The organism is Nitrososphaerota archaeon (assembly GCA_027887005.1).
Taxonomy (GTDB): domain Archaea; phylum Thermoproteota; class Nitrososphaeria; order Nitrososphaerales; family Gagatemarchaeaceae; genus UBA183.
Genome location: JAPCJI010000001.1, coordinates 57,672 through 115,342 on the forward strand (window position 1 = coordinate 57,672; position 57,671 = coordinate 115,342).

Consider the following 57,671-nt stretch of genomic DNA (forward strand, 5'->3'; position numbering starts at 1 on the left):
CTCGAGGTCCTTGGCACGTCTCATCACAAACCCTCCGACTATTCGAACGACTGCTCCGGCGAGGAAGAGGTATGCTCCAACCCCGAAGCCCCAGGCGACGGTGGTCGCGCCGACGACAGGGAAGGTCTGGCTCGCTGTGCCTCCTATCGGATTCGAGGCCACGGTGGAGACCAGCTGAGTGGCTGCAGGTGGGATCGACTGGCCGCCGAGGAGGGAGGATGCCAGGGGAACGAGGTTCGGGAGGTAGGCCACGAAAGCGTAGATGAACACGAACGGCAGGAGAGAGAAGATGGCCGAGAAGATAAACTTCCTTCCGAGTCTCTTGCCGCTCTTGACCCCTATCACGTCGAGGAGGAGCAGGCCTATGCCGACGGCGAAGAGGATCGCGAACGGGAACTGGGCGGACGCGAAGCTAGTGAGCCCCGACGAGGCGTCCGCGTTCGGTCCGGTCAGGAGGTTCACGCTGAGGCCGTGGATGCCGTCGACCGACATCAGGGGCACAGCGGTCGGTCCCGAGAACACCCCGTTCTGCGACGTGGCGGTCACGGTGTACCAGGGTAGGAAGAGGGCTGCGAGGGTGATGGCCATTCCGAGCAACCCGACTGCCAGCCCTGCCCCTCCCCTTCCCTTGAGGAACTTGCCCACCCCAAGCCCGCCCTTCTTCGAAAGCCTGTAAATCCCGAAGAGTTTCCAGAGGCCTCGGATCCCTGCGTAGGCGAGCCAGATCAGGAGGAAGTTCGCCACGAACCAGGCGAGGTAGAAGTAGTAGGTGCCGACGGTGAACGTCCGAACCAGGTAATCGTAGGGGGCTCCCCACCTCTGGCCGTTGTCATTGAAGACAGGACCCAGAGGACCCGCCATCCCAGTCGCTATCTCCGTATCCGTGCCTGTGTACCCCCAGCGGCCAGGGAAGGCGAGCCAGCTCTGGTCCGCGGGCCTGCTCGCTCCGTCTGCGAGGGTGACAAGGGTAAGCTGCTGGGGCTGAATCGTGAGTCCGCCCGAATTGACGACGTCGTTCTCGATGCCGATCCTCCCCTGATAGGACCTGAAGTAGTTCGCATGGGACCCGAGGGCCACGTAGACCACAGGGTGCCCGTTTTGGGTCTCCACGTCGCTCCAGACCGCGTTCTCCCCTGCCAGGTGTTGAGAGTAAAGCGCCTGCACCGGGGACCCGTCTGCGCCCAAAAACACCTGCACTACCTCGATGTCCGACTGGTGGTCGTTCAGGGGCCCGTTGTTGTATGCATAGAAGAGCCAATACTGGATTACCGTCTGGCCGCTGACGTCCGCGAGGTGCACATAGGCGAAGTACCCCTGGCCCTGGCCGTTGGCCGCGTAGTCCGCGGCTATGGCGTCGAAGGTCGCGTGCTTGTTGTCCAGGAAGTACTGGTCCGAGTTGAAGGTTCCGAGGGTGGAGGGGGTCGGGGCTGAGTTGACGAGGGTCGCGCTTCCGCTCGACGAACGCTGCATGAGGGTCGAGCTGGAGATGAGGTAGTCGACCGACGTCGGGTAGAACTTCTCCCCGGACGCGAACTGGAGGACGGGGGCGTACTTCTGTGCAAGCCCGGCCGTGGTCTGCGCCCTCGAGGCTGGAAGATAGGCTGCGAAGCTGAGCAGGAACAGTGCGATGACGGCTGCGACGGCGACGTTCCGAGGGAACCTCCCCATCTGCGAGCCACTCTGTCGAGCTCCACGCTATTTAAGGACGAATCAGACTTCGTCAGGAACAAGCCTCGCGACCTCGCTCTCCTCCAGGAGGAATGTCAGGGGGGCGCGCAGGGCCCCAAAAAGAGAAGGGAGCATGATGAGGAAGACGATCGGCCGGAAGGCAAGGGTGATGTCGACGCCTGCCGCGGTCAGGGGCAGGTTCCCACCGTCCGTGGCCACCCAGATGTAGTACGCAGACACGACGTAGGAGCCGGACACGAAGGGGATCGACAGTGCCTTCCCCTCGGTCAGGGCCCCGAGGACCTGGAGGCCAGTTATGATGGCCCCGAATTCGTAGATGAATAGAGGGATGGTCAGGGGGCTCGAGGGGAGTGCCCTGGAGATGAAGGCCCCCAGGATCGATGGCACGAGTATCCAAAGAGTCGCGTTCAGCACGAGCACGAGTGTTGCCTTCAACACCCGCCGCGAAAGGGGTACCTCTGGGCCAATCATCCTCTAGGCACCTCCCACGTGGACCAACGAGCCGAAGTCCAGGGAGGCGGAGAGCCCTGCGAAGGGAACGAGCTCGAAGCTCATGGTGCCGTTCACGTGGAGCATTCCCGAGCTGCTCAGTGTCTGGGTGTAGTCGGCCACGGACATGCGGAAGTGGAGCGTCCCCACCTTCCCCGGGCCCACGGTCATGGTGGCCGCGTCGCAGGCTACGTTGGTCTGGCCCGAAGCGCAGGAGATGCCCACCTGGAGGGGCAGGAGGCCCTGGTTGGGCACCGTAACGTTGAGGTAGAAGACGAGGGTGGACCCCTGGACCACAACCTTTCCCGTGGCTGCCGACGTCCCGCCCCGCGACGCGTTAAGGACAGCGCTGTAGTCCGAGTAGGCCGAATAGACCACCGCCGAGAAGGTGAGAATCGACACCAGGGTGATCGCAAGACCCACCCCTCTCAGCGCCCCCGCCGCGGTCGAGCGCTCCTGCTTCAAGAGCTCGTCTTTTCTTCGTCCGTCTGCTGGGTCATCACCCCAACCCCCTTGTCGACCTTGAACGTCACAACCCCGACCCCTCTCTCCACTTTCGCGAAGTCGATCCCCCTCAGCATCAGCAGCGACCCGACCCACCCCATCAGCCCCAGGAAGAGCGCCTGGATTGCTGCATACAGGAGGGTGCTCATCGAGCTCGCTAGGTCGCTTCCGGCAGTCGCGCTGCGATAGGCTGCGAACACCCCGTACCCCATGGCGAAGGTGAAGAGGAGGAGCGAGGCCCAGCAGGGCTGAGACGAGGCCCAGCATTCCCGTGGTCTTCACAGGGGTGCGACGGTGACCTTCGTTATTTAACCGATGGTCACTTGGTCAGGTTCATCTGCCGATTGCAGCTCGGCAGGGGTCACCCGTTGTTGTCCTAACACACCACAACAGGCTTTCCTCGTCCAGGGTCGTACCACGCACGGCCCATCGCCTCGGTGTTCCAAGACGCTCCCACGCGACCCTTCGGATCGACTGTGATTATCCCGGCCGTTCCCTTTCCTGCAGACCTCGTCATCAGACTGATCGAACGTCTCGCGGCGACCCGTGCGTCCACCTTGCGCATCAACTCGCAGGCCCTCAGGCAGAGCGCGTTTCTGATTATCTCCTCCCCTGTCCCGGTCGCGCAGGCCGCGCCTGCTTTGACGTCTGCGTAGATCCCCGCGCCGATGATGGCCGAGTCTCCGACCCTCCCGGGAAGCTTCAGCCACATGCCCCCGGTGCTGACGGCCGCCGAGGGGACCCCCGCGCTGTCCAGGGCCACGGCCCCTACCGTGTTTCCTTGCTGCAGGCGGCGCCAAAGCTCCAGCTTCTTCGTCCCGTCGGGCGTGCTTCTCAGAAGTCTGAACCTTTTCAAGGTCTTGGCAAGGGGGACGAGTTCCTCTACTTCAAGCCCCGCTGCCCTGGCGTATGACGAGCACCTCTCGCCCGCTAACAGAACGTGAGGGGTGTTCTCGGAGACCCATCTTGCCAACGAGACCGGGTTGTGGGTACAAGTAACCAATCCTACACCCGCCCCCCTCCGCCTCCTCGCGGTCATGACGGCCGCATCAAGCTCAGCCTCGCCCGCGGCATTGAGGCAGGCCCCCCTGCCGGCGTTGAAGGCTCCTGAATCCTCCATGTACCTGACAGCGGCCTCGACACCGTCCAGCGAAGACCCCTTCTTCATCGCCGACATTCCTTCTTCCACGGCACGCTGAAGCTCGTGGAATCTCTTGTCACCCTGGACGTACTTGCCACTCCCGGCACCGCCATGGACGATTATTGCAGGGATTACTTCCGGTTCACCCTGGCTGAGGTGAATCGTGCCCTTCCAAAAGCGTTATTAAGACTGGTTGTATTACACCTTGTAGGACATGCCAACGGTCAGCGTTCGGATTTCTGAGGAGGAAAAGAGGAGGCTGTTGAAGGACGGCACCCTCTCGGATACAATTCGGAATGCTGTGAAGCTCTACCTGGACAGAAAGGAATCGGATAAGCTTCTCGCGAAGCTCGAGGAGCTGCAGCGTGCGAGCCCCGTTAGGACTTCCTCATCAGAAATCGTTAGGATGATAAGAGAGGACCGGGCGCGTTGATCATTGCGGACAGTAGCTATGTTTCAGAAGGGATTCTGGTCGACAGGGGCCTGCTTGGACATGAGCAAATCCTTACTGCAGACTTGGCCGTATTCGAGACTGCCAACGCGATATGGAAGCACCAGGTCCTTCTGCATGAGATCGATGACGGTATCCCATTTCTCTCGGTTCTTTTTGGCCTGTTGAGGACGAACTCGGTAATCGCAATCAAGCCTGACGAGCAACTCATGAAGGTTGCGTACCAACTCGCTTCGCGGCACAACGCTCCAGTCTACGATATGGTCTTCGTCGCTCTCGCACTGGGCACAGGCCTCGAATTGAAGTCCTTCGACGATTCGCAGATGGCGATAATGAAGAGCGAATCCAACCGATGATAAGCGCCCCCAAGGGAGTCCTCCGCCTGGCTGCGCTCAAAATGCTCTCTGATTCCTCGCTTTCTGGCACCGACCTTGCTCAGCAGATCAGGAGAGTCAGCGACGGTGAATGGAAGCCCGGACCAGGTTCCATCTACCTGATACTGGGAGAGCTTCTCAAGAAGGGTCTGATTACTGAGCTCCCGAAACGCGAAGGAAACGTCCGCCGTTACATTGTCTCCGGCAAGGGGAAGATGGAGCTCGCAAGGCTGACGAAGGAAGCAAGCGCCGAGGTCCAAAAACAGCTCAGGCTCCTCGCAGTGTACTCCTCCCTCGCAGGGGAACCGGAGCTTCAGAAGCGCGTCCGTTCCTTCGCCGACTCCCTTTCCTGACATGCCAGTCGCCAAAGCCTAAGAATACCCGATAGGCGACTCAAACCTGCCTTGTCTGACAAGCCGGTCGCGGTCGAGAAGGTCGGAATCGAGCACGTAACGGAGGAGCAGCGCCACGGTTCTCCCGGGCGGAACTTCACCCTCTGGTTCGCCGCCAACCTCACCGTCGCAGACTACGTGATCGGGGTGCTGACAACGGCGGTCTTCCATCTGCCGCTTAGCCAGGCGATCCCTATCTTCCTGTTTGGCAACCTCCTCGGAGGCCTGTTTCTCGGTTTCGCCGCGGCCATGGGGCCGAGCCTTGGATTCCCACAGATGCTCTCGTCGCGGGCGTCGTTCGGTCGGTTCGGGAACTACCTGCCTGGGGGTCTGAACTGGGTCAGCACGGTGGGCTGGTTCACTGTGAACACGATCCTGGCCACCGAGGCGGTCCAGGTCCTTTACCCAGGCGCCAACTTCGCCGTGGTGGCGGTTCTGCTCGTGGTCGTCCAGGTCCTCATCGCCGTCTACGGTCACGACTTCATCCACCTCTTCGAGAAGGTCATGGCGGTCGTCCTCGGCCTCCTCTTCCTATGGCTGTTCTACCTGGCGACTCCAGACCTCGGGCCCGCGGCCTCGGTCGGTTCGCCGGCTGGCATCGGGGTCCTGGCTACGGTCTTCGCCATCGTCTTTTCATATCTGATGTCTTGGGCTCCCTACGCCTCCGACTACTCGAGGTACATCCCTTCGGGAGCGTCGAGGAGGAAGATCCTAGTCCTGGCCCTTGCGGGAGGAGCTGCTTCGTCCTTTGCCATCGAGGCGATAGGGGGAATCGTCGGGGTCCTCTCCCCACCCCACGCCCTTCCGAGCGGCGGGCTCAATTACTTCGGCGCCCTCAATTCGTTCGCTGGCTCGTCCGGGGCCCTGGCCATGCTGACGATAATCCTGGGGGCCCTGGCCGCGAACGCGCTCAACCTTTACACCAACGCCCTATCCGCGTTGGTGCTCGACGTCAAGGCCCGGCGCTGGGTGACAGTCGTAGCGGGCGGTGTGGTCGGCTTGGCCCTAACAATTGTATTCGGCTCCGACTTCGAACCCTTCTTCGAGAACTTCCTCCTCGCCCTCGCCTACTGGATCACGCCATGGCTCGGAGTCATCCTGGTCGACTTCTACCTCGCTAGGCGGACTTCGGTTGAAAGCACTCTCGGGGCGCCTCGAATCGACGGCCCCGCCCTCGGAGTCTACCTCGTTTCGCTCCTTGTATCGGTGCCATTCATGGTGCCCCTCCTGTCGTACTCCTTCCCGGTTGGCTCCCTCGCCTCAGTCTTCGGAGGGGCAGACTTGAGCTACTTCGTCTCGTTCGCCGTGGCCGTGGCCCTCACCTACGCTGTCCGGAGACGCTCCCTGCGTGTTTAAGCAAAGCTCACCCGCAGGGGGGTGTCAGTCGTTTCCTTCTCGCCCTGGAGCCATGCGCAGATTTTTATCCTAAGCCCGCGACGTGTCGACCGTGTCTACCGAGACCAAGTTCAAGGTGAATGTCTATCCTTCACCCAAGCCCAAGAAGGTCCCCAAGGTCGTCTCTGCGGAGCTCAAGGGAGGCGCGAGCCCCAAGGCAATCTCGAGGATGAAGAAAGAGAGCGTCGACTGTCCCGTCGTGAAAAAGGAGGTTGGCTTCCTCGTGTGCTTCGCCTGCCCGTCGTTCCTCAGGCGCGTTTCAGGGGTGGTCGACTGCGCGGGGGGTTCGGGCCCACCGGCTGACTGGCTGCTCGGCTAACCCTTGAGGAAGCCGATGGCCAGACCGACGATGAAAGTCAGCGAAGAGTAGGGCAAGTAGCCAGATAGCCGTTGTACATCGGATGTCAGCGCCCCGCCCGACTTTATCAGCGAAAGGAGGGGAGTAAGGATCTGGCCAGGGGCGACGACTCCCAGGAGGATTAGAACGATGACGAGTATCGCGAGCGCTATCCCGATCTTCAGAACGCTCTTGATTATCAGGCCGACTATGAATCCGAGGATGAGAGGGAGTATGGCTGCCACGAGGAAGGTGGTCGAAAGGTCAGGAGGTAGTATGCTCACCATTGGGTGAGAACCCCTTCGCATTTCCTTATGAACGTATCCATTTAGACGAAGGCCCCTTTCTAGTCTCCAAAAGGTCGAAGGACGTGACCCTTCGACGAAGGGCAGATCCCGCCAGAAACCGTTTAAAGCGCTGCGACATCCCGCCCGAATGTGCAAGGAAGAAAGAGCCTTTACTTTGCAGGCTCCTCTGTCCTGGCAGCAACTGTCTTAAGCATCTTTCTCCACTCTTCTCTTTCTTCGCCAAACCTCTACAGCGACATTGGGTCGTTTTGGGGCCGAGACTGGATTCGCGCCGGGCTTTTTCCCAATCTCTCCCAGAACACCTTCTTCGAGTACCCGCCCCTGGCAAGCTACTTCCTCTACTTCGCCAGGGCCGTCGGCGGGAGTTATGATGGTTACTACGCCGTCTTCAGTGTCCTGAGCCTTTGCACCGCCGTGGGAATCGGTTGGTCATCCTGGCGGCTTGCCAAGGCCTTGGGGAGGGAATTGAACCCAGTCTACTTCATACTTCCCAGCATGGTAGTCTACGGCCTCTACAGCTTCGACCTCTTCAACGCCTTCCTCATCGTACTGAGCCTCCAGTTCTTCGTGGAGGGCAAGAAGACTGCATCAGGTATCGCGCTCGCGCTGGCGGTCTCGACCAAACTGGTCGGAATACTTCTACTTCCTATCTTCCTGATGGGCATGAACGGCTCAAGGCGGAGGAGAAGGTACTTGCTCGTGGTCGCAATCGTCGTCCTCCTAACCTATGCTCCCTTCCTAATCCTCAACTTCGGGTATTTCTCTCAATTTCTGTCCTTCTTCCGGACCTGGGGCCTGGAGGACGCCTGGTATGTCTGGATATTCCAGAATCCCGCGACCTGGGGATACGCGAAGGCCTTCGGCCTCGGCCTCACCTGCCTCCTTCTCTTCTTTGTCTACACCCGGAGGCTCGAGGTGACCACGAAGTCATTTCTTGCACTCTCCGCGTATCTGGTGGGGACCTACCTCTACGCGCCACAGTTCAGCCTGATGCTGATTCCACTGGTCGCAGTATTGGACCTCAGGAATCCCGCGGTATTCTTCTGGGACGCTTTCAACGTGCTTATCATCCTGACGTGGTTCGGTGTCTCAAACCCGACGATGGCTGGCACTCTACCCCAGGCCGTCGCCCTGATTCGGACCGGGATGCTGGCAGTGATGATGGCAGCTTTGCTGAAATCCAACGGCGTATGGTTCCCCCCGCGCTTTCACCTCGGGGGAGGGAAAGTCGAAAAGCCGAGCGACCTTCTTTGACAATTCAAAGAGCCAGCCGGTTCCATTCCAGTCCAATAGGGCCCCTCCCCCGAGGGTTCTATCTTCCTAGGAGGGCTCTGACAAAGTTGGGCAGAAATGCCTTGTCCGGGAAATACACGAAGAAGAAGACGAAAGCCATGGCAAGATAGACTAGCGCAAGCTTCCGCGGGAACCATTCCCGGGTGAGGAGGAACCCCGCCCCGAGGGCGAGGGAGGGGATTGCGGGGACGATGTAGAATGGGTAAGTTACTCTCCCGAACGCAAAGAGGAAGATGTAGGGAATGTAGCTCCACAGGAACCAGGTCAGGGCTAGGGCCGCAGTCCCAAGTTCATCTGAGAAGCGCGCCCCAGGACTTGCAGAGAAGCCGAATTCTTCGAGGCTCGGTTGCAGTCCTCTGAACCTCTTCCAGAGCAGGAAGACGGCAATCGGTGCCCAGATGAAGAGGGCCCAAGTCACTATCAAGTTGGTGACCCCGTAGTATGCCAGACCCACGAAGGAGTAGGCTCCGCCCTGGCAGACACCGCCCACGGAATTGGGACAGACGCTGACGGAGGTGGCGTAGTAGGTCACCGGGTTGTAGTACAGTATCCAGTCCGTGGGAAGGATCGGAGCGCCGCCCGGATTATTGGCGAACTTACACCAATAGCCTGTGGTGGGCGAGCAGGCCAGCTGCTTCGCGATCAGTCCGGAGCCGTAGCTCAGCATGTACCTGAGCTGGTCCACAAAAGTCGGGACGGCCGGGCTCGCTAGAAGCGAGTCGTAGGTCTGCAGCCCGACCGAGAAGACGGCCACGAGGACCACCGCCATCTTGACAGCCGAGAGGTACCTTTGCCTCCTATTCCCGTCGCCGAAGAGAAGATGGTACGTGAGAAGGCCAAGGGCGAGGAATATGGCCGTCTCCTTCGAAAGTCCAGCAAGAGCCAACATGATCCCAGTCACCACATACCTGTCGAACTTCCAGAATCCGACCCTCCAGGTGTAGGTGAAGAATGCGAGGATGCCGAAGAAGGCCATGGGAACGTCAAGGAGTGCGGCACTAGATTGTGCAAAGAACATCACATCGAATGCGAAAAGAAGGGCCGCGAAATAAGCCAGGCGGCGGTTACCGGACACCTTCCAGGCGACCCCGAAGAGCAGGGGGATGCTGAAGCTTCCCAGGATCACGGGAAGAATCCTCCACCCGAAGGAGTTGTACTCGCCAAACAAAGCCATCCCGCCCGCTATCAGTGCGGCCGAAAGGTATGGGTGCTCCATGTGGCAATTTGACAACGACGTCGAACAGTGCTGGCCGACGAGGATCCCCTGGGCCTCAGGGACATAGTACGATTCGTCCATGATGCAGCCATAGGTCATCTTCGACGTGTCGTAGCACGTAAGGTACTCGTAGGAGACTGCAAGCATGTCGACAGGACCCTGCACCGCCCAAGATCCTGTAACTCCCTGGCCCGGCTCAAGTGGCAGAGCGTAGCTCGGTGCAGGACTAAGCCCAGAGGGAGGGAGCAAGACAGAGTCGACTGAAACGTCAACGGCGACAATCGCCGACCCTCCGGTTGCCTCCACGCGTATCGTCAACTGCTCCCCTGTCGCAGTCGAGTTCACGGTGACATGATCGTCTTGAAGGGCCGTGCCGACCGATCCTGAGAGAGTCACCGACTGTCCAGCCTGTGGAGCATCGATGACGTATAGGTGCGCGAGGAGCGTCCCCAGGGTCAGGATTGCAACGAAGGCCAGCGGCCTCCTCGCGCCTGGGTAGACCTGATAGGCGTGAAGTGCCCCGAAGATCAGACTGGATAGAGACAGAAGCACGAGAGATACGGTCAAGAGGAAGGCAGGGAATAGTAGCAGAGAGCTGCCTGTAGCCGCATGTGCCACCAACACACCGACGAGCAAGAAAAGGTCGCCGAACACGGTAGCGAGCAGTAGCCGAATAGACGACCAGGTGAACCTAGTGCTCCCCGGTCTGCCTCCTATACGCACCCAACGACGGACATCCACCTACTAGAAAAACTCTGATTCACTGCTTACGACGTAATCGGATTACCCTGGCCCTGTCAAAGAGCACGGCACCTTCCGGCTGCGTTTGAAGATACGATCTTTGAGGTTACCCGAACGCGCCGGTTCGGGGAACCAGGCCGAATCCCCGCACGAAGCCGAACGCGCTCTGCAGAGACGCATTCTTGACCGCGGAGACTTCATGCATTTCTATGCTCCTTTCCCAGAGCTGTTCCAGGATCTTCCGTTTCACGACCATCCACCCTATCTCCCCAAGGAGGCTGGTGAGCGCCCGCTCAAGCCTTGCTGGGTCCTGGCTCGCCTGTTCCAAGGTAAGGCTGGACTCTTTCGACATGTAAAACAGGACTGTCTTCTTCCCCTCTTCAGTGAAGACCGTCGTCAGCGCCTTGTCGAGTTTGAGACGAATACGTTCGAACTCGCTCGTCTGTTCTGCGCCCCCCCAAACGGACAGTTTTCTGCCTAGCAGGTTCACTTGGCTGAATTCCAAACTGCGCTTATTAGTAATTGTGGATTCCAGATACGAATTCACCTACTTAGTGAAGCGACAGCCTGAGGATCCGCTCGCAAGGCACGTTCCCTCGCGGTCGGCCTCAGCCAGACTCAGTTGTACTTGGAAAAATGGACGACTAATCTATAATGATTATATAGAACAGGGGGCACACTTAGCTCAAGATGTCAATTTCCGAGTCCTACGTCTCGGTTCAGGTCGACAACGCTGTGAGCAAGAAAGGCCCGGCGCGAAGGTCTGAACTGGAGATCAAGATGGACGTACTGCAAGTGGTCTCGAACGGAATCGACAGGCCGACCCAGATAATGTACAAGGCAAACCTTTCTTGGGTGGCCCTCCAATCGAATCTGAAGACTCTCGTCGCCGCGAGCTTCCTAAGGGAAGAGGACCTTGGGAGCAGGAAGAGGTACGAGCTCACGCAGAGAGGTTTCGACATATTGCGGTCGTTCCAAAAGGTCATCGAGACGATGGGTTCCTTCCAGCCTGTGCAGAAGCAGGTCTCGTTCTGAGTTATTCAGGCAATAGCCCTCGAGCCCGGCGGGTCTTCTGCCCTCCTCTTTCTGAATTCGCATAGAAACTTGTCCGCACGGTTCTCCTTCCAAAGACTTACTTACCCTCTCTTTCCGTTCAAGGCTCCGTGCAAGGTCACGAGAAGCACGTAATGGTTTTTCACTACGACCCCAAGAAGAAGTTCTTCCTCGTGTCCTTGGAGCTCGAGAACAGACCTGGCGCCCTCGGTAACCTCGCGAATCTTCTCGGCATACGCGGGATGAATATGCTCGAGGGGTTCTTCGGGGCAAATACGGCCGAATCAAACGGCACCGTAAGTTTCTTTCTTGAATCGGCGAATTCCCGACTTGACGAGAGGTGGTTGAAGGAGTTCATAGAATCCTCTGTCGGCGTTCAGGACGTTGAGGTCAAAGGAAGCGTGGAAGGGTTCCTCGCAGACTCTCTGAACTTCCCAGTCGTTTGGAACACTGGGGACCGTTCGATCGTCATGAGGATGGAATACGTCAGGAAGATTTTCGATGCGGTTAGGAAGGGGATCGGCGCGAGCGGGGACCAGGTAATCTACAACCAAGGCTTCGACTACGGAAAGGCCACTTGGGTGAACACATTCTCGGTATTTCGTCCTACGAGTGTTGCGGCACTCTCAGAAGTGCTCCAAATCTACTCGGCCGTAGGGTGGGGTCAAGTCGCGCTCCTTGAGTTGGATGTGAAGACTAGGCGCGCTAGGATTACAATGACGGACGGGTTTGAATGCACGGGGCTTGCCACAGGAAAGGCGGAGAGCTATTTCGTCAGAGGTCATATCGCGGGAGCTATGTCCGCTTATTTTGGCACAGATGTTAAAGCAAGTGAGACCAAGTGCCTATCCATGGGAGACAAGCACTGTGAGTTCGAGCTCTCGCCCTAGCCAACTAGCTTCCCTTCTGAACCCCCAACTGACCGTTGGTATATGCGAGGTGATTGCTGAAGAGGCTCTTTACGACGTTCACTTCTCTGTCAGAGTGAGCTCCTTGGGTCATCAGGAAGACTGATGTCACTTTGTTGTTGTTTATCATCTCGTTCGCCTGCTTCAGGAACTTGTAAGTCGTCTCTAGCCCGGAAGATAGCAAGAGATCTGTCACACTGTCGAAGATGACTGCGAGCTTGAGGTTCGGATTAGTAGTGATAGCCTTGTCGAGAACGTTTAGCAGGACGGATTGATCCGTGCTAGGGACCATCACTTCGTTCGGCTTCTCCCCTGGTTTCGGATACGACACCTTGCTCGTCATGGTAAAGAACCTGACGTTCCCCAATGGTGAGAGGGATGAGTATACCGGAGACCCTCGCGCCGTGAAAGCGAAGACCACATACTGCTCAGACGCAAGCTCGTTTGCGAAGTCCTTGATGCTTTCCTCGAACCTTACCGCAGGGTTCACTTCAAGCAGGAACTCCTTTCCAACTATTGCCTCGGGCTTGAACCCCAACCTGCCAGAGAAAGTCGCGCTAGGCTCGACGGCGCCTGTCGGCGCCACGGGCGGAAGGAAGAATGACGAGAGCAACGTCGCCCTCCTGAAAGTGGCGGCAGTCGCGGCAAAAGCCGCAGCTGCAAACAAGTATCCGACCGCACTCGCGTCTATTCCTGAATTTAGGAGGTAGCCGTTGAATACGAGCAGGTCCAGCCCGATTCCTGCCCACGCGATCGGCAAGATCGCGAATGCTCTCCGGACCTGCCTATCTGTCGATCTTGCGCGAGCAGCGAGGAGGAGAGTGGAAGGGTATGTGATGAATATCACCAGTATCCCGAGCAACATGTCGAGGTAGAGCGGATTGAACTGAGTGGCTATCACGTTCGTCCCGACGATATTGGGAATAGCTTCAGAGCCGAAGGGCCGGAAGGCGAGCAGGTACCCCTCCGCTATGGCGATGTAAACGACATAGATTCCCAAGAACGTCGCCTGCATCTGATGCCTGAACACTTCCTTCAGGATGTCAAGGAGGCCCCTGCCGTTCGGCCTGTAGTAGATTGCGAGGGCAATCAGAGTCAGTATCAGGACATCGACCAGGACGAATGTCGTGTTAGAGATTGTATAGACTCCCAGGAAGAACGAGGTTGCCCCTTGCGTTGGACTAGGTGCGGGAACGAAGTTCCGTGCCAGCTCGAAAGCAACGACGGCCATGTAAAAGATGTGGACCATCACCAGTAGGTTCCTGACCTGCAGGTACTCGGTTGTCTTCTGTCTCAGAACATATGTTGCCGAGGTGCCCGTAATCAGGAGAGTTACTATGTGAATGGTTGGGATTAGGAGGTCAGTTGGTTCCACAGTCATTACTACTTCCTCCTTGCCTCCAGCCAGAGGGTGACCTTCTCCAGGATATCTCTTGCAGGTCCTTCTGGGAGGGATTTCAGCTTCCCTCTCGCCAGTGCCGCATGCTTTCCACATAGCCCCGCCGCATATTCCACCGACCCAAGGTCGTCTAGGATCGCAAGCAACTCATCGACTTCGACGAAACCATAGAGACTCCTTACCATCATAGATCGAATCTGGTTCCTTCTCGTGGGGTCGGCGTGTCTCAATGCGTGTACGATCACTACATTGGCGGCGTTGTTCTGGAGGTCCTTCAGCATGGGCTTCCCCATTTCCTTGCTCGTCCCAGTCATATCGAGGATGTCGTCGACCATCTGGAAAGCGACCCCGAGGTTCCTCCCGAATTCGTACATCTCCTTCACTACCCTGGGCTTTCCTCCCCCCACCACCGCGCCGGACGCGGCCGCTGCGCCGAAGAGGGCTCCTGTCTTCAGGCCCGCGAGCTTGACATACTCTTCAATCGTTGGCTCCGCCTTCTTCGACAACTGCATCTCCAGGTACTCCCCTTCCGCGGCCTCTTTCGCTGACTTCGCTACATATCGGATCAATGTTGTCAGCTGTGATTTCGAAACGTCGGCATCTTCATACTCAGCCAACATCTCGAAGATGTTGAATATCATCATGTCCGACAAGAGGATGGCAGTAGTTACGCCATGGGCCGTGTGCGCGGTTGGCCTGTTGTGCCTTGTCGGAGAATTGTCGATGATATCATCCTGGGTGAGTGAAGCTGCGTGTGCGAGCTCGTACGCTACCGCGATTGGAACCGCTTCGGCGTAGGAACCTTTGATGGCATCGCAGGTCAGCAGAGTGATTGTGGGCCGGATTCTCTTGCCCCCGCCTTCTAGGAATCCGAAAGCGAGCTTGTCCAGCTTGCTGTCCTTTTCCTTCAGTTTCTTGAGCCCGGATTCAACCGCTTCCCGGTATGGCCGCAACATTCGTTCGACGTCCTTCTCGTCAGCGGAGTAATCCGACCTTTCATAGGTGGCCAAGGTATGTGACAACTCCCCAGAGGATGTACTCACCGTCCGCTGCGAAGTCCCTGACAGAATCCTGATGCCTCGATGACCTTCTGGCATACACCCTGTACAAGACCGAGTAGGGCACGAAGAGTAGGAGGACGCCCACGAATACGGGGAGCACCCCCACGACTAAGAGCGCTGCGAGGTAGACCCCAGAAGTCACGTCCAGCAAGTCCATTACCCTCCAGGATTTGTCGAGTCCCATGACACTTGGTAGGGTTCTGACCCCGACTGCACGGTCTGCTTCGACATCTCGCTGGTCGAAGAATACGGAATTGACCATAAGCCTAAGGAAGATGAACGGTGCCAAGGCGAGGATTGCCGTAGGGAGCTCAAGGTAATAGAGGCCGACCAGCAGGGGAATGAGCGCCCAACCGAATGATATTGTGATGTTCTTGATGAGGAGGCCCTCCTTGAGTCTAGACATCCCGAACATCTTCTTGGTCCTAGAGGAACCTACGCTGTAGGCTACTGCGAGGGCCAGGGGAACGAGTAGCCCCGTGAAGAATACGAGATTCCTGAGAAAGGCCAGGCCATACCCGACCAAGAAAGAGGCTACCGCTATAGCCACAAGCGCGCCACGCCTCCCCTCGAGGTGGGAAGTCCTTTCAGGATGCGACACCCTATCCTGCTCGAAGTCAGAGATTCTGTTGACCGTGTAGGCGCCGTAGGAGAACAGGTACGCCATCAGCAGTAGGTCTAGGGGAGGGGACTTGCCGAGCACCAGGGCAGCGGTCGCTGCAATGCTAGAAGTCCCTAGGGCTAGAAGGTGGCCCCCGTAAACCAATTCTGCATAGACCGCTGACCAGACTTTCAATCGTCCTTCCCCAGCGTGTCGATGGGATTCGCCTCCCCCTCGGTGTACAGCCTCCACCCCCTCTTTGGGTCGAACATTTCGTCGGGTATCGTCAGAGGCCTCGACTTGGATGTGTCCATCATCGTGACTTCGTATGCCTCTCCCACTCCCTGGAGATGGAGTTCGACCTGCTGGACGCAGGTCTGGAAGTCTGACATGGGAATGTCTACAATCGCGAGGTACGTCTTATCCTCGGTCCCGGCCTCGAGCCACGTGAAGGGTAGACTATTGCAGAACTTCCTCACCTTTGTCATCCCTTCCTCGTCTAGCTTCTTCGCAGAGATAACAGCCTGCATCACACCCCCGGGGTTACCCTCTTGGAATGGTTTGATCCACCTAATGTTGTTGCCGAGAATGTAACTGTTCTTCACCACGTGCTCTGAGTGGTGATATCGAACAGTCCTTGGGTTGACGTTGATCTCCTTCGCCGTCTTAGCGAGGGGCATCGTCGGGTCCTTCATCATCGCGCTCAGAATCTTAAGGTCAACGAAGTCAACATCAGACTCACGATTGACCGAGACGAACGATGGCCCTATCTCTGACATTGTCATCTCGAACCTGTTCCAGTCAACCTTCCAACTGCGTTCGTCGAAGTCGTAGTATTCGGGCCTGAAAGGGGGGAATCTCATCCAGTAGAGCTCCTTGTACTCGTAGTCGTCTATCAGACCGTCAGCCTTCGTTTGTTCGAGGCTGTCCTGGTACTTCTTCTTCAGTCTGTAAGGGACGGCCGTCAGGCAGAAGTACTTGTTTGAGCCCATGTTCTTGCCAGTAAAGACAAGGTAGCTCATCCTGTCCATCCAGGACTTGCCGGAATTCCTGTTGGGACGTACCTGCAGGTATCCTATGGAGAGCCCTAGCTGCCCATAATTGACATTCACCGTCGTCCCGAGCCCGAGCTTCGTCAGGTGACGGTTCACCTTGTAGCGTATGGTTTCCGCGTTGAGACCGGTGAGCCTGGAAAGCAGGGAGTAGTTCTGCACTCCAACCCGCTTGATGGTTTCCAGCAGTTTGTAGTCCTGGTTCCTCCTCTGAAGCTTGTCTACGGAACCCAATTACAAAAGAAGTTCGAAGAACTCTTAATAAAGAAATGTGGATTTGTGCTCTATTTCTCTCCTCCTGCATATAAGGCTCTTTGGCGCACATTTGAACTCAATACCCTTGCCAACCGACCAGCCTAAATGACAAAATGGTTATAGTGTAAGCCCGGCAGACCTAGGGTGGAGATCCATTGCCATCGAATTCAGATGTGCGAATCCCGACGGGTATCCCGGGCCTCGACGGGCTCATTCAGGGCGGGCTTCAGGCAGGCGATTTCGTCCTGCTCGTCGGAGGGATTGGCACTGGGAAGACGATTTTCTCGTCTGAATTTGCGTATCTGGGCGCGAAGGAACTAAAGCAACCTGCGGTATATGCTACCTTCGAAGAGGACATACTGAGCCTCAAGAGGAACATGCAAAAGTTCGGAATAGACTTTCAGGCACTCGAGGAGGAAAAGAAGCTAAGGCTTCTGGACCTGGAGGCACTAGAGGGCCGAGGGATGGGCTCGAACCTGGAGACAATACTCTCCGCGATCGACGAAGTCAAAGCCAAGAGGCTGGTGATCGACTCGCTCACTGCGTTCCTTAGCGGTGCCAGCGGCAAGTTCGACTACAGCTTCCTTATGCACCTGATTTACAAGACCTTGAAGCGCGAAGGGATAACCACAATCATGACAGTCAGCAAGTTCAACGTGCGGACTGAATACTCGCAAGGGTTAGAGGAGTTCGTCGCGGACGGTGTTTTTGAAATCGAGAACTATCTAGCAGACAATATGGAACTGAAGACCAGATTTATGGTCAAGAAACTTCGAGGAACCGAGCACTCCAGGAGATATCATACCGTGGTCTTCTCAACCAAAGGAATCGAGATACTTCCTTATACCGTCTAGCGCCCGCAGCAAGCAAGTTCTTGCACAAAAGGGACAAAACGGAGATAACCCCTCGAAGGCAAAGGAAGCCAAATGAAGTGGAAGTTGCTCGGTTCGCTTCTGGTTCTTCCGCTCCTTTTCGCGCCTGTCGCTTCCGCAAAGAGCTCTCAGCCTCTAACACTCACTATCACCGGGTCGATCGACTCTTCCGGGACGCAACACTATGTCGTTAACCAAGTTGGAGGATTCCTTTACGCCAGTGTGAAAGGGTCCATTCTCAACCCCTCGTCTGGAACAATCCACTACTCCCTTGTGGCAGACGTCAACGGACTCTCAGTAAAGGGGCAGGCCGAGGTCCACGTAAAGGGCGTGACGACAGGTGGCTCACCGGTCACTATGGATGGGAAGGTTTCGATATCGGGGATGATCCCAGCCGAAGCCTTCCCGTTTGGTTGCACTCCGCCTGGCTGTCTTTCGGCAATCCCGAGCGCCTTCCTCGGTTCGCTGAAGGGATCATTTTCGCTTAGTGGGTTATCGCAACATATCTCACTCCCCATATCGCTGGAGTCCCCCTTCCTCAATCCTTTCGGCCAGCCAGTCGTCGTCGCGACCGCGGATAATCCCAATTCAATTGTGGTTGTGACCGATTATGGTGTGGCGAAGGTCATCTACGCCCACGTCCAGTCTAGCAGCTTCACCGTTTCAGGGACGCTCGGCTCCGGCTCCTCCCCAGTTTCAGGAGGAAGTGCGCTCCTGAGCACATGGGCCTATGAGGATCTGTTCGCTGGAACGGAGAGGGAGGTAGGGACGATCGCCTTCACTGGTATGACACCAAGCGTATTGGACGCGTCAGGATTTTACTTAGGGAATTCGGCGATCCCGCCGGCCCCTACGTTTGACTGCACAGCTTACCTTCTAGGGATAGTTATCAATCTGAGCCCGTCGCTCCCGACCACCCTCCCGCCCCTGTGCACACTCACAGGCTTCCTCTCGTCGGGGTCTTTTGCGATGGTAGGCGACGACGTACACATCAAGGGGTCCTATGTCACAGTCTGGGACATCCCTGCAGTGACCTTCGGCGTATTCTTACTCCCGCCGTTCGGTGGGACAACCGTGACAGCCTCCGTTATGGGCAATTGAAGGCCCCACACACTCGGCGAAAACATCCATTCACTTCATCTTTCTCTTCGCTAGCTATTCTGCTTCGAGGCAGAAATCAATAATAGCTACATCCCCTTTTTCGGTCAACGCCGCAAATTGATATATTACTCGCGGCAAACAGTCGAAGACATGAACGCGAACGCGAACCCGGAGTCGTACGACTGCCGAATCTGTCACAAGGCCTTCGCGGACAAGACGACCCTTGTCGAACACCTCAGGACTGAACACGAAATCCTGGAGATTGCCTCCTACGCGGCCACGACAATGATGATTGAGCAGGACCGGGACAGGATAGCACGCGAATACTTCAGGCAGCTCGAGCAAATCAAGAAGGAAATTGCGAGCGGATAGTCACGAGTGCCTCAGGAGTAGAATTGTTAGACTATCTATCTGGATTTGCTATACTAACAATTGAAATACTAAAGTCGGGGAGTTTCAGGGGATTAGTGGTTTGAGCAAGGATACAAGGCTCGCAGTCGCAGCCCTTTCTATAATGCTCTTGGCTCAATTCCTGCCTGCTGGCCTCGCAGCCCCGGCAACAGTTCCGAGCGTGGCTACTGGCCTTGTTCTCACCATAACTCCTCCGAAGCTCCCGTCTGACGGAGGCACATATTCAGCCGTCGTAGTCTCACTTGCGGACTCCACCGGCAAGCCTTCTGTAGCAATCAACAATACCGAAGTCTTCCTTACTGCTGCGCCTGCGGGCATCGTCAGCGTCCCGGCTTCTGTGAACATAGGTGCAGGCAAGGAATACGTCATCGTCAACGTAACCACTACTGTGGTTCCCGGGGCTGCCGAAATAACGGCATCGTCTCATGGGCTGTCTTCTCCTTCTCCTGTCCTACTCACCACCTTAGGTCCTGCAGGTTATCCTTCGCGCCTGAAGGTCTTCGTCTCCCCTGGCCAATACCTTCCAAGGGCTGACGTCGGTACTCTTAGGGTTGAGCTGGTTGACGACGCCGGGGAGCCTTCCAAGGCAATCTCGGCCGTGACTGTATTGCTTACCTCATCCAATTCCAGCATAGCTGGCCTCTCTCAGACCTCGCTTACGATTCAAGCGGGCGACTTTTATGCAGATGGGGCATTCAGCACTGGCGGATCCCCAGGGTTCGCCGTCATCACGGCTGCCGCGAGTTCGACCGGCTTCACGTCGGGGTCTGCACTTGTTTCGGTCTCGAAGAACGAATTGTGTGTGGGAAGCTGCGGCCCCAGCAAGATTCAATTGAAAATGGTGGTACCAGGGTCACCGGGCATCCTACCGACTGACGGACGGACCTACGCGGTCCTCGAAGTCAGCCTTGCCGACTCGACGGGGGCCCCAGCGGTATCTCCATCTGCCTCCCTAGTCCAACTTTCATCCTCCAGGTCTGAGGTGGCGTCTACGCCTGATCTCGTGACCATCCCGCCGAACACGGTCTCTACTCTTGTCCCTGTCACGACAAGCTCGCTCGCCGGAATCGACAATGTTACCGCATTCGCGAGCGGCCTGTTCCCCGCCACCATCAGTATTCAGACAGTCATCCCTGCGCCCTCCAAGCTGCAGGTATTCGTGTCCCCCCCGGCGAGCACTTTCGCTTCGAACGGCAACTGGCCACTCCTGATCGTCCAGTTGCAGGATAGCGCTGGGAATCCGGCTAGGGCGAGGCAGAGCACCAACATCATCATAACATCCTCTAACAGCTCCCTGGTGAAGTCATTTCTGTCTCTCACCATACCTGCCAGGTCAGACTACGCTTACGCCCTCGTCAGGACAAACGGAGTGGGGATGAGCGTCATGACCGCTGTTTCGCCGGGGCTGAGCTCCTCAAACGCAAACCTCCAGACGGTGCCGAGTCCCCTGGTCGTCACACTCACTCCTCAGTTCCCGTCCTCGAGGCCCTACATCTACACGAACGAGTCAATGACCTTCGTGCTATCCGCCACGTTCCTGGGCAGGCCCTTGGCAGGAACCAACGTTACGTGGGTAACCCCAACAGGTACAGTCACTCCTGCCACCGGGCTGACAAGTTCTGGTGGAACCGCCTATTCGACTTTCAAGCCGGCCGGTTACGGGCAAGATAACGTGACTGCAAGCTCAAGCTCCCCGCAGACGGGGTCCTTCACAAAGACCTACCCGTTCACCGTCTTCCAGGTGCCGCAAAAGGCACCCCTCACCTGGGTGCAGGTCCTGCTGTTGTACTGGTACTTCATCGCAGCCGCGGTGGCAATCGCAATAATCGCCGTCTTCTACCTCTTCAGGATGAGGAGGAAGAAGCAAAGGGCAGAAATAGAAGCTGGGTTCGAAGTAGTCTAATCCGATCAAAAGGACGAACTCAACCGCACGCCCTGCAGATGCTCTTAGCAGGATTCTTGACTACTTCACAAAGGATGCTGCCGAAGTGAGGACCTCTTGTTGATCCTCCCCATCACGAAGTTCGACCCAAGTTCGCCCGACAAGAAGGAAAGGGCGATCCGGAATTCGTTTGGTCGTCTTACGACATCTTTGACGGTCACGCTGTATCTGCTTGAAAACTCCTTGAGCAGGACCTGCTTCCCGGAACTACCGAATATAGTCTCGAGCTCAGCTTCTACCACAATAACGGCTTTGTCTTCTTGGCTTTAAACGAAGATTGAAGGAAATTCTCCGATTTCGTGTCGGATTTCCTGCGACATCATCTGACATTATTCCTGCTTTCTGCTAACAAGACGTGTGAAGAGTCCATCTGGATTGCCGAAGTTTCCGTCCGTGGTCGCTGCTCTACCCTGAGAGGACAGACCTTTGGGCCCTGAGGGCTAGCCTCGAGGGAAGGATAGACGCCATGATCCTCGAGGCCCCTACTGCCGTGGTGAGGACCAAGAGGGCACTGGGGGTGATTCCGGCCCACCCTCCGACGAGCACCAGAATCGAGCATGATAAAAGACTCGACACGAAAGTCGGAGCAAGGTCAGTCAGGAGCAGGCCATAGGCAAATATCACGAGTGCAGCGACCCATCCTAAATACGCAACACTAACCAAGTTTCCTGCTGCTGAGAAAGCAAGGTAAGAGAGAGCGAGACCTACACCTGCGGGTCTCAGGTACCTTCCGATCAGGGTTCCGGCTACGATGCCCGCCCCGATCCCCAACCACGCGACGTCTGCGTTCAAGCTGATGGCTAGAGTCTCGCCCAAGACCGCTCCAACTAGTGCAGAAACAGCGATTGATACCTGTTTGAGGAACCTCTTCCCTGTTACAAGGAGCAAGATGCTGATTTGGACCAGGCCGACCGCAAGGCCATAACTGAATATCTCCGGTAGAGACTGGAAGATCAAGGGTCCCATGATGGTGCAGAAACCTCCTTCGAAATATAAGCCGATGGAATCGGGAATCCATACTTGGTGTCGATTTACCCTGTTCGATGCTCCCCCGGACGGGTTGTTGGGCTACCCTTTGGTTGCGACAGCAGAAAGCTAGGGTACTACACCCTGAGAGACCCGCTCACTGCAGAAGCTCGCGCTCCGCATAGCGGTCCTCGTGTGCTTCGCACACAAGTGCGAGGTATCGGCTCCGAATGATATGAGCCAGAATGCGATCTCGTAGCAACCCTGAATTTCACACCTGTTTCCGGTAACGACTCGTTGGAGCCCGGTCTGCTGAACTCTGCTCTGCATGGCGGTGCATTAGTCTTGAGGATACTTGATGTTTTTCGAATTTTCCGTAAGAGACGTCCGTCACCTCTGTGGAAAAAACATCGACTTGCGGTACTGTTCGATGAACCTCCTTCAATGATGCTCCAAACGAAGGGGGTTGCGAGTCTCACACTTCCCAAGTGAGAACAAACCTCCTGTTGGATATGGATTTTGAATTCACAACCGCTTTTTAGGTGCCTTGCGCCTCCTAAAATGTCATTGATTGAAATTGAAGTCTTTCGCCTCCAAGGCGAAACGGTCTGCCCCCGCTGTATGTCTGGAAACGTAGACGACAAGTTCGGTTACATGGGTGAGTATGGGTGCAGACACTGCCATCTCTTCTGGAGAACGAACTAGAAAGCACTAGTTGCCTGTTCTTATGCAGAAGTCTTCGGTTGTGACTTCGCACCTCGTGCCTCGAACCACATGTGTCAGGGATTGCAATCCCCTGCTCCTCAAGATCGGATGAAGGGAAGGATTCGGCCAGCTTCGACCCATTTAGAGCCAGCAAGCCGTGGCAATCCTAGGAAGCTCGAGGAAACACCCAAGTTCCGCCATGGTCGGTATAGCGACCGACTAGGGGTCTCGATTTCGCATAGTTCAAGGTGTCAACGGTCTATCCAATTGGCGAATAATGCTGATTTCTTGTTCAGCGAAGCGACAATCTGGATTGGAGATTCACAACGCTTATTTTTGTCTCAGGTTCAAATGGATTCAAGATGGAAGTCGAAGAGGCAATCGTCACTGCGTTGCTGGCCGTGGGTATGGTTGTCCTTGCGGCAGCCACGATAATGATCTTCTTCTAGAATACAGAAGAAGAAGCCACTACACTGGTCCTGAAACCATGAGGACGGGGTTGAGTATCCCCGGAGTCGACTCAGCTGCGATCTGACCGCTCCAATTAACCAAGTTGCAAGCCACTTCGAAGCAGAAGACGACCGCCACGATGGACGAGAATGCCTTGATGAGAGACTTCATGTCCGGAGATAGGCGCCTCACCCATTCTTTCCCCAGCTCGAGGCCGCTGTTCTCCTGGTCCATCGTCAGGGATATTGCCAACAAATTACTCTCAGAGTATGTCAAATGTGATAACGGTTCTACGGCCCGAGAATGGACTACCCCTGAACTTCCCTCTCCTATCTCGTCGTCCTTCCCCTGGAGATACGTATCATGAATCAAGGTTCTAGCTTGGCAACCTTTATCATCAAAAATCCGCCAAACAGTGAACGTGGACCTAGCTTCGTTGGTAACAGAACTTCAGTTCCGGGGGCTAGACCAGTCAAAGGTTGATTCAGCATTGAGATGCCTCGTCCACGTCTACGTTGTGCAAGATGTTACTGCTTCTGAAGCTGGAGGTGTGATTGTCCAGGACGTGATCAGCACCTACCCGCTGGATGTCGTCCAGGCGGCCTCGGACCTCTTCCTGGAGAGGCTCAAGACCCTTGGTGTGGAAGTATACAGGGTCAAATGGGGCTACGAAGACGCTGCCCGGACGATGGAGAAACAGCTGTGGGATAACACGTCGCTCAGATGGGAGGAGTTCGTGACTGGAATGGATGACAGATATCTAGGCTTCGTCCTGCCCGCATCCTACGAGAACGCCCGTGTAGTGGACAGTTGGAAGACCAGGAAGGACCTGAAGTGGCTTTCTGTTGAGCTTCCGGCGCACGGTTGGAATGTACTAAGAATGGTTGACGATATCGTCGCAGTGGCCTGGAAGCTCGACCTCGCTTTCGGATTCCGACCCTTTGGACCAAACGGAGCCGAAGGCCAACGGATTCTGGTGCACAAGAAGGCGTTTCAGCGCCTGAAAGAAGAGGGGGCTATCCCTCCGGAGGAGTTGAGAATCGGTATCAACCTCTGGAAGTTCTTCTCCGAGTACCGGCAAGAGGAATCTGACTTCGTTACCCTGATGAAGGATTGCGGGCTGACGATAGAGGAAGTGAAGCGTCAAATTGCGTCCTTCGCTCTTAAAGGATTGACTTCTGAGTTCAGGGAGGGGCAGTATCCCCCTTTCCTTGTCAACGAGAAGGCGAAGAAAGAGTACCAACAGGCTGTTAGAATGCTCCTGACTCCGATGGATTCTTGGCTAACGAGGCTGGACGTCCCGGCGATTCCCGAGATCCAAGAAGTGCGAGCGTAGCCCCGTCTGGGCTAAGCCTCAGGCTAGCCTTCCTCCCCTATCAGGAGTGATCACAGGCACACATAAACTCCAAAACGTCAACAAGAGTTCCTAGTCTTAGCCCGATTTGCCTATCTGAGCAGCATCATCTCAGACATGAGGCTTCTCTCAAATGGAACCCGAGCATCATTTCACAGCCCTAGCAGGTACTCTGGGAGTCCTGAGCGGAATCCTGGATTAACAGTCCGCTATGATATGGATTAGGCAAAAAGCGGTATATCCGCTCGTTCTGCATTTGGGGACTATGAGCGAAGACCCACAGACGACCCAGACGAAGTACGTTTACAAGCTCAGTCTCCCCGCTAGAAGCGAGAGGGTTGAGACCGTAGCCGCCGTATCGGAGGCGGACATTCGTGCTTTCGTGTCGGAGATTCTGGGAGTGCAGAACCCCTGGCAGAACAAGAAAGCACCGGGAAAGGACAGAACTACAATAGGCCGCTAGGCTCCGTCTCGGGCAACGCAGAAGGTTGCGTGCGTCCGTAGTCCATAGCTGTCTTTGTGCCAGAATGGAGATCCTCAGAGGGAGGCTGGCTGTTCAGTGTATCCTGCCATCGGGTTCGCGCGAAATTGACCAATTCGGCAGTAATTGAAGACAAAGCACGTTATTCCACAGCGAAGAGACGCATGAACCATGAGCGGAGTAAGAGGGAAGCCAAAGTTCGACCTTGATGGATCACGCCCATTCAAATGGAAGGGCAGGTTCATTATCCAGATGCCGAGCCATCTCGTCAAGTACGGGAAGCACGCCAGAACTGGCGGGGCCTGAAGGCCCAGTCGCTGGTCGCGACTTCCATCCCATCCCGGACAGATTCGGTACCTTGGATTGAGAAGTTGGCGACAAGGGCAGCCCTGACCGAAGCGTGACGCAAACCGGCCCGGCAAGACCCATATAGTTCCGAGCTTGTTCAGTTCATACCGACTTGGTGTTGTGCGACCCTTTCGAGGAGGTCTACAACAAACACATCAGCCCTTCGAAGACTTACAGCCGGAAACGCCGAATAGTCCCCAAAGTGCCATTATGACGAGGTTGATAGGTTGACTGCGTATCGAGGCAGGCGCAAATGCGGGGACGGCGGTAATTTTTTGGAGCAAGACCTATCTCGACAGGCACGTTTGAGTGATGTCATCTCGCCTGCGGTTCTGATTAGATGACAGTGAGAACAGGGGGTGGATAGATTCTTTCAGGATTACTCACAAGACGAAAGGCAGGGCTTTGTCTCTAGGATGAAGTATTTGCAAAGTTAGCTCGACGGTTCTCAGTAGGTTGCCTCTTTCAGCCTGGTCACAGTTTCTCGGGCGTAGACGATCCTTCCACAGTACTCGCACTCTGCAGATCCACCTGTCTTGGGGACATCAATCTGACTACCGCAAGAATGGCACATAAGCTTCCCAACCACGATTCCCGCCCCCTGCAGGATATTCATGAGTCTAGGGAAGTCGAGTCCGACTACGGCCACTTCCTTTTCCAACAAGGTGCGGAGTTCCGCCTTTCTTGTGGACACGGCCTCATTAATCATTCGGGGGGCATTCTCGAGTCCTTCGTTGTCGGTTGACTCAATCTCGATGGACCCCCTTCCTCTCTCAATAATGCGGAGGGGCCCGTAGTCGGCTCTCGTGGCTAGCAGAACGTCTTCCAGGTTCACCTGCATCAGTACGCCAGGAAGGCCGGGAGACATGCCCTGCTGATTGACGCAGAGGATTCTCTCGTTGGTCAAGATCAGTATGTCCTTGTGCGTCGGCTCCCTCCCCAATGACCCGAGTATGTGGGCTTCAGTGACCCAGAATATCGGTTTCTCCCCTTCCCGCCAGGTTACCGTGTCCCCCCAAGGGGTCTTCGCGCCGAAGGTGCTCTGATAGTGGAAGGTTTCTGACATCCCAGACGAGGATGTCTCGTATCAAGGTGATATAAATCTGGACTCCAAATCTAGTTCGGGCTAGGCAGTCCAGTGAGATTCAAGCTTGAGCCAAACCAAGTATCCTTCATTCGACCTCAGGGGGGTCGACAGTATTAGGCAGCTAGGCCGTAATTGGCCTGCTGAGCTACACAACCAAGTCTAAGAAAATGAACCCGAGTGCCTTTGTGCAGCGGTGGACCCAAAAGATAGGAAACCGACATGGGGTTTGGCAATTTGGTCGCGGAGCGGTTCTGGCTCGTCCTCGCCCTTTCCTTGGGAGGAATTATGCTTTTCATCGCCTTTCCGGCTCTCGCGGTCTTGGCTGTAATTGCCATCGTTGCGGTCTTCCTCGTTACCAACAGCCCGAGAAGCAAATAACGAATCAAGGTCCAGCCATGCCCCGAGGTCCTTCATCGACGCCGACATGGAAATTGCTGATCCAGACTCGCTAAGGAAAGCGAAATCCGGCGACGGCGATACGGCGTCCCTGTGAATTGTCTCCCATGAACTCCCCGAGGCAGCGATCTAGTCGGGGATGTTGACTACTTGTTCTGGACGGCTTATGACGCCAATGCGGTCTATGTTGAAGAAGGAGTCGATGTCCGCCGGTCCTAGGATTGTAATCCCGTAGTCGTCTGCCAGCTTCGCTACCTCCTTCCTAGGTCTGCCGCGCAGACTTATGATGAATGTCAGGACCTCGGTGTCAAGTCTTTTCATGTAGGTCCTTAGCACCTCTTCTTCGCTCACATCGCTGTAGAAGTCAAAGCCGTACTGGAACTTTCCATCAGTTGCGAGGAACGAGAACTTCTGGTAAACGCCAGACTTCCCCTGGAAGAAGGGGGGCTTGACCGTCTTCCATCCGGCCTTGCCCGCGTGTATTTCCAGCACGAGGCTCTCGAAGTACATCAGCAGTTGGACTGCGAATGAAGTAGTTAAGCGATAGGCAGTTTTCTTCCTTTGAATGGACGGCTTTCTTGGTAAAATGGCAGTCCGAAGAATCGCAAATCCATATTGGCCACGGGTTGAAGATAGGACTGTCATCCCATAGATGAGTCAAGAGCGCTCCTCAAGAGAGACCTAAGGCTCCTCGTTGGAGCGGAAGGGTAAGACCGAAGAAGAACTTCCCTCTCATGTAGAACTATGCGATTGCGGAGAGGAGGACATAATCCGCGTATTTGTGAAGGACTTCCTCGCGAGTGAGGTGTCTTGCCCCGAGGGTGCCCTGGGTAAAGTGCCTTCTGTAGTCTCCGTAGTTGGTATCACCCGGATTCATGCACTCTTTCAGCCAGCATTCAGTGAAGTCCTGCTGAAGCATCTCAACCTCCTCAGTTAGGCTGGGTATTGGCCAGGGAGGTTGGTTTGATGCCTGCCGGTCGCTAATATTGAACCGGCGTTGCTTCCCATCCTTCCAAAGGCTAGTTGCATGGTTCCTTCCGCAGAGGTAGGAAAGCTCCTCCTGAAGGTAATAGACCCGGGTGCAGGTAGGACAATAGTAGAGCTTCAAGAGCAATATCTCGAGATTTGATCTAAGGTTGCGGTATGCTTGGTGTCGGGAACCCAACTTTGCCTTAGAGATGAGAAATGAACTGACAATCTCAGCCTATCTCCATAGAAGGCGGAATTGACCTCTTAAGTCTTAGAGGCAGGCTGGTCCGTCACAAAGGGTGAGCTTCTCCCCCTTTGGTAAAGATTACGACACCCCACTCATCCTCAAACGATATAAGCCTAGTTTCTGAATATGGATTTACATGACTGAAGAGCAAGAGCAGCTGCAACCGAAGCGATACACCTACAAACTTAGATTGGAACATCGAGGGCCCAAGAAGGACGAGGAGAGCGAGTTCTCGCCAGAGGAACTCCAAGCATACATCTCCGAAATACTTAGGTCAAAGACCGAAAACTAGGCGAAGCGTCTTCGTAGGGCCGTAGATCTGCCTCCTCCACCCACTCGTGCCCGCAGCCAGACTGTTTGGCGAGGGAATCCGGGATTCGGCAACTTGTCTAAAATAGACGGTCATTGCTGATCATGATGTGAATTCGGAGACAAGGAGTAGGTCAATTGCAAAAACCCTTACCTATCGCGTAGTTATTGCTGCCCTCCTCGCATTGATTGCGTTCTACTTTACAGGCAATCCAGCCCAGACAACAGTCATTACCATTACCTTCAATCTTGGCGGGGCAGCAGTCTATTATGGCTTCGAGAGGCTTTGGGACGCCATAGACTGGGGAAGAAGAATCTAACATCAGTTCGCCGCGGTTACGCTTAGGGTCAGGAATCTTGCAGAGAGAAAAGTCGGCAGCTAACCACTTACTTTCGTATCGCGAATACTCACTGAGGCCTCGAGGTCAGGTGTTTCGGCTGGCCCCAAGATGTGGCGACTGCCGGGATTGCGATTCACGTTCCTCGTCGGAGAAAGGCTAGTACAAAACCGAACAGAAGAGACAGACCTCCAAGCCAGAAGAAACCTGCTGCGCCAGGGACATACCACGAAACTGCAATCAGAGCGATTCCCAGCAGCCAGAGGATGATGTAGGATGGAATCACTTTACTACCCGCCTAGATGCCCTGAATCATTGTTCTGATCTGTGGTCCAACGTCTTGGATTGATAGGGTCGCCTTGCAATACTGGCACTCGATGAAGCGTCCAGTGGGCATTGGGAGGGGGGCACCACAGGTTGGGCACTTCAGCTGATCAGTCTTAAGGGTACCCGTCCGCTGCGGAAAAGGCTGACCTGATTGAGTGGCCTGTTCCTCCTGGAGTACCTGATTGGAGATCTCAGAAAGCTTGTTGTTTATCTCCGCCTGAAGTTTCTTGACTTCGTCGGAATGAACTTCTCGATCATGGTCCTTGCGAACCCTGGACGAGATAGACAGAATGACATTCCGGTCGACACGGCTCTGCTCCCCCCTGAGGACCTCCAAAATCACTAGGAGATTGCGCTGCACGGCAGCGATGTTGGTGATGGCCTGCTTGGTGCCCTGAGACAGATTCGCTTCATTGATGGGGTAGCCTATGTCGGTCTCAATCCGCTTGAGAACTTCCTGCCTCGAAGTTCGGGATAGCATTTTGATCTACATGAACTGCATCATTTGTTGGTACAGCGCTTTGATATCCAAAGCCGGCCCCGACAGGTCCATCTCGGTCTTGAAGGTCTGCACTCGTATCGTCCCTCTCCTGCCGATTATTCCCTGCTCGCTGTACTTGACCCCCTGCAGGTCCTCGAGCTTCTGAGTGACGATATCATCGCTTTTGAAGATGGCTCCCCTCTGAGCGTATAACAGGATACGTCTGTCGCTCAGTATGACCTGATACAACTTGTTGCCGAAGCGGACCCTCCTGCTGCTGTGGAACTTCACCTGCTCTCCAGGCATCAAGAAATCTTCCATTGGCAATGGATAATCTCAGCTCGACGACGGAGAGCTCCAGAATAAGGCGTATCCTGTCAGCAAGAATCCGATAAGGACGGATTTTCGACTCAATTTGTCTCTACGGATGATATCTTATCTTGAATTCGTAAATGAGCGGGAGATAGGTTTCCTTCACAGGTAAGTGGAAAAGTTTAGACGGTGAAGCAGAGAATTTGAAGGGTCCCCATGAGGCGCCCTGCAGAGCTTGAAGAACAGACATTTGGCCGCCCTAAGGCGATTGCGAGACTGAGGCAATCGTGAAGGGATCTTTCTGGCTGAATTCGATAGATAGCCCGGTTGTATTCGGCCTCGAGACCTATTCGGTATAGTCGTCCCACGCCTTCTTCGCGGCTTCCCACTGGTCATACCATTTCTTTAGAGCACTCTCAATGTCTTCAAGGACCTCGACCTTCATTCCAATTTCTTGCTGTGCCAGAAGTGAGATTTGCAGCACGAGGAGCATCAGTATACGGGTCCCCTGCGCGTTCACTTGGTTCCCGTTCATGGCCAAACGCACCTGGAGTGCGAGGGCTCGTGCCTCCTCGACGGTGATTGGTTGGTTTCCCTGGCTGCTATCAAGCCTCTTGATTATCTGATCGATGGCTTCGAAGTCACTTGCAAGGAACTTTTCGAATCTCGACTGATCGGCGAGCACCTCTTCGCAGTAAGATGCGACTTTCGCGAGTTCCTCTTTGATTGTTGTGGTCATCTCGCACTCATCGTGCCGAATTCTCCATAGCTATCTCCATTATCATCCCTACTCGTATCCTATCACCAATCTCGCAGAGCGGGATCGACTGGAGGTTTTCCACGACGAATGGCCGGAATGCCGAGTTAGGCCGCAGTGCCGTGGGATCTCTTCCTAGGACTCCCTCGATTTGCATCAGTGTCCTAGAAGGTTTGACACTTAATCTGCCTTATGTATTCCTCATCCATAGTGTGAGCCAGCCGCACTTCTTACCCTCTCATGTTCGGGGGCGGGGTTGAACTTTGGGTGGGGCGATTCTACTATTGATGATATGCGGGTGTTGAATTGAAGAAGTACTCGAGGAAGTCAGTGTGAGACTGCGAGTATCATTTTCCCACCTTGGTGCGGGACTTCGAGGGCGTGAGCGTCGCTACAATTCCTCGGAAGTCATGGCTGCCTCCGGCCATCCTTCCCGAACATCGAATCCCTAAACCTCCAGGACGGCTACCGCAGTAGGTGCAGGCTATGTCACTGGTTCCGATTACAAAAGCATGAGGCCCCCTAGAGAAGTAGGCAGGGCAACCTAAGGCAGTTGCCTCTCTTGTCGCGCCGCAATTTTCGCAAAAGTGCAATAGGTCTGGTTTAAGGTCGTCGAAGTAGTTAGGTCTTGCGTACAGTCTTGCCTAATTCCGAGAAAATGCCTTCTGAGAACCCTATTCGCGCGTTCTTGAAATGCCTTCGACTACCCCATTCCTCTCCCAGGGGCAGAAAGTATTACATGACGATATAAAAGCGGGTTCGAGACAGCAATGAAGTGCTATTGTGGCTTCGCCTGTGAGACGGAGGACGAACTCAGGTCTCACGTTCTCGCCGTCCACGGAACAAGGGACGGCGACTGGAAGGGGTGGATCAGTAGGTGACCAATCCCGCCAGGCCGACCGATTATGTTCCAATGACCGGGTGACCCTCGTAGCCTAGTTTGTCTTAGAGTTGATGACTGGGGATGTCGGTGCTTCCAGCCTTCAGTTCTTCGTCCGCCTTTTGTATTGCCTCCACGAGGGACTTGTAGGGTGGTTCCTGGGGAACCTTCTCGCTGAGCAGGCTCTCCTTGTCTGTGAGACCGTCGATGCCGCCAAGGACCCCCTTGGCGCTGGCTCCAAACATCTTGGAGATTGTCCTTGCGAACCGTTCCGGGTTGTCCCGAGCCCTTCTTCCCACCCAGGTCCTGAGGACATGAGCCGGGTCTTCTCCAAAGAGATGGGGCAAAGTAGCGAGGAGGATCTCGTCGAAGGTCAGCCCCGCATTCTGGAGATCTCTCATAGTGTCAATGAAAGAAAGCTCCCAAACCTTGGGGATTCTTCTCCACTTGAAAGTGTAGGCCATTCTGCGGAGCGTCGGAGGGACCTGACGGGAGAAGGAGCGCCAACGTAACACGAGCCAGTAGGACTCGTCCACCTCGTACTTCCTCCTGAGCTTCGGGCGGGGCGGCCATGTCTTCACGGCCGACTTTCACCGCTCCGCGGCCTGTTCATTTGAGGTCTCTTGGGCGACTAGGTTCTTAAATTCGATGGATTCTGGCTCAGTCAAGCAAAACAGGGCAGAACCCATGAGCACGGTCCAATGCTGCCCCGAAACTCAGAAGGAAGGCAGCCCGCATCCCTGGCCAAGGTGTGCGCCTGACCTCATCGCTCTCCAGTATGATCACAAGACCAGGTTCGAAAGTACAAAGGCCCCCCACGGTGTGTTGTCACAGAAAGTTTGAGTTCTACCATACGTCCGGCTGTCGAAATCCTTAACACCGCGGGGTTTTCCTTGGGTTCCGCCTCAAATCGTATTATCGGGCTGAATCCACGGAGTCTTCCAGATTTGAGGCGCAGAGGGACATCGCAGATGATCGGGGAGTTCATGGTGATGGTGAGTGTCATACTCATCGGCGCCCCTTTGATTGGTTTCACCTTCGGGAATCTGGGTGCATTCAGCAAGCCAGCTGAAGTGCTTGTAAGCTCGTCTTTCTGTGGTCCGGGCGCCAACTCAGGCACCGTTTGCAGTTTCACCCTCACAAACTTGGGCGTCAGCAGTACTCAGGTCGAGCCCACCGCAGTCCTTCTCATCAATCACGGAAATGTAACGCGGACGAGTGATTCTGACGCCTGCGCGGGAGATGCCGGGATCACGGTTGGAGGTGGCTCAAGCCTTCACCTGAGCTGTCAGTTCAACATTGCTCCCGGGACATCGGGAGACGCCTATAGCGGCTCGGTCACCCTAGCGAACGGCGCTGTTGTCCCGTTCGTGGGCAAGTTCGGATAGCCCCTTGCAAGGGTACCATTCAGGGTTCGCCTTCTGGTACAGGGGTGGAATTCCTTGGCATAGAACTTCTAACTTCATAATCTAGGTTCTGTTGGACGGTAATCCATCAGCGCTTATATTAGGGAGAACAAATACGAACACAAATTCCGAATTGTCATCAAGAATGGTTCGCCATCGTAGGCCAGGAGTCTCCGAGGTTTTGGCGGCTGTTATCACAATTGCGATTACGCTTGTCGCTGGGTACGCCCTCTTTGGCTACGTGAACGGCCAGGCCGCGGTAAGCGAAGATCAGCTCGGAGTCGCAAATGCACACAACGTCAACTTCCTCAATGAACAGTTCGTCGTTGCCCAGGTTGCCTATGCATCGAGCGGTAGTTCGATTTCGGTCTACATCTACGACAGCGGTCAGGCCACATTCCAGCCGGCGTCAATTGAGGTGTATAACACCCAGTCCCGTTCAAGCATGGACCTGCTTTACGATGGAACTCGTGTCGCAGACCTGAACAATCCTGGGTGCCATGAACCTACAAGCGGTCTAGCAACATTCTCGGTCAATCCCTTGAGCACTTCCATGATTACCCTCTCATTACCGGGTTGCTTCCAAGGATCCTTCCTATCGCCCGCTTCGCAATTCTTCACAGTTACGGTCGTGGGAATCTACGGCAATGTTGTAAGTTACTTCCAGGAGGCGTAAGTGTGTGCGTTTGATTGGCGGGAGCTCCTCCAAAAGGCCAGCGATCTCAGGAATAGTAGCAGGCCTGATTCTTTTCGTGATGCTTTTCACAATTGGAACGGGATACTTCCTATGGGTCAATACACTCAATGGGAATTACTCCCAAGCGCTCGCTAACAGGGGGGCAGCCGTACAGAGTGCCCTTCAGGAGAACTTGGTCCTTAGTGCGACCGCCCCGACCGGTACGCTTCAGTTCGACGTCACGAATATGGGTGGCCTTGCGGCGGAAGTCAACGACCTCTTCGTGACCCTTCCGTCAGGAACAGTGTGCACTCCGTTCGGCCTTAGCACGAACACGAGTCCACCATTGCCAATGCCAGTCTCACAAGGAGACCCCCCAAACATCAACACAGGAATAAATGTCGTCGTTAGCGGCGGGACATGTCTCCAGGGGGGGCCGGGGACGTACACAATCAAGGTTCTCACCGCGAGAGGGAACACGTTCAGTACCAGCTTTTCGGCCCCGACAACCATACTCTCGACGAAACTCGGACCCTCTTCTAATGTCCCGATCGGTTCGTTTGTGTTCGATACGGCGACTTTGACGGAAGTCCCGACCAGCGCGGGAGGCTTGATTACCTTCTTCTTCACTACGACTAATGCTTGCCCCGCTTCGGGAGCTACCCAGGTGGGATTGCCTGTCACCGTTTCTGGAAATGGTGACTATCAGTCCGATTCATACACCTTCAACAGCGCAGGGACTTACAACTATTACGCGGTCTATAGCGGTGACGCTAACAACCCCTCGGCTTCCAGTCTCTGTGAGCCTCTGACTGTCCAGGCCACTCCCACTGTCTCTACCTTGTTATCATCGCAACTGGCGGCAGTTGGCGCGCCAGTTAGTGACGCTGCCACCATAAACGGCGGGACCCGGACCATCCCTGCAGGCGGCTACGTCACATACTATTACTCGACGGTGGACTCTTGCCCCGAAACTGGCGCGGCCTTAGTGGGAACGCCTCTCCCCGTGACGAATGGTGCAGTCGCTTCCTCATCGACAGTGAGCTTCTCGGCTGCAGGAACCTACTACTGGTACGCAGTCTACAGTGGCGACACTTATAACGCGCCGGCGACGAGCCCGTGCGAGCCGCTCGCAGTCGGCAGCACCCCGGCACTCAGGACTACACTAACATTTTCCTCCATCCAGCAGACCGGAACGACGACAGACTCTGCGACTCTATCGGGCGCTGCCAGCGACCCCGGAGGAGGGGCTACCATAACCTTCTGGTATTCGTCCATCGGCATTTGCCCCGCAGCAAATCCTTCCCAGCTAGGGCTGACAGAGGTCGGTTTGCCCGTACCAGTATCGAGTTCCGAGAACGGCATGTATCCGTCAGGAAGTTCGGGCCCGTTCGGCACGCAAGGAACCTACTACTGGTACGCGGTCTACAGCGGCGACACCTACAACGCGCCGGCGACGAGCAGCTGCGAACCTATGACCGTCGGACTTGCAATCACTACGACACTTTCAGCTGGAACGGTTTATCTCGGAGGGTCTGCGACCGACTCCGCAACGCTTCACTTTGGAACAGCGAACGCCGGAGGGAGTGTCACTTACTATTATTTCAGCGGAACCGATTGCTCCGGTCCTTCAACGCTGGTAAACACTGTGACCGTCACCGGCGGGCTCGTTCCCAATTCCAATCCAGTCAGTTTCTCCAGCACCGGTTCCTTCAGTTGGGACGCCGTCTATAGTGGCGATTCGAATAATGTTGGGCCGGTGACCAGCTCCTGCGAGCAGTTGACCGTCCTACCGCCCAACGGCAGCGGCCAGACCGGGTCTCTGCAGCAAGTAATAGGGTCATTCAAGTTCTATTTCACGAACTGTAACCCCCTCGGGACTGGTAACAGCTGTAGTGGGGCAGGCCAGAACGGTCTGGGCGACGGGGTGAAGGTAAACGGGTATTACGGCTACGGTCTTTCATTCAGCGGCGTTTGTGAGGAGTTCGACTCCACTTGCAGCTCCGATGTTTTCCAGGTCGCGCTGACAAATCAGGACCCATCCGGCAGGTCGATAGTTCTTAGTGCGCAGTCCTTCTTGTTCCTTCAAGGTGTTTGTCTTGACGGCCAATCCGATTGTGGGGGTCGTGATGCCCCGATCTATTCCCAAGGGTTTTGGATTATCGATGGGATCTGTCCTCCTTCTCCCCCCTGCACCGGACTGGGAGCGATTCCGGCGCCGTATTCGAGCGCGGTTACCGTTGGAGCGGGCGCCACGGTAACTCTGTACTTCTACTGCATGGGCCCCTGCACAACTTCCGGCGCCCTCCAGCCACCCGCGAACCTTCCTTTGGCGGGAGATTATCTGTCGGTCTCGCTAAACCTTTACGGGCTCTACAGTGATGGAACCCCGTTCGGCCAGGACATTCCTTTCATTTCTTCGTACGTTTCACCTGTGCAGATAGTTCAATGCGCCATTGGCCCCCTCCAAACAGGGCCAAGCTGTTGGGCACAGAACAACCCTGCCCAGCAGTTGAATGGCCTCGCGGGGAGCCAGATCACACTTGGAGTATCAAACTTCCAACCACAACCTACGGATCCCTTCCCGATTAGCGTCTACTGGGTTAGCGCTTCCGGGGCAACGAGCGTCGTCAGCCCCCCAAACACCCTCTGTTCTGTTAGTTCCCAACCTTGCTATGTGACGTTTACCATCCCACCCAACTCACCTAGCGGATTCTTCGCTCTCTACGTCACCTCGGACGGAGTGAATAACGCATATGCGACTGTGGACGTGACCGGCCCCTCGGGGACGACCGTTACGTGTACGCCTTCTACGGTCATTATCGGCGGGACTTCCTCTTGCAAAGCAGTTGTGACGGGGGTGTCCCCAACCGGGACCATTTCATGGTCACAATCCCCGACAGGCATCGTAACCTTCTCCTCCTCGACCTGCACTCTTTCCGGCGGGACCTGCTCGGTCACAGTGACGGGAAGGGCCGGCGGCTCGACGACAATCACTGGGACCTACTCGGGTGACAACAGTAACCAGGGCAGCTCTGCCACAACAAGCGTCAGAGTCTTGAGCCTGACCGTCAGCCCGACATCAGGCCCAGTCGGCACCACCGTAACGGTCTCAGGTACAGCCTTTGCCGCCTCTTCCACTATCACGATAACCTTCAACGGCGTAACACAGACGACGGTCCCTCCTACGGTCACTTCATCTGTAACTGGTGACTTCTCTGCCACGTTTGTCGTACCCGCCTCTACGTCTGGTGCTAAGACGGTCACAGCAACGGATGCTAGTGCCAACACGGCGTCGGCCACATTTACGGTCACGATTGCTACGATTACCCTGAATCCGACCTCCGGTCCGGTTGGAACTACCACAACCCTCACCGGTTCCGGGTACTCTTCTACGACCACTTACAGCGACTGCCTAAGCACCAGCGCCATTTCCACTGGCGGCTGCATCCCCGCCTCAGTGGGGAGCTTCACGTCTACCGGTGCGGGGAGTATCCCTGGTGGCACAAGAGTGACAATCCCCGGCACAGCTGTAGGCTCGTACTTCGTGCTCGTATACCAGGGGACCACACCAATATCATCAGCCACGTTCGCAGTGACAGCAGCCATTACTCTATCACCCGTCCAGGGCCCGGTTGGTGTCTCGGTCACCGTCACTGGTTCCGGATTCTCTGCGAGCACCCTCTTAGGATCGATTGCATATGCTGGCGGCACGATCGCCACGCAGACGTGCACTTCAACGACGACCTCGCCCACAGGCGCATTCACCTGTACCTTCACAGTTCCCAGCTCCTCGGCCGGTTCGTACACGGTCACGGTTTCGGGCAGCGACGTGGGCACAGTGACGGGTGACAAAGCTACCGCGTCCTTCACGGTCACGACCCCGAAAATCACGCTGACCCCATCAAGCGGCTCGGCGGGGACCGCCGTATCAGTGAGCGGCACAGGATTCTCCCCGAGCACGGCCTCTCCTCCCTTAACAATAACGGTGGCCAAGTTCACCTTCAACGGGGCTACGCCTGCAACGCAGACCTGCATCTCGCAGACGATCTCCGCTACAGGCGCCTTCTCTTGCTCCTTCACGGTTCCGTCGGTCGCTTTGGGCCCATATATCGTGACAGCGTCGGGCAGCGACATAAGCACGGTCCCCACAGACACGGCCTCCGCAACCTTTACGGTCGCAAAACACGTGAGTCTCGTTCAACAGGCGGCAGGCTTAGCAAAGGCGGCCTCGCCATTCACCTGCGCATTTTCGAGTCAACCGGCCACAGGTGACCTGGTTGTTGTCGCTTTCATCGTGACCCCCAGCTCCTTAACGGTAACTTCCGTCAATGATGCGCATGCTCACGGACTACCTTTGGTGACTTCTAGAAGTCAAGGCGCTCCATCCACAACGACCCTTCAAGCCTTCATGTATGCTGAAATAATCACGAGCAGCGGGAGCAGCCCGTTCACGATTACTCTGAGTGGTACCCCGACTAGCGCGATAGTTACTTGCACTGAATGGAGCGGTGTCCTCTCTGCATCCCCTGTGCTAACCGGTTCCGGGGCAGGAACATCGACATCAAACACGATTAACATCGTGTCATCCTCTGTTACGCCCACATCTAATGACTTGGTATACGCTTATGCCGGATATTCGAACTGCGGTAGCACGTCACCTCCGAACGCGGTTTCTCCCCCGTTTACCTCCGGAAGCGCGAGCATTGGTTCAGGAAGCCCCACTCTTACTTCCTGCGGTTCTGGAAACAACTATCGTCTAAACGATGGAGATCAGTATGACGCCAGCTGGGGCAGCGGAAGTACAACTGCACCCTTTGCTGTCAGTCAATCGTCGCCTACCACTGGTTCTTCTGGCTGGGTCGAGCTTGTAGTTGACTTCGATCCGCCGACTCAGGCCAACTCCAATGTCGCCTCTCTAGTCCTTGGTTCGCCAGCGGGAGCCATAGGCACAGGTTCGAATGCCGGCCGCTCTTCTGTCCCAATGGTGCCGGTAATTACCGGAAGCGCACCAATCCTGGTCCTTCTGACCCAGCTGTTTTCTCGGCGGAACGAGCAACATCAACCTCAGTCCAGCCACTTGCATCTTGAAGCAAAGGAAAGAGGCACAAAATGAGTCAGCCTGTCAAGAAAGATGGCAAGGGGCTAGGCGAAGAGCTGAAGCATCCCCCCACGGGCAAGAGATTGTCGTCAGATTTCAAGGTGCTTGAAAGATATCCCCTCGCAGCGCCCTTCTCCTACGCCGTCATCGCGGAGGCTCCGGGTTCCACTTCGAAGATTTATTCCGTTGACGAAATAGGGCTCTCACCTCCTGAAGTCGGCGCGTATTATTACATGCTGGGCGCCATCGAGAACGAACTCACCATTTCCAGGAAGCGAGTGGATCCGAAGGCCTACTTCCGGCTTGAGGCAAAGAAAATCGCAAAGAAATACTCGATCACTATCCCCCGGTTGGCATGGTCGAAGATCTTCTACTATGCGGAGAGGGACATCGCTGGCTTTGGCGTGCTCGATGGCATTATGCACGACCAGAATATAGAAGACATATCGGTCGACGGCACCCACAACCCCGTCCTTGTCTATCATAGGAAGTACGAGAGGATACCGACGAACATAGTCTTTGAGAACGAAGTGGTCCTCAACGACCTGATTGCGAAGTTCGCACACGTGGCGGGGAAGCACATCTCAGTAGCGTTTCCGATCATGCAGGGAACCCTCCCCGGCGGCCACAGGGTGATGGCGACCTACAGAAAGGAGGTCTCCCCGCACGGCGGGACCATGAGCATCAGGAAGTTCAGGGAGGACCCCATCACAATCATCGACATGTTGAGCCTTGGCGTCTTGGACTCTTACGCGGCTGCTTACGTGTGGCTCCTTATGGAGAACCATGCAACCGCCATCGTCGTGGGCGCAACAGGGGCCGGCAAGACGACGACGCTCAACGCACTCCTCACCTTCACCCCAACAAACAGCAAGATAGTCACCATCGAAGAGGTCCAGGAAATCAACCTGGCTCAGAAGGGCTGGACTGCTCTCGTGTCAAGAGAAGCCTACGGGGTCACTGAGGAAGGGCCCAAGGGGGTCGTCCTCTTCGACCTGGTGAAAGCAGCCATGAGAATGAGGCCCGATGTCCTGGTCGTCGGAGAGGTCCGCGGGGATGAGGCATACGTCCTCTTCCAGGCCATCAGCACAGGCCACGGGGGTCTCTGCACCCTTCATGCGGACGATGGCCCCTCGGCTATTCAGAGACTGATTTCGAAGCCCATGGACGTCCCTGAAGCTTTCATCCCCTTCCTGAATCTGGCGATCACCGTCAGAAGACTCACCTTACATGTCAAGGGCGGGGGGACCCGTGTGGTCAGGAGGATAATCTCCATCGATGAGGTCAATGGGGTGGGGGACTACAATTCCATCTTCACCTGGGACCCGGGAAGTGACACGCTAATCCCGGACTCCCTGAAAAAGAGCAAGAGGCTTGCAAGGATTGCCAAGGATCTTGGAATCACATTCCCTCAGGTTGAAGAGGAACTCATGCGGAGAAGCACGGTGCTGAAGTGGATGCAGAGGAAGGGCCTGCGGAACTTCAAGGAGATTACCCCGCTCTTTCAAGCCTACATTGAAGACTCCAAGAAAGTCTACGAGAAGGCGAAGGAGGAACTGGAGGCGTCGACTGCGCCCATCCCCCATGTGGAGGCGGAAAACTGAGCCAACAGGTTTTCGAACGATTCTACCCGACTTCGCCCACCCTCAGCTTGTTTGACAGGTTTTCATTGGTCTCCTACAGGATATTCAAGGCACCCGCGGAACGTATTTCGAAGAGAATCCCGCTTCTTAGGGAGGACCTTCTTCGGTCGAACCTCCGAGTGACACCCGTCGGTCTCATCGCGGTTGCGCTTTTTTCAACCGTGGTATCTGGGGTCGTTGCGTTAGGAATAATCGCGTGGGCGGCAACCACCCCGTATTTCTACCTCTATTTCGTGGCCGTTGCTCCGTTAGTCGCATTCCTTGTAGTAATCAACGGACCGAAGTTTAGCCACTCGTCTAGGGGGGCGGCGCTGGAGAACGAACTCCCCTTCGTTGTTGGATACATGTCGGTATTGGCGGGCGGCGGGATAACTTTGATTGATACGCTCAGGCAGATTTCCGAAATCGACTTATTCACCGCTGCGTCCAAGGAGGCAAAGAGAATCCTGATTGACATCGACGTGTTCGGGCGCGACCCGATCTCGGCGCTCGAGAGGGCAGCGAAGTACAGCCCGAACAGAAACTGGGAGGAGCTGCTTACGGGCTACACGACCGTGCTGAGGACCGGGGGCGACCACGTCAACTTCCTAAGCCTCCGTCTAAAGGAGACCTTTGAAATCATGGCAGCGAAGCTCAAGAGGACCGTCGAAATGGTGGGGCTAATTTCAGAGTCCTTCCTCATCGTGACGGTCGTGCTGGGCATGGTGCTATTCACTCTGTACCTAACCGAAACTCTAGTCAACGGGAACGCCGGGGGGTTATCAAGCGTATACCTCTTCTCCTACCTAGTTGTCCCTATCCTTTCCGCAGCATTCATCTGGTTGATCGATGCGTACAGCCAGAAGTGGCCCTCCACAGACATGAGAGCGTACAAGATATTCCTCGCCTTCATCCCGTTAGGTCTAATCATTTTCCTTATTCCGCTACCGTTGAGGTTCTATCAGCACATGGCGATTTCGCTGCTAGCCATAAGTGCGGTTCCAGCGCTCTATGCTACCAAGTACTCGAGGGAGAGGAGGACCGTAGAGAGAATGATTCCAGAGTTCATTGAAGACGTGGCGGAACAGAGGAAGATCGGCCTTTCACCAGAGGATAGCATAGAGCGACTCGAGGGAAGCACCAGGTATGGATCCTTTTCAAAGCACGTAAACAAGATGGCGGGGCAGCTCTCATGGGGGGTTCCCCTGAGAAAGGTGGTCGCCTCGTTCTCCAATGAGGTGCACAGCTGGGTAGGAAGGGTTGTGGGCACTTTGATGCTCGAGGTCGTCGAGATTGGTGGCGGGACTTTGAAGGGCTTCGAAGACATGGCTGCTTTCACGAAACGTGTGAGCGTCACTGAATCCGATACCCGGTCTTCACTGAGGCCTTACGTGATGATAATCTACATAGGGGGGCTGATGCTGACCCTGACCACCTTCATGATGGTCAACATGCTTTCACAGCAGTCCATATTGGCGCCTAAGGGAATCCACACATCCCTGGGTTTTGCAAGCCCTGCGACCATCGACGGTCTGGTGGGCGCGAGCGTTTTCCAGACCTGGGTACTCGGATTGGTCGCGGGTAAGATGGGGGAAGGCTCATTGGCTGAAGGCTTCAAGCACAGCGTCATCCTGGTGCTCCTCACGCTTCTAGCCGTTGTCGTTGTGGGCCGCTTCATCCCACTGAACATCTAAGAAGTGAAGGGCAGATCCATACAGGCTAACGGGACATCCCCTTCGGCAGGAACTCGCTTTTTCCAGGAACGCGGGGAATCCGACGACATCCTTCCAGGCCCTGTGGCTTGTCTGCAGACTCGATACCGGGCGATGACTTTTGAGAATCCAAGAGTTTGGACATGAATCTCTTGATTGCGGCAGTCTTTGCTGTGGCCTTCATCGCCCTGGGAGGCAACTCCTTCGTCCTTCTGACTGAGAATTCCGAGCTGGACTTAAACAAAGCGGACCTGATAGTCCCAGATAACGGTGCTGTGGGACGCTCTCGGGTCGCTTCAGTCGACTGCAAACTTGTTGAAGGGCCAACTTTCTCAGTCCCCAGCAGGCGCAGAATTATCGGGTTCTCTATCGGGTAACTGGATAACAGGGGGTCTGCAGGATTTTGGTGATACGATTCGGGATTGTCTCGCCTACCGAAGGCATAGTCAGTCTCATGAAAATGAGCATGCGAAAATGTGGAACCTGCATGAGAAGAGGATAGTCTCCGCAGACGGTTCTGTCATCATCGAATCCGAGCGCCCTCTCATGGGCCAGGATCTCTCCTCCGTTTGTCACCGCCATAACTGCCTGAATGGAGCTGTGACATGCAAGAATATTCCTGACCGAATAGGCGATGGGCACCTGTAGAGACTGGTTCCCTATTTCGGACTGCGCCAAGTTGATCAAGTCATCTCCTGCTCGAGCCCGTTTAGTCGTTCGTGCCAGTTGCCCAATAATCGGGAACTCAATTCTTGGGAACCGACGAGTCAAGAAATCCCATCCCCTCGGCAATAAGCACGAAGATAAAACGGAGGCCCGAGCGTCCAGACTGATCGGAAATTTGCTTTATGCTTTGGTCGTCAGCAAAGCGTCGACCTGAGCGTTCCTCTCTTCATCGACTACAATCCTCAGAGGAACCCCATGGCGCAGGTACAGGATCAAGGATGCGCCCTTGGGGACGCCAAGATCCTCTAGTTCGTCGATATTCGTAAGTACTTCCCTCGTCCTATTGGCCTTCGCCTTGTAATCCTCCATCACTTCGATCATGAGTTCCAGGGTGCCAACTTTTGATTCCTTTGTGTTGACCATGATCATCCCCACCTTCTTCCACCCGGTCTCTTTCATCTTTCCTAGGTTCTTCCCGTGGGGTTCCTTTTCCAATATCCGCATTAGGTCGCCGACTTTTACTCCGTAAAGGTCGCATTCCCTCTCATAATGCAGGAGGAGGGTTTTCAGATATGCCGTAAGACTCTGCATTGATTCGAATTTCACGAGTCCGGGAAGAGGAAGAGGTTGAACTTCCTGCATCATGTTCCTAATCCACAATCTGGATTATATTTAAGGGTAGGTTGACTAACTGGCAGGCAAGTCTAGACTTGGCGTTGTTCTTTTCTAATAGGCCTTGCCCCAAATAGTCGAACTGTTGTTCTGCAGACGATACGAGACCGTCCATACCCTCAGGAAGGCGCCTAGACGCGTAAAAGGAAACTCGTTTGGAGGAATGAGAAAAAAGGGAGTTCACATCCCTATTCCCATACAGGCATAACTTCCCCTCTTGGAATCGGCATGTTCGGATATCTGGGTCCCTCCCCTTGGTTGAATCTGGTGATACGCGGTGAAGCTGGTTAAGGACTTCGCATTCGGAGCGCTGTATCTGGTCAGCGGGATATACTCGGTCGGTTTCAGCATGGCTCTGACGGGTGCGACGAAGGCCCTAAGTGGCCGCACCGCGTTCGTTCCGGTTCCTGACGGCCTCTTCCCGTACGAGGTTCTGCTTTTCGGGCTGTTCGGTGTGGTTTTCCTTGGGGCTTCCCTCTACCATTTCCGAATGGGTTTTCGCTCGGTTTCAACCGGGACAGCCGAGTACAGCTCGCGTCTGCCGGTCAACTAAGGCAGGCAAGCGCTCAAGGGGTCGAGTCGAACCAGAGGAGACACCTAGTCTCTCCGACCACTGGGATTGAGCCTGTAGGGTCGTGGAGTGTACAAACTCAAGAGAAGGAAGGGGCGTCTATTGGGCTGAGCCAGCGAAGAGGACTTCGGCACCGTTTCCTAGGGCGACCGAGCCAACGATCTGGGTGTCAGGAACAGCGTGGAGGAATCCAGGGGTCGTGCAGGTAACTGTAGCGCTATTACCCCCATGAAGATTACCCGTAACTATGCCCGCAGCGCTTAGGTAATTCCCGCCGAGGAATGCCATAGTGCAGGTCCCTGTGATTGCGACATCAGCGCTGCCCGAATTCCGCAGAGTCAAGGTGCAAACCTCAGGCGTTCCGGAACATGCAACCACGCCCGCTGAAACCTGAGCAGTGCTCGTGAACGTTCCCATGAGGCCGAAGACGAATCCGGCGATAGCGGTTGCTGCTACCAGGGTTATTGCGATGAGTATCACAGTTGCCAAGACAGGGGAAATCGCCCTCCTACCATGATGCCGTGTAAGGCGCATTTGAGTTCTGAGGTAGAGATTTCCCATATTAGCAGTTGTGGAGCCTGAATCTGTTTCTCCAGTCAAGGAATCCTTACCGGCACCCACTGCCTGCTCAGATTGGAATATGTCTGAGGGTCTTTCGTTTCCATGTTTGCAGCTTGCTGTCGAGCGGGCCGTTGGCGACCCCTACCTCATTGATTCCGTGAAGGATCGAGTCCAATACCTGATCGTGGAGGCCCTCCTCTACGATGACGTCGATTAGGTAGTTTGCTCTCCCTTGCGGCGTCTTGGCATCGAGAGCCTTTAGTAGCTTGTCCTGCATCCTCTTGGTCAGTATCTTCCTTCTTGGCATGTGCTTGTCCTCTACGATGGTGCCCCGTTTAGCCAAGCAACGACTCTGCTGATTGTGCGAGGATGTGTGTATGGGCTTGTTTCGGGTTGTTCTTGGCGTCCTTTCAGCTTCCACTCGGCATATTCCGCAGAATCGCGCCTGGTAGTGGGCAAAAGGCGCTGTTTCACGGGTTCAACTGGTCGAAGATGAGCGTTTTGTTTGCAATTTTCGCCCATTTTAGGTGTCCAAACAGGAGGCTGTTCGGATAGCGCCTGATAGAAAACCTTGCGCATGGTGGCAGAGGGATTGCTCTGTTGCCGATCCTTCCGCACCTTACGCAAGTATAGTTTTTCTGAGCCATACCCAAGGATTGGCTCGCCTGACTTGCGCCTGACTCGATAATGAACACTTGCTCTATAGAGGGTGGCCTGGAACTATCCGAAATGACAAAGAATTGTCTCTTTCAAATCATTAAATGAGAAAAAGGAGCGCACATCCTTGTTCAGGCTGTGCGCCTGACGTTATCGCCATCTAGCGCTGTGCTTATGGGAAGGTTCCCGTGAATGGGACAGAGGCCCCATTGGACAGCGAAATCGAGCCTGTGAACGCTGAGCCGTGTGTCGGAACTACCGCCGCCGTCATTGTACATGTAGCTGGGGTAGTTGCTCCTGCTGTGGCTGTGACTCCTCCGCAGGCGTTTCCTGTGTAGGTCACGCCGCCGTATTTGATGCTAGACCCTACTGTGTTTGCGTTTGAGGTGCCGCTGTTGAGCAGGTTGATGGTGCAGACCGTATTCGCTACGGCGGTGCATCCTACGACCTGTGCACTGACCTGTGCCGAGCTCGTGAACGACCCGAAGAGGCCGAAGACGAATCCAGCGATGGCTATGGCTGCGATGAGTGTGATCGCTATCAGGATCACGGTCGCTAGGACTGGTGAGATGGCTTTCCGCTGTTTGCCGTACTTCGTTATCTTCATTTGAGCTTCTTTGTGCGAGTGGGTTATTAAATGAGATGGATTCTGCGTCCATCAAACAGAACGGGGTAAAAGACGAAAATACGATTCAATTCTGACTCAGATTAGAGAAAAAAGGAGCGCACATCCTTGTTCAGGCTGTGCGCCTGACGTTATCGCCATCTAGCGCTGTGCTTATGGGAAGGTTCCCGTGAATGGGACAGAGGCCCCATTGGACAGCGAGATTGACCCAGTGAATGCGGAACCTGAAGCTGGGACTGGAACATTGGTCATTACGCACGTAGCTGGGGTAGTTGCTCCTGCTGTGGCTGTGACTCCTCCGCAGGCGTTTCCTGTGTAGGTCACGCCGGCGAACCTGATGCTAGACCCTACTGTGTTTGCGTTTGAGGTGCCGCTGTTGAGCAGGTTGATGGTGCACGATGATAGTGTTGTCGTTGTGCATCCTACGACCTGTGCACTGACCTGTGCCGAGCTCGTGAACGACCCGAAGAGGCCGAAGACGAATCCAGCGATGGCTATAGCTGCGATGAGGGTGATGGCGATGAGGATGACTGTTGCTAGGACTGGTGAGATGGCTTTCCTATTTTTTCTGCTGTTGACGATTTTCATCGTTGTGTCCCTAAAGAACCGGTTTGTCTTTAAAAGGCGTATGGAGTTTCAATCTGTTTCTCGAGTCAACTTTTGAACAGTCAATCCTTCCTTAAGGCAACAGAGTTATATCCTTAAGGCAACACAGACACAATCGCATTGGTGACCGTGGTCGGCGTATCACGTCCCCGGACCAGTGGCAGTTATGTCACAAAATCCGGTAAGAAGGCATACCGGGGGAACAGAAAGCACTGGTATGTGTACTTCTACGACGACGATGGCAAGTTCAGTAAGAGAAGGATAAACCAAGTACAGGTGCCCTACTACGGATCGCTTATCAGGAGGAGGAAGACCTACCTCTGCCCGAAATGCGGGACCAAGTTCCGTTCGTTGCAGGATTCGTGCCCAAAGTGCGGCGCCAAAGCGACCAAGGCGGTGAGACGGCCCGGACCAACGATCAGACGATTCTAAGCGTAGAATGATTGACGCCGAAGCAAGAGTGATCGTTTAGCAAGTTCATCCAAATGACTTGGATAGTGTATTCTGTTTTAGCGTTCACAATATATAACTAGCCAAGATGAAATGAACACTCGTCTATACATGAGGCTGACCCCGAGAAACCTTCCGAGTTCGAACGCCGTTTGTCTTACCTACAACACGTTCCTTCCTAGAAAGTGGGAGTTGGTATGGATCTTATCCGGGAATATGGATGCCAGCTCCATGCATTCAATTCATAATTCCTATAAGCAATCTGAAGGTTTTGGAGGCAGACATTGAAGCTTAGTGTGCATAAGAGACGTATTGCTATCAGCGAAATCATGGGGACTCTCATCATGGTTTCCATCACCTTGGTTGCAGGTGCGGCTGTCTTTGGCTGGGTCAACGGCCAGGCCGGAGTCAGCGAGAACGCATACGGGCAGAGTGCAGCGAATGGGATAAACTACCTGCGGGAACATTTCGTTCCAGTCACCACTACGTTCTCCGGGACAGGCCCCGGAGGCATTTGCACCGGTTCACCGACGATATGCACGGGCGCCAACTTCTGGGTCTTCAACAACGGCCAGCTCGCCTTCACGCTTCGCAGTATACAGATACAGAGTGCGCCCAACGCTCCTTCTTCCAACTTATTGAACATCGTTTTCAACTCGACGAAATTCACCGCGTACAACAACGCGACTCCGCCTGTAGTACTATCTTGCAGTCCTAGAACGCCAGGGTTTTCTTTCTCAGGCATCAATCCCGTACCGGTAGGCACACTCACCACATCCTCTTACTCAATAACGATCCCCTCTTGCGTAGGCGTCAACCCCATCGCGGTTGGACAGGGCTATATCGTCACCATGACAGGGCTATTCGGCAACGTAGTCCAGTTCCAAGTAACGGCGAACGGATAAGCGAGGGATGGAGCAAATGCGTGCCTCCCGAAAGAGGAAGGGGGTAGCAGGGATATTCGTGGCGTTGATTCTATTCGCCGTCATCTTCACAGCAGGAGCCAACTACTTCCTCTTCGTCAACCAGGCCACGCTCGGGACGAACCAGGCCAACGTAATACGGCAGGACGCCCTGCTGCAGGAGCGCCAAGAGAACCTGGCATTGAACGTGGTTTTATGGGGGGCCAGCACGCTTGTTCTCTCTGCAGTAAATACAGGGGGGTCTCCAACTTCAATATCATCAATCTATCTGGTCGACGGTACGGGAAAGACGATCAACCCGGGCCCCGTCGGCACGAACATCTCTGCCTCATATTGGCCCCTTTCGCTTAATGTCGGGGCGTCGACTAACCGCAATTCTGCATGCATAGCTGGCATGAGTGGATGCAACATTGCCCTGACAGGGTACTCGTATACATCTGGCACCGTCCTTGTCAAAGTCCTGACTGGGAGAGGGAATGTATTCTCTGCACGATTTCCACCGCAGATCAGCGGGGGCGTCGGCAGCGATGCGATTGTGGTAACAATGGTCGCAACACCGACTCCGCCTTTGACAGAGGTTTTCACTTGTACCGGTTGCGTGACCCTCACCGTTACTGCCTATAATTTCGCCTCAAGTTCCGTGATCGGTGCGTTTCTCAGCCCGGCTGTGCCCTTCGTTGGAAGGAGCGGAACGGCCTCCCTCTCTGGCGGCAGCTGCGGCGCGCCCTTCCCTAGTAGTACAATCTCCGCGTACTCGGGCTCCGGCAACGCGCCCTCTATCACGTTCACCTGCACCTACAATGCGCAGACAGGGGCAGTAGGTGGCTTCGCCTCATTGTCGGGGTACGTCCAAGGCACCCTGAACGGCATAATAACATCCTCGTCGGAAGCGGTGTCGAACAACATTCAGATAGGCGCGAACGCGAACGTCCCTACCCAGGGAGCTTTTTCTGCCAACTTCTTCTTCTCCAAATTCAGCTCGTGCCAGAATGGCCCTTCAGGGTCCATCGGATCTTACACGTATTCGTCTGCTTGCACCACCGCCGTGACCATGCCTCCTTCCAATCCCGCTAGCCTCCCCAGCGCGGCGACCGTAAGCGCGGGCGGCAATTACTACGTCGCGTTCTATGCTCAGATAACGAACAACTACCCATCGACCCTAGCTGTCCTCCAATACACCTTCCTCCAGCTCGATTCTTCTCACCCTCCACCCAATGTAGGCAACGAGACGGACTTCTGGCTCGTCGGCGCCGCGAGCACCTACAATGCTCAGCTCTCCTACTACCCTAGCTACTGCAACGGCGGGGGGTGCGGAGGCAACAAACTACCTACTCTTGCTCCCTATGCGGGCAACGAGGTAACCTGTGCTGAGACAGGTCCCCTCTGGACCCCATCTACAAACTGCATTGACATCGCCTACGAGCAGACCGTGACGCTCGCGCTGGCGGCCTGCGGATTCGGGACCACCTATTGGGATTGGGGAGGCTCCCAGTACGCAAACCACTTCGACCACAGCAATGGATGCACAAGTTCTGCTCCTGGCTTTTCCTCGAGCGGCGCCGCGAATGTCCTAACCCTTGTAATCTGTTACCTCTACCAGGGCCAAATGTACACCCAGGCCATCCAATTCCAGGGTATTGCGGTGACTCCGTGATAGTGGAGGAGCCAAGTTGACCCCAAATATCACGTCTAGAGGACACCAACACCGACGGCATCGGCGCGGCATCTCGGGCATACTAGCGGCTGTGATACTCTTCGCAATGATATTCACCACTGGTTTCGGTTATCTCCTCTTTGTCACCCAGGGGAGTCTGTCGATAAGCCAAGCGAACGCAGCCAGGCAAGACGCCCTTCTGCAGGCGGGCCAAGAGGCGTTGCTTTCGAAGGTCGTGGTGGCTGGGGGAACTACTCTCGTGCTGTCAGTGAACAACACAGGGGGCACGCCCGTCTCCTTGTCCAGGATCTACATTGATGATAACACAGGAAAGATGATCACTCCGCCCGGTTTCATGGGGCCAGGAGGGGGGACTAACGCAACGGCGAATTGGCCAATCTCGCTCCCGGTCGGCCAGTCGACGAATACACTCGGAGGATGTGTCGCCGGGAAGACGGGCTGCAACATCGCTCTAACCAGCTACACCTATGCAGGAGCATCCGTCTCGGTCGAGATCGTTACATCAAAGGGGAACACGTTTGGCACCCCTTATCCTCCCATTAGCACACTCACATCGAAGGGCAACGCACTGGTCGTCAAGATGCTCGCCACTCCTTCACAGACACTGTCTTGCACGGGCTGTGTGACTGTCACGGTCACGGTGTACAACTACGCCCCCTCCTCGGTGACGGGTGTCGCGCTTAGCCCGTCCCCTCCTACGGCTCAGGTGACCGGCACCGCGAGCGTTACTGGGGGCAGTTGCCTCGCACCTGTTCCCAGCAACACGATTGTTGCCTACTCGGGCTCCGGCAACGCGCCCTCTATCACGTTCACCTGCACCTACAATGCGCAGACAGGGGCAGTAGGTGGCCTCGCAACTTTCTCTACGAGCGCCATCGGGACCCTGAATGCAAAAGGAGTGAGCTCGGCCGTGGCTATGTCAAACAACATCCAGATCGGAGGCAACTCCAATGTCCCAACCCAGGGCGCCTTTGCAGTGAACTACTTCTTCCTGAAGTTCAGCGCCTGCCAGTACGCCCCTTCAGGTTCCGTCGGATCCTACACATACTCGTCCCCCTGCGTCACGACGCCTGTGACGATGCCTCCCACGTCCCCCTACTCACTGACCAACGGGAACTACATCAGCGCCATCAGTGACTACTACGTTGCCTACTACGTTCAGGTTACGAACGTGTTCAACGCGACCCTCCCTATCCTCGAGTATAGCTACCTCTTCATGGACCCAAGCGTATCCACCGAAGCCTTCAACTTCCTTGTCGGAACTGCTACGAACCCGCAGGTACCCTACTATCCCAACTACTGCGGCAGCATCGGGTGCGGAGGCGACAAACTTCCCCTCTTCACACCGTACGCTGCGACGGCCGCGACTTGCGCCGAATCACCGCCGAACTATAATCCTCCCTCTCCTACTCAGTGCATAGACGTGGCCCCTGGGCAAACGGTGACTCTCACCTTCGCGGCCTGCGGCTACGGAGCGTCCAACTGGGTGTGGGGCGGAACTCCCTACGCGCAGCAGCTTGACCACAGCGCCGGGTGTATCACGACCCCTCCGAATTTCAAGGGCGCCGTGCCGGAAGGGCAGACGCTCGGAGTCGTCTTATCCTATCTCTACAAGAACCAGGCCTATTCCCAGGTGATGCCCTTCGAAGGGCAGACACTTACGAACGTGCGAACTAGTTCGACCGCGGTCGCGTGCTCTCCATCCCCAGTCGCGGTTAACGCCCCCTCTACATGCACGATGACGGTCACGGACACAGCATTCGGAAACCCCTTCACGCCAACAGGCATGGTGACGCTTACTCAGACTCCTGGCACAGGCGGTACCATCAGCAACGGGGGCACCTGCACCCTGAGTGGAAGCGGTGCAACTGCGACCTGCGTGCTCACCTTTACCCCGGCGCTGGGTCAGGAAATCACGAACATGCTGAATGCCACCTACCCCGGCGACACGAACCACTCGCCAAGCTGGGGAATAACCTCCCTAACCGCGACCCAGCGATCCACGTCGACGACGGAGATTTGCTCACCATCGTACGCGGTTCCGAACACCCCTACCAACTGCGTCACCACCGTGACAGATAATTCGCCGGGGAACGCAGTCACCCCCACTGGTACAATCAGCTTCACTCAGAGCCCTCTATCTTCGGGTACCTTCACTCCATTGACGACCTGTCCCCTCAGCCAGGTCTCGCCTGGCGTCGCTAGCTGCCCCATCACCTACACCCCGAACCCCAACTTCCAAGGCACGGTGACGGTCACTGGTTCCTATGGCGGCGACACCGACCACGCCGTCAGCTCCAACGCTGCTCAAGTGAAGTGGGCCCGGTCGACCTTGACCTCCGTATCATGCGCAAGTCCGGTGGTAGTCGGAAGTCCATCCGCGTGTACCCTGACCGTGACCGACACGTACACAGGAATTCCTATCACGCCAACTGGGACGGTGACACTCTCCCAAAGTCTGCCCTCCACTGGAACCTTCAGCAACGGGGGCTCCTGTGTACTCTCGGGCGGTTCATGCGCTCCTTTCACGTTCACTCCCGGCTCAGGACAGGTGTGGCCGCCGTCTGTTACGATAACTGCCTCCTACCCAGGCGACGCGAACCACATTCCAAGCTCAGGGTCTGCTTCGATACATGTCAACGGGGCTTCACCAATGATCGCTACGCTGGTTTCAAGCAGCGGGACCATCTCCATAGGAGGTTCAGCCACAGACCAAGGCACCTTCTCGAATGGATACGGCACTTTGACCGGTACCCTGGTCTTCAGGGCGTACACTTCCTCTGCATGCAGCAGCGGACTCTCCTTCACCAGCAACACCATCACCGTTAGCGGAAACGGGCCGTATACCTCCAACCCGTACACTCCTTCACTTCCGGGTAGTTATCCTGCCCATTACTACTATCAGGCAACCTTCACCGACACCGACGGGAACAACATCGGCTTCACCAGCGCATGCGGAGGCGCCGGAGAGACCCTTACGGTCAACAAGGCTTCGCCAACGATAGCCACTACGGTCTCCTCTGGCGGGACCATCTCCATAGGAGGTTCAGCCACCGACCAAGGCACCTTCTCGAATGGATACGGCACTTTGACCGGTACCCTGGTCTTCAAGGCCTATAGTGCCTCTTCCTGTCTCAGCGGGCTTTCATTCACAAGTAACACCATAACGGTGAATGGCAACGGACCGTACACCTCGAATTCGTTTGCTCCGAATCCTGCAGGAACCTACTACTATCAGGCAACCTTCACCGACACCGACGGGAACAACATCGGCTTCACCAGCGCATGCGGAGGCGCCGGAGAGACCCTTACGGTCAACAAGGCTTCGCCAACGATAGCCACTACTCTCTCAGCAACGACCATCCAGGCAGCGGGCTCTGTGTTCGATCGGGCTACGCTCTCTGGTACTTTCGGCTCGGCAGGAGGCACGGTCCAGTATGAGTACTTCACAGGGAGCTCGTGCCCTGGCTCCCCCAGCAACGTCGGCTCAGCTGTGACAGTGAGCGGCGGCGCGGTGCCGAACTCTGTTTCACAGACCTTCAATACCGCGGGACTCTACGGCTGGGAAGCGGTCTACAGTGGCGACGCGAACAACAACGGCGCTACTAGTTCTTGCGAGCCGCTTTCCGTGCTGAGCCTCACAGTCAGTCCCACTTCAGTTTCGGCCAGCGGCACCAGCTCCCAGCGCAGAGTAACGTTGCAGAGTTCGAGTGCCGGCTACGACACTAGTACGACCTATAATTATTGTATGAGCACGAGCGCAGTCTCAATAACCTGTGTCGGCGGGACAAGCGGCACATTCACAGGAACTGGAGCAACAGGGACGATTCCAAGCGGAACAAGGTTCACCGTGCCGCACAACCAGGCAACAGGCACCTACTACGTCATCATCTATACAGGCGCTACCATCTGGATTACCGCAACCTTGACGGTGACACCCTAAGATGAACCTCGGAAACCCCAACGGCTACCAGCGGCGGCGAAGAGCAGTGGCAAGCATACTGGCCACGATGATCATGTTCGCGATGCTCTTTAGTGGCGGGGTCGGCTTCCTGCTCTTCATCAACCAGAACTCCCTCATCAACAACCAGGCGAGCGCGGGCAGGCAGGCAACCCTCCAACAGGCATCCCTTGAGCACCTCGTCGTGGGTGTCAAACTATCGTCAGTGGCTGATCCGTGGGGGCAGATGGGCGACCTGGGGCTCACCCTGAACAACACCGGCGGGGCAACAGTGACCGTCCTGGATGTCTACGTAACGAACGTGGCGAAAGGTCAGCCCGTCTCGAACTCCCAGGTCACGCCAGGTTCTCACTATCTTAGTGTTCTTGGAACGGGGGCTCAGATGGGCGACCTGAACGTCACCCTGCCTCTTTCGATAAGCATGGGCGCCTCAACGAGAACAATGAGCGGATGCATCTCCGGGAAGACAGGCTGTGATCTCGCAATCAGCAAGACGTCCTATCCATATGTGTCCGGGACGACGGTGTTGGTGAGCGTTCTCACATCGACTGGCAACATCTTCTCCGCCCAGTATCCGCTACCCGGCGGCACGCCCGGGATCGGGAGCAACGCCCTAGTCGTCAAGTTGATCGCCGCCCCTCCTCAGACTCTGACGTGCAGCGGGTGCGTGACTGTGACGGTCACTGTCTACAACTACGCCACATCGCCAGTAACGGGCGTCGCTCTTGACCCATCCCCTCCCACAGCCCAGGTGACAGGCACAGCCAGCATCACGGGGGGCAGCTGTCTAGCGCCCGTCCCCAGCAACACGATTACTGCGTACTCCGGCTCAGGCAGCGCGCCCTTCATAACATTCACGTGCACCTACAATGCCAATACCGGCGCGGTAGGCGGCTTCGCTTCGTTCTCCGGCTCGGCGATAGGCACCCTCAACTCAGTCTCTGTCTCCTCCGCTCAGGAGGTCTCCAACACCATCCAGATCGGAGGCACCGTCAGCGTACTCAACCAGGGGCCATTCTCAGCGAATTCCTTCTTCTTCAAGGACACCTACTGCTACCAAAAGGGCGGCATCATCTTTGTCTCGCCGTGCACGCAGACCCCCTCCGGCACTCTCAGCATTGGCACCCTTCCCAGCGCTAACCCTCAGAACGGCAGCGCCGACTACTACGTAGCCTACTACGTCCAGGTCACCAACAACTTCAACACGACCGTGCCCTTGCTGCAGTATTCCTACTTCCAGACCGACCCCTCTTTGGGCGGAGAGTCGGACTTCTATCTCGTGGGAGCCGCTTCATCGTACAGTGCCTCGAGCTGCACAAGTGGGGTGAGTTGCTACTTCCCCGATTACAGCAAGTTCACCCCCACCCTAACCCCCTACGGTGGGGACGCGATCACATGCGCAGAGACCCCTCCCAACTACAATCTTCCTTCTTCGACAAACTGCATCGACATCGCTCCCGGACAGACGGTGACACTCACCTTCGCTGCATGCCGCTTCGGTACTGCGAACTGGAACTGGGGATTCAGTCAGTACGGTCGAGCATTCGACAACCCCCTCGGCTGCACCCCTCAGAATCCGCCGAACTACCAGACCCCAGAAGCAACCTACCTGAGCATAGTACTCTCCTTCATGTACAAGGGTCAGGTCTACGACCAGCAGATCCCATTCCAGGGAGAAACAGTCCTGGGGGGGAAGACCAACAACGTGACACCCTGCAATACTGAGGTTCTCGCCTACTGCGGGACCGTGTTCTATACTCAATACTCTGGAGCCGTGGGATACTTCAATTTCGTATACAAACCGGGGACGCCCACTCCCTTTGCAATCCCTACTCCACCAGTTGTGATAAACAACAACCTGCCGCACGGCTCAGACGGTGTTGTATTCAATCCTCAGGACCACATGATACTGACCGGGACAAACCAACCCTACAACGGTTTCAACGAGGTCAACCCGAACACGGGTGTAGCCACCACTTATCCCTCGACGATCTACTCATACAATCTCATGGTTGACTCGGCTGGGACAAAGTTGTGGATGGACGGAGACCCAGGCGCAGGCAGCCTAGCATGGGTCCCACTTAGCGCGGCAAATCCATCGGTCGGGGCCCCCACAACTCTCTCGCTTTCGGGTGATGACGTCAACCTGAATACAGTGATATTCGTAGATCCGACCCACGTGTACTACACTGCTGAGCTTGGGACGCGCTTCGAGGGAATGACAGGCCATGTCGGCAGCATCGACACAGCGACAGGAGTGACGACCTGCTTCAAGGATGCTGGAGGGGCTTGCCATACCTTCACTGGGGTACACGGGGGGTCTTATGACCCATTCACGCAGGACCTTATGGTCTATGGTTGGAACGTCATCAATCAGATTAATCCCACCACCGGACCCCTCGGATGGACACTCGTGGCCAGCGAGACAGTGTCCGCTCTTACCCCGAGCGCGGGGAATGTTTTCGACCAGGGCGCAGTTGATGGCTTTGGCCACCTCTTCCTTTCCTGGGCCAGTGATACTGGGGCAATCTACTTCGAGGATTACTCAAGTGGGTCAGTCGGCATCGGCAACTTCCACTACATTACCCCTCAGACCCTGAAGAACAACCTTGGAGCTACAGCTTTCTTCGACCTCGACGACCTCGCCCCTATAGTTGGCCCCGGTTCGCAGGGATAGGTAGAATGATAGAACAGAGGCCTTCGATAAAGTGCGAAGCAAACCCTCCCAGAGGGCGAATCATGAAGACCAATGGACTGATATCTGGGTTGTGCTCCATAACGGATAAATACATTCTTGGTATGATGAAGCAAAAGACAGTCTTGCGTTTCAATTCGGTCGGCTGTAGGTTCTATGAAGTACCGCGTGATGATTGCTACCAGACCCAGGACGCGAGGGGTCTTTATGGTCTCGAAATCCATATCGGTTATAAGCAGAGTCTGCCCCGAAAATGGAGTAGCTAGATGTCCAGCGATGGAAACGAGGAGCGCAAGGGTTTCTTCAGACGCCTATTCAGGCGGAACAAGGAGGAATTAGAAGCCCCACCCCTGGAGCCAGCTGTGATGTCAAAGCCCACGCCCGCTTCTCAAGTTCCACTCGGAGCGGTGGCCCCTCAAGCGACGAGTTCCACACCGGTCAATCCCCGTCCTGCTCCTGGCCCATCTGTCCAGACCGGCGGAGCTCGGGAAGCCCAATCACCAAACCGTGACATTTCGCCAACGGAGGCAAGAATCCCCCCCGTGAAGCCGATCGAAGCTGAGCCACAGACTCCTGCGAAGCCAGAGCCCAAACAGGCGTCCCAGAACATGCAGGCGTCGAGGCAACAGACCGTACAAGTTCAGAAACCTGTTCCGAAGCAGCCCACACCCGAGGATCGCACTGAGGAGGAAGAGGCCACCATGGCAAAGAGATTCAGATTCCTCAAGAACGTCAAAGTAAGGTTCCCGTTCTCCGGTACAACGATTCCCCCCTCCTGGAAAGTCCTAGAGAGATACCCTGTCAACAGCCCCTTCGCCTACGCAGTCGTGGCTCAGAGTCCCCTCCTGGCGAGGCGGTACTTCATTGACGAGGTCCCCCTCACGAAGACCGAGGCCGCGATATACTCCTACCTGATCGACGCCCTCGAGGCGGAGCTTACAGTTCCAAGGGAACAGATCAACCCAAGACAGTACTTCGCCGACCAGGCAAGGAAGATCCTGCTGAAGTACAACATCCGCGTCCCCGCCGCATCTTGGTCAAAGATCATCTACTTCGCAGAAAGAGATCTAGTCGGGTTCGGCGTGATGGACCCCTTGATGCGGGACCCGAACATTGAGGACATATCGATAGACGCTCTCGGAAAACCGATCTTCATCTACCACAAGAGCCACGAGAGCCTCGAGACAAACATCACGATAAGCGACGATGAGGTGCTGGACAACCAGATCACTCGCCTCTCCCACATGGCAGGGAAGCACGTCTCCACCGCGTTCCCTGTCGTCCAGGGAACTCTCCCAGGTAGGCACAGGCTCATCGCTACGTTCAGGCGTGAAGTTTCCCCCCAGGGCAGCTCCGCCACCATCAGGAAATTCAGGGAGGACCCGTTGACCATCGTTGACATGCTCAACCTGAACCTGCTCGACCACAGAATGGCAGCCTACACCTGGTATTTGATGCAGAACAGGGCGACGGCTTGTGTGGTTGGTTCGACTGGGGCCGGCAAGACGACGCTGTTGAACGCACTCCTAACCCTGACTAGGCTAAACACGAAGCTCGTGACAATCGAGGAGGTCCAGGAAATTAACGTCCCCCACCTCAATTGGACCTCCCTCGTGTCTAGAGAAAGCTACGCGGCGACGGAAGAGAAGGCAGGCGAAGTAGGTCTGTTCGAGCTCGTAAAGGCCGCCATGAGGATGAGG

At 55.6% G+C, this 57,671-nt stretch carries 57 protein-coding genes (2 of these 57 cut by a window edge); 28 read left to right on the forward strand and 29 right to left on the reverse strand.

What is annotated here, in order from left to right; translation table 11 throughout:
• The 5 genes from OK438_00295 to OK438_00315 all read right to left on the reverse strand — a co-directional run.
• Positions 1 to 1,668, reverse strand: partial view of a Vps62-related protein gene (locus OK438_00295; protein MDA4123874.1) — the 5' portion only. Its footprint begins 69 nt before the window's first position; the window shows 1,668 of its 1,737 coding nt (coding positions 1–1,668); it begins with the start codon at positions 1,666 to 1,668; its stop codon lies off the left edge, out of view.
• Between the two features lie 42 nt (positions 1,669 to 1,710).
• The gene (locus tag OK438_00300; GenBank protein MDA4123875.1) at positions 1,711 to 2,160 is read right to left on the reverse strand and encodes a hypothetical protein; all 450 of its coding nucleotides are present in this window, start codon (positions 2,158 to 2,160) and stop codon (positions 1,711 to 1,713) included.
• 3 nt (positions 2,161 to 2,163) lie between these two features.
• Positions 2,164 to 2,643 (reverse strand): hypothetical protein, encoded by a 480-nt coding sequence (locus tag OK438_00305; GenBank protein ID MDA4123876.1) that lies wholly within the window; start codon positions 2,641 to 2,643, stop codon positions 2,164 to 2,166.
• The gene (locus OK438_00310; protein ID MDA4123877.1) at positions 2,640 to 2,831 is read right to left on the reverse strand and encodes a hypothetical protein; all 192 of its coding nucleotides are present in this window, start codon (positions 2,829 to 2,831) and stop codon (positions 2,640 to 2,642) included. Before OK438_00310 ends, OK438_00305 begins: the two co-directional genes overlap by 4 nt.
• Positions 2,832 to 3,058: 227 nt before the next feature.
• Positions 3,059 to 3,943 (reverse strand): isoaspartyl peptidase/L-asparaginase, encoded by an 885-nt coding sequence (locus OK438_00315; protein ID MDA4123878.1) that lies wholly within the window; start codon positions 3,941 to 3,943, stop codon positions 3,059 to 3,061.
• Between the two features lie 94 nt (positions 3,944 to 4,037).
• On the opposite strand from OK438_00315, the gene OK438_00320 reads away from it, so the two are divergent.
• From OK438_00320 to OK438_00340, 5 genes are all read left to right on the forward strand, one after another.
• Positions 4,038 to 4,256 carry a hypothetical protein gene (locus OK438_00320; protein ID MDA4123879.1) on the forward strand — a complete coding sequence of 73 codons (219 nt, stop codon included), beginning with the start codon at positions 4,038 to 4,040 and terminating at the stop codon, positions 4,254 to 4,256.
• A complete protein-coding gene (locus tag OK438_00325) occupies positions 4,253 to 4,630 on the forward strand; it encodes a type II toxin-antitoxin system VapC family toxin (protein MDA4123880.1) in 378 nt (125 codons plus the stop codon). Before OK438_00320 ends, OK438_00325 begins: the two co-directional genes overlap by 4 nt.
• Positions 4,627 to 5,001 (forward strand): PadR family transcriptional regulator, encoded by a 375-nt coding sequence (locus OK438_00330; protein ID MDA4123881.1) that lies wholly within the window; start codon positions 4,627 to 4,629, stop codon positions 4,999 to 5,001. The genes OK438_00325 and OK438_00330 overlap by 4 nt, the downstream gene beginning before the upstream one ends.
• 51 nt (positions 5,002 to 5,052) lie before the next feature.
• Complete coding sequence (locus tag OK438_00335) at positions 5,053 to 6,396, forward strand: cytosine permease (protein ID MDA4123882.1); 1,344 nt, start codon at positions 5,053 to 5,055, stop codon at positions 6,394 to 6,396.
• 91 nt (positions 6,397 to 6,487) lie between these two features.
• Entirely contained in the window at positions 6,488 to 6,754 is a 267-nt protein-coding gene (locus tag OK438_00340) for a hypothetical protein (protein ID MDA4123883.1), read from the forward strand.
• Here OK438_00340 and OK438_00345 read toward each other — a convergent pair.
• Positions 6,751 to 7,059 (reverse strand): hypothetical protein, encoded by a 309-nt coding sequence (locus OK438_00345; protein ID MDA4123884.1) that lies wholly within the window; start codon positions 7,057 to 7,059, stop codon positions 6,751 to 6,753. The two genes, OK438_00340 and OK438_00345, sit on opposite strands and share 4 nt — an antisense overlap.
• A 150-nt stretch (positions 7,060 to 7,209) precedes the next feature.
• On the opposite strand from OK438_00345, the gene OK438_00350 reads away from it, so the two are divergent.
• Positions 7,210 to 8,334, forward strand: a complete 1,125-nt coding sequence (locus OK438_00350) for a glycosyltransferase 87 family protein (protein MDA4123885.1) — start codon at positions 7,210 to 7,212, stop codon at positions 8,332 to 8,334.
• 58 nt (positions 8,335 to 8,392) lie between these two features.
• On the opposite strand, the gene OK438_00355 is transcribed toward OK438_00350, so the two are convergent.
• Positions 8,393 to 10,312: a glycosyltransferase family 39 protein gene (locus tag OK438_00355; GenBank protein ID MDA4123886.1), complete on the reverse strand. Its 1,920-nt coding sequence runs from the start codon at positions 10,310 to 10,312 to the stop codon at positions 8,393 to 8,395.
• Between the two features lie 124 nt (positions 10,313 to 10,436).
• Positions 10,437 to 10,835 (reverse strand): hypothetical protein, encoded by a 399-nt coding sequence (locus OK438_00360; GenBank protein ID MDA4123887.1) that lies wholly within the window; start codon positions 10,833 to 10,835, stop codon positions 10,437 to 10,439.
• 185 nt (positions 10,836 to 11,020) lie between these two features.
• Here OK438_00360 and OK438_00365 point away from each other — a divergent pair, with 185 nt between their 5' ends.
• Both OK438_00365 and OK438_00370 read left to right on the forward strand, forming a co-directional pair.
• The gene (locus OK438_00365) at positions 11,021 to 11,365 is read left to right on the forward strand and encodes a winged helix-turn-helix domain-containing protein (protein ID MDA4123888.1); all 345 of its coding nucleotides are present in this window, start codon (positions 11,021 to 11,023) and stop codon (positions 11,363 to 11,365) included.
• 152 nt (positions 11,366 to 11,517) lie between these two features.
• Positions 11,518 to 12,273 (forward strand): hypothetical protein, encoded by a 756-nt coding sequence (locus OK438_00370; GenBank protein MDA4123889.1) that lies wholly within the window; start codon positions 11,518 to 11,520, stop codon positions 12,271 to 12,273.
• Positions 12,274 to 12,277: 4 nt separating this feature from the next.
• Here the strand turns inward: OK438_00370 and OK438_00375 are convergent, their stop codons facing one another.
• Genes OK438_00375 through OK438_00390 form a run of 4 tightly spaced genes read right to left on the reverse strand, consistent with a single transcriptional unit; the run spans position 12,278 to position 16,638 of the window.
• Entirely contained in the window at positions 12,278 to 13,672 is a 1,395-nt protein-coding gene (locus tag OK438_00375) for a hypothetical protein (protein MDA4123890.1), read from the reverse strand.
• A gap of 2 nt (positions 13,673 to 13,674) precedes the next feature.
• Complete coding sequence (locus tag OK438_00380) at positions 13,675 to 14,700, reverse strand: polyprenyl synthetase family protein (GenBank protein MDA4123891.1); 1,026 nt, start codon at positions 14,698 to 14,700, stop codon at positions 13,675 to 13,677.
• The gene (locus tag OK438_00385) at positions 14,687 to 15,547 is read right to left on the reverse strand and encodes a UbiA family prenyltransferase (protein MDA4123892.1); all 861 of its coding nucleotides are present in this window, start codon (positions 15,545 to 15,547) and stop codon (positions 14,687 to 14,689) included. The genes OK438_00380 and OK438_00385 overlap by 14 nt, the downstream gene beginning before the upstream one ends.
• Positions 15,544 to 16,638, reverse strand: a complete 1,095-nt coding sequence (locus OK438_00390) for a hypothetical protein (protein ID MDA4123893.1) — start codon at positions 16,636 to 16,638, stop codon at positions 15,544 to 15,546. Before OK438_00390 ends, OK438_00385 begins: the two co-directional genes overlap by 4 nt.
• A 176-nt stretch (positions 16,639 to 16,814) precedes the next feature.
• Here OK438_00390 and OK438_00395 point away from each other — a divergent pair, with 176 nt between their 5' ends.
• The 4 genes from OK438_00395 (at position 16,815) to OK438_00410 (ending at position 20,946) form a co-directional block, all read left to right on the forward strand.
• Positions 16,815 to 17,513, forward strand: coding sequence for an AAA family ATPase (locus OK438_00395; GenBank protein MDA4123894.1), 699 nt, complete (start codon positions 16,815 to 16,817; stop codon positions 17,511 to 17,513).
• A gap of 72 nt (positions 17,514 to 17,585) precedes the next feature.
• Positions 17,586 to 18,632, forward strand: a complete 1,047-nt coding sequence (locus OK438_00400) for a hypothetical protein (GenBank protein MDA4123895.1) — start codon at positions 17,586 to 17,588, stop codon at positions 18,630 to 18,632.
• A 150-nt stretch (positions 18,633 to 18,782) separates the two neighbouring features.
• Positions 18,783 to 19,004 (forward strand): hypothetical protein, encoded by a 222-nt coding sequence (locus OK438_00405; GenBank protein MDA4123896.1) that lies wholly within the window; start codon positions 18,783 to 18,785, stop codon positions 19,002 to 19,004.
• A 100-nt stretch (positions 19,005 to 19,104) separates the two neighbouring features.
• A complete protein-coding gene (locus tag OK438_00410; protein ID MDA4123897.1) occupies positions 19,105 to 20,946 on the forward strand; it encodes a hypothetical protein in 1,842 nt (613 codons plus the stop codon).
• 65 nt (positions 20,947 to 21,011) lie between these two features.
• Here OK438_00410 and OK438_00415 read toward each other — a convergent pair whose 3' ends face one another.
• The 3 genes from OK438_00415 to OK438_00425 all read right to left on the reverse strand — a co-directional run bounded on the left by OK438_00415 (position 21,012) and on the right by OK438_00425 (position 23,358).
• Positions 21,012 to 21,227, reverse strand: coding sequence for a hypothetical protein (locus OK438_00415; protein MDA4123898.1), 216 nt, complete (start codon positions 21,225 to 21,227; stop codon positions 21,012 to 21,014).
• Between the two features lie 163 nt (positions 21,228 to 21,390).
• The gene (locus OK438_00420; protein ID MDA4123899.1) at positions 21,391 to 21,951 is read right to left on the reverse strand and encodes a hypothetical protein; all 561 of its coding nucleotides are present in this window, start codon (positions 21,949 to 21,951) and stop codon (positions 21,391 to 21,393) included.
• A 1,173-nt stretch (positions 21,952 to 23,124) separates the two neighbouring features.
• Positions 23,125 to 23,358, reverse strand: a complete 234-nt coding sequence (locus OK438_00425; protein ID MDA4123900.1) for a hypothetical protein — start codon at positions 23,356 to 23,358, stop codon at positions 23,125 to 23,127.
• A gap of 184 nt (positions 23,359 to 23,542) precedes the next feature.
• Here OK438_00425 and OK438_00430 point away from each other — a divergent pair, with 184 nt between their 5' ends.
• Both OK438_00430 and OK438_00435 read left to right on the forward strand, forming a co-directional pair.
• Positions 23,543 to 24,442 (forward strand): hypothetical protein, encoded by a 900-nt coding sequence (locus tag OK438_00430; protein MDA4123901.1) that lies wholly within the window; start codon positions 23,543 to 23,545, stop codon positions 24,440 to 24,442.
• Between the two features lie 283 nt (positions 24,443 to 24,725).
• On the forward strand, positions 24,726 to 24,923 hold the full coding sequence (locus OK438_00435) for a hypothetical protein (GenBank protein ID MDA4123902.1): 198 nt from the start codon (positions 24,726 to 24,728) through the stop codon (positions 24,921 to 24,923).
• 814 nt (positions 24,924 to 25,737) lie between these two features.
• Here OK438_00435 and OK438_00440 read toward each other — a convergent pair.
• The 3 genes from OK438_00440 to OK438_00450 form a co-directional block, all read right to left on the reverse strand.
• Complete coding sequence (locus OK438_00440) at positions 25,738 to 26,355, reverse strand: hypothetical protein (GenBank protein ID MDA4123903.1); 618 nt, start codon at positions 26,353 to 26,355, stop codon at positions 25,738 to 25,740.
• 546 nt (positions 26,356 to 26,901) lie between these two features.
• The gene (locus OK438_00445; GenBank protein MDA4123904.1) at positions 26,902 to 27,282 is read right to left on the reverse strand and encodes a hypothetical protein; all 381 of its coding nucleotides are present in this window, start codon (positions 27,280 to 27,282) and stop codon (positions 26,902 to 26,904) included.
• 232 nt (positions 27,283 to 27,514) lie between these two features.
• Positions 27,515 to 27,691: a hypothetical protein gene (locus OK438_00450; GenBank protein ID MDA4123905.1), complete on the reverse strand. Its 177-nt coding sequence runs from the start codon at positions 27,689 to 27,691 to the stop codon at positions 27,515 to 27,517.
• Positions 27,692 to 28,124: 433 nt separating this feature from the next.
• Between OK438_00450 and OK438_00455 the strand changes: the two genes are divergently transcribed.
• From OK438_00455 to OK438_00465, 3 genes are all read left to right on the forward strand, one after another.
• On the forward strand, positions 28,125 to 28,280 hold the full coding sequence (locus tag OK438_00455) for a hypothetical protein (GenBank protein MDA4123906.1): 156 nt from the start codon (positions 28,125 to 28,127) through the stop codon (positions 28,278 to 28,280).
• A 127-nt stretch (positions 28,281 to 28,407) separates the two neighbouring features.
• The gene (locus OK438_00460) at positions 28,408 to 28,617 is read left to right on the forward strand and encodes a DUF2061 domain-containing protein (protein MDA4123907.1); all 210 of its coding nucleotides are present in this window, start codon (positions 28,408 to 28,410) and stop codon (positions 28,615 to 28,617) included.
• A gap of 496 nt (positions 28,618 to 29,113) precedes the next feature.
• A complete protein-coding gene (locus tag OK438_00465) occupies positions 29,114 to 29,308 on the forward strand; it encodes a hypothetical protein (GenBank protein ID MDA4123908.1) in 195 nt (64 codons plus the stop codon).
• 141 nt (positions 29,309 to 29,449) lie between these two features.
• Here OK438_00465 and OK438_00470 read toward each other — a convergent pair whose 3' ends face one another.
• The 3 genes from OK438_00470 to OK438_00480 form a co-directional block, all read right to left on the reverse strand.
• Complete coding sequence (locus tag OK438_00470; GenBank protein ID MDA4123909.1) at positions 29,450 to 29,749, reverse strand: hypothetical protein; 300 nt, start codon at positions 29,747 to 29,749, stop codon at positions 29,450 to 29,452.
• A gap of 352 nt (positions 29,750 to 30,101) precedes the next feature.
• On the reverse strand, positions 30,102 to 30,494 hold the full coding sequence (locus OK438_00475) for a hypothetical protein (protein MDA4123910.1): 393 nt from the start codon (positions 30,492 to 30,494) through the stop codon (positions 30,102 to 30,104).
• Between the two features lie 963 nt (positions 30,495 to 31,457).
• The gene (locus tag OK438_00480) at positions 31,458 to 31,973 is read right to left on the reverse strand and encodes a hypothetical protein (protein MDA4123911.1); all 516 of its coding nucleotides are present in this window, start codon (positions 31,971 to 31,973) and stop codon (positions 31,458 to 31,460) included.
• A gap of 366 nt (positions 31,974 to 32,339) precedes the next feature.
• Here OK438_00480 and OK438_00485 point away from each other — a divergent pair, with 366 nt between their 5' ends.
• The gene (locus tag OK438_00485; protein ID MDA4123912.1) at positions 32,340 to 32,780 is read left to right on the forward strand and encodes a hypothetical protein; all 441 of its coding nucleotides are present in this window, start codon (positions 32,340 to 32,342) and stop codon (positions 32,778 to 32,780) included.
• A gap of 163 nt (positions 32,781 to 32,943) precedes the next feature.
• Positions 32,944 to 33,474: a hypothetical protein gene (locus tag OK438_00490; protein MDA4123913.1), complete on the forward strand. Its 531-nt coding sequence runs from the start codon at positions 32,944 to 32,946 to the stop codon at positions 33,472 to 33,474.
• Between the two features lie 2,724 nt (positions 33,475 to 36,198).
• Here OK438_00490 and OK438_00495 read toward each other — a convergent pair.
• Genes OK438_00495 through OK438_00505 form a run of 3 tightly spaced genes read right to left on the reverse strand, consistent with a single transcriptional unit; the run spans position 36,199 to position 37,632 of the window.
• Entirely contained in the window at positions 36,199 to 36,471 is a 273-nt protein-coding gene (locus tag OK438_00495) for a hypothetical protein (protein MDA4123914.1), read from the reverse strand.
• 6 nt (positions 36,472 to 36,477) lie between these two features.
• Positions 36,478 to 36,876: a hypothetical protein gene (locus tag OK438_00500; protein ID MDA4123915.1), complete on the reverse strand. Its 399-nt coding sequence runs from the start codon at positions 36,874 to 36,876 to the stop codon at positions 36,478 to 36,480.
• Positions 36,877 to 37,632 (reverse strand): hypothetical protein, encoded by a 756-nt coding sequence (locus OK438_00505; protein MDA4123916.1) that lies wholly within the window; start codon positions 37,630 to 37,632, stop codon positions 36,877 to 36,879.
• A gap of 954 nt (positions 37,633 to 38,586) precedes the next feature.
• Between OK438_00505 and OK438_00510 the strand changes: the two genes are divergently transcribed.
• Both OK438_00510 and OK438_00515 read left to right on the forward strand, forming a co-directional pair.
• Positions 38,587 to 40,179 (forward strand): type II/IV secretion system ATPase subunit, encoded by a 1,593-nt coding sequence (locus OK438_00510; protein ID MDA4123917.1) that lies wholly within the window; start codon positions 38,587 to 38,589, stop codon positions 40,177 to 40,179.
• A 47-nt stretch (positions 40,180 to 40,226) separates the two neighbouring features.
• Positions 40,227 to 41,891: a type II secretion system F family protein gene (locus OK438_00515; GenBank protein MDA4123918.1), complete on the forward strand. Its 1,665-nt coding sequence runs from the start codon at positions 40,227 to 40,229 to the stop codon at positions 41,889 to 41,891.
• 864 nt (positions 41,892 to 42,755) lie between these two features.
• On the opposite strand, the gene OK438_00520 is transcribed toward OK438_00515, so the two are convergent.
• On the reverse strand, positions 42,756 to 43,220 hold the full coding sequence (locus OK438_00520; GenBank protein ID MDA4123919.1) for a hypothetical protein: 465 nt from the start codon (positions 43,218 to 43,220) through the stop codon (positions 42,756 to 42,758).
• 304 nt (positions 43,221 to 43,524) lie between these two features.
• Here OK438_00520 and OK438_00525 point away from each other — a divergent pair, with 304 nt between their 5' ends.
• Positions 43,525 to 43,800 carry a hypothetical protein gene (locus OK438_00525; GenBank protein ID MDA4123920.1) on the forward strand — a complete coding sequence of 92 codons (276 nt, stop codon included), beginning with the start codon at positions 43,525 to 43,527 and terminating at the stop codon, positions 43,798 to 43,800.
• A 117-nt stretch (positions 43,801 to 43,917) separates the two neighbouring features.
• Here the strand turns inward: OK438_00525 and OK438_00530 are convergent, their stop codons facing one another.
• The 4 genes from OK438_00530 to OK438_00545 all read right to left on the reverse strand — a co-directional run bounded on the left by OK438_00530 (position 43,918) and on the right by OK438_00545 (position 46,249).
• Complete coding sequence (locus OK438_00530) at positions 43,918 to 44,352, reverse strand: type IV pilin N-terminal domain-containing protein (protein ID MDA4123921.1); 435 nt, start codon at positions 44,350 to 44,352, stop codon at positions 43,918 to 43,920.
• A gap of 94 nt (positions 44,353 to 44,446) precedes the next feature.
• Positions 44,447 to 44,686 carry a hypothetical protein gene (locus OK438_00535; GenBank protein MDA4123922.1) on the reverse strand — a complete coding sequence of 80 codons (240 nt, stop codon included), beginning with the start codon at positions 44,684 to 44,686 and terminating at the stop codon, positions 44,447 to 44,449.
• A 522-nt stretch (positions 44,687 to 45,208) separates the two neighbouring features.
• Positions 45,209 to 45,643, reverse strand: a complete 435-nt coding sequence (locus tag OK438_00540) for a type IV pilin (GenBank protein ID MDA4123923.1) — start codon at positions 45,641 to 45,643, stop codon at positions 45,209 to 45,211.
• A gap of 171 nt (positions 45,644 to 45,814) precedes the next feature.
• Entirely contained in the window at positions 45,815 to 46,249 is a 435-nt protein-coding gene (locus OK438_00545) for a type IV pilin (protein MDA4123924.1), read from the reverse strand.
• A gap of 141 nt (positions 46,250 to 46,390) precedes the next feature.
• Between OK438_00545 and OK438_00550 the strand changes: the two genes are divergently transcribed.
• From OK438_00550 to OK438_00575, 6 genes are all read left to right on the forward strand, one after another.
• The gene (locus OK438_00550; protein ID MDA4123925.1) at positions 46,391 to 46,699 is read left to right on the forward strand and encodes a hypothetical protein; all 309 of its coding nucleotides are present in this window, start codon (positions 46,391 to 46,393) and stop codon (positions 46,697 to 46,699) included.
• Between the two features lie 302 nt (positions 46,700 to 47,001).
• Positions 47,002 to 47,622 (forward strand): hypothetical protein, encoded by a 621-nt coding sequence (locus OK438_00555; GenBank protein MDA4123926.1) that lies wholly within the window; start codon positions 47,002 to 47,004, stop codon positions 47,620 to 47,622.
• Between the two features lie 16 nt (positions 47,623 to 47,638).
• On the forward strand, positions 47,639 to 49,294 hold the full coding sequence (locus OK438_00560; GenBank protein MDA4123927.1) for a hypothetical protein: 1,656 nt from the start codon (positions 47,639 to 47,641) through the stop codon (positions 49,292 to 49,294).
• A gap of 16 nt (positions 49,295 to 49,310) precedes the next feature.
• The gene (locus tag OK438_00565; GenBank protein ID MDA4123928.1) at positions 49,311 to 53,258 is read left to right on the forward strand and encodes a hypothetical protein; all 3,948 of its coding nucleotides are present in this window, start codon (positions 49,311 to 49,313) and stop codon (positions 53,256 to 53,258) included.
• 1 nt (position 53,259) lies between these two features.
• On the forward strand, positions 53,260 to 55,953 hold the full coding sequence (locus OK438_00570; protein MDA4123929.1) for a hypothetical protein: 2,694 nt from the start codon (positions 53,260 to 53,262) through the stop codon (positions 55,951 to 55,953).
• Between the two features lie 719 nt (positions 55,954 to 56,672).
• A protein-coding gene (locus tag OK438_00575) for a type II/IV secretion system ATPase subunit (GenBank protein MDA4123930.1) crosses the window boundary here: on the forward strand, positions 56,673 to 57,671 show its 5' portion. It continues 600 nt past the right edge of the window; the window shows 999 of its 1,599 coding nt (coding positions 1–999); the start codon lies at positions 56,673 to 56,675; the stop codon falls past the right edge of the window.

Coding starts and splice junctions, on each gene's coding strand:
- OK438_00345 (MDA4123884.1), bottom strand. CDS start 7,059: ATGGTGAGCATACTACCTCCTGACCTTTCGACCACCTTCCTCGTGGCA.
- OK438_00440 (MDA4123903.1), bottom strand. CDS start 26,355: ATGTCAGAAACCTTCCACTATCAGAGCACCTTCGGCGCGAAGACCCCT.
- OK438_00300 (MDA4123875.1), bottom strand. CDS start 2,160: ATGATTGGCCCAGAGGTACCCCTTTCGCGGCGGGTGTTGAAGGCAACA.
- OK438_00320 (MDA4123879.1), top strand. CDS start 4,038: ATGCCAACGGTCAGCGTTCGGATTTCTGAGGAGGAAAAGAGGAGGCTG.
- OK438_00405 (MDA4123896.1), top strand. CDS start 18,783: ATGAACGCGAACGCGAACCCGGAGTCGTACGACTGCCGAATCTGTCAC.
- OK438_00530 (MDA4123921.1), bottom strand. CDS start 44,352: ATGCGCCTTACACGGCATCATGGTAGGAGGGCGATTTCCCCTGTCTTG.
- OK438_00490 (MDA4123913.1), top strand. CDS start 32,944: ATGGTTCGCCATCGTAGGCCAGGAGTCTCCGAGGTTTTGGCGGCTGTT.
- OK438_00435 (MDA4123902.1), top strand. CDS start 24,726: ATGAGCGAAGACCCACAGACGACCCAGACGAAGTACGTTTACAAGCTC.
- OK438_00455 (MDA4123906.1), top strand. CDS start 28,125: ATGACTGAAGAGCAAGAGCAGCTGCAACCGAAGCGATACACCTACAAA.
- OK438_00400 (MDA4123895.1), top strand. CDS start 17,586: ATGAAGTGGAAGTTGCTCGGTTCGCTTCTGGTTCTTCCGCTCCTTTTC.
- OK438_00445 (MDA4123904.1), bottom strand. CDS start 27,282: ATGTACTTCGAGAGCCTCGTGCTGGAAATACACGCGGGCAAGGCCGGA.
- OK438_00570 (MDA4123929.1), top strand. CDS start 53,260: ATGAACCTCGGAAACCCCAACGGCTACCAGCGGCGGCGAAGAGCAGTG.
- OK438_00470 (MDA4123909.1), bottom strand. CDS start 29,749: ATGCCTGGAGAGCAGGTGAAGTTCCACAGCAGCAGGAGGGTCCGCTTC.
- OK438_00375 (MDA4123890.1), bottom strand. CDS start 13,672: ATGACTGTGGAACCAACTGACCTCCTAATCCCAACCATTCACATAGTA.
- OK438_00560 (MDA4123927.1), top strand. CDS start 47,639: ATGCGTGCCTCCCGAAAGAGGAAGGGGGTAGCAGGGATATTCGTGGCG.
- OK438_00450 (MDA4123905.1), bottom strand. CDS start 27,691: ATGCTTCAGCAGGACTTCACTGAATGCTGGCTGAAAGAGTGCATGAAT.
- OK438_00510 (MDA4123917.1), top strand. CDS start 38,587: ATGAGTCAGCCTGTCAAGAAAGATGGCAAGGGGCTAGGCGAAGAGCTG.
- OK438_00310 (MDA4123877.1), bottom strand. CDS start 2,831: ATGAGCACCCTCCTGTATGCAGCAATCCAGGCGCTCTTCCTGGGGCTG.
- OK438_00540 (MDA4123923.1), bottom strand. CDS start 45,643: ATGAAGATAACGAAGTACGGCAAACAGCGGAAAGCCATCTCACCAGTC.
- OK438_00330 (MDA4123881.1), top strand. CDS start 4,627: ATGATAAGCGCCCCCAAGGGAGTCCTCCGCCTGGCTGCGCTCAAAATG.
- OK438_00535 (MDA4123922.1), bottom strand. CDS start 44,686: ATGCCAAGAAGGAAGATACTGACCAAGAGGATGCAGGACAAGCTACTA.
- OK438_00475 (MDA4123910.1), bottom strand. CDS start 30,494: ATGACCACAACAATCAAAGAGGAACTCGCGAAAGTCGCATCTTACTGC.
- OK438_00545 (MDA4123924.1), bottom strand. CDS start 46,249: ATGAAAATCGTCAACAGCAGAAAAAATAGGAAAGCCATCTCACCAGTC.
- OK438_00370 (MDA4123889.1), top strand. CDS start 11,518: ATGGTTTTTCACTACGACCCCAAGAAGAAGTTCTTCCTCGTGTCCTTG.
- OK438_00420 (MDA4123899.1), bottom strand. CDS start 21,951: ATGGGACCCTTGATCTTCCAGTCTCTACCGGAGATATTCAGTTATGGC.
- OK438_00365 (MDA4123888.1), top strand. CDS start 11,021: ATGTCAATTTCCGAGTCCTACGTCTCGGTTCAGGTCGACAACGCTGTG.
- OK438_00520 (MDA4123919.1), bottom strand. CDS start 43,220: ATGATGCAGGAAGTTCAACCTCTTCCTCTTCCCGGACTCGTGAAATTC.